Raw genomic sequence first — 54,465 nt, 5'->3', positions numbered from 1 at the left:
GAGGTTTGTGACGGGCTTGGCGTGGCCGGTCCATTCAGCCCTGGAACGGATCCGGCACCTGAGGGTGGCCGATCTGCACGCCCCCATGGATCACACCGGCGGCGACCGAGCCTTCCTGGGCGCTGATGTGCACGTTTCCGCCGACCGCCATCCCGCCGTCCCCGGCCGACACCTGGGCCTGGGCCGCGCTCTCGGCCAGCAGCTCGCGCAGCGCCTCGCCGGCGCGCTCGCGCTCGTCCTCCGGCAGGTCCTCCAGGAACGCCTCGAACCGGGCCTGCCAGGAGGCCTCCTGGCGGATCCGGAGCCGCTCCAGCTGCCCGCCCTCAGCTGCCGCGAGCTCGGCGCCAGTGCGACCCAGCCGCTCCAGCTCGGCACTCTCACGCTGGGTGTTCCCCCGCCCGAACCAGGCGGCCACCCGGCCTCGGAACCCCTCCCATGCCTCGGTCCCCGCCGCGTTCATCACCGCCGTCCCACCGGACATGGCCAGCGCGGTCAGCGCCTCGGACAGCATGCGCAATCCCCCCTTGTCGACGACCGTGACCCCGACCGTACCGCGAGCCGGGCGCCGTTCCCAGGCGGATATTCACGCAGCTACGCAGGCGAGCAAGGATAAGTGACCAGCCGTCAGCAATACCTGCCAAATCGTCACCCTGAGGCGCCGGAGTCAGTAACAGCTCCCGCAGTGCGGCGGCGCGCCCCTGTCAGATGTCAGGGACCGCCGCCACGGCCGCCTTCCTAGGCTGCTGAGCACTGGCCGGACCGCACGTCAGGCCGCTCACCAGCCAAGGGAGAACCACCCATGCGCAGGATCACCCACGCCGCCCTCGCCCTCGCCCTCGCGACCGCGGCCCTGACCGCCCTGGGCACCGGCAGCGCCGGTGCCGCCGACGGATCCTGGGCGGGCTGCCCGTCCGGCGCCGTCTGCGTCTACCCGCAGAACCAGAACCCGGCCGCCAGCCCCAGCGACGTGTACTGGAGCTACGGCGCGCACAACCTGAGCAACCAGAACGGCAACCACTGGGTCCTCAACAACCAGAGCGGCGGCGCGCACGCCCACCTGTGCCGGGGCGCGGGCGGCAGCGACTGCGTCTACGACATCGCGGCGCAGAACGGCGTCTGGTACGACCTGGGCCCGATCAACTCGCTCACCCTCGACCGCCCCTGACCCACCGCCACCACCCGGACCACCGGCACTGCCGGCATCGCCACCTGCACCACCACCGCACAGGGGACGCCCGCCGCACGGGGGACCGGCGGGCTTCCCGCCGTCCTGACGCTCCGTCATGCTGATCGACTCTTGAACGGCGGGCCCCGCTACGGGTCCCGCCGTTCCGTCATTTGGAGCTTCCTCCAGGTTTCAACTCCCCGTCAGTGTTCATGAAGATAACGAGTCGAGGCGCATTTCCCACAGTCTGACTTTACTTATTGACGTCATGTACGCGTTCAGGTTTAACTCCCCCCACTCCGCCGCAGAGCCGCGGCGACGTCAGGGAGAGGCACCCCTATGAACGCAGCACTGCGTCGCGTCCTCATCGCCACCACCGGCATCTCGCTGGCCCTGTCCATGGCCGCCTGCGGCAAAGCGGGCGGCGACAAGAAGGACGCGGCCGCCTCCGGAGACGGCAAGTCCATCGGGCTGCTCCTACCCGAGAACGCCTCCTCCACCCGCTACGAGTCCTTCGACCGCCCCTTCATCGAGGCCAAGGTCGCCGCCCTGTGTGCGGACTGCAAGGTCCTCTACAACAACGCCGAGGCCAGCGCCGCCAAGCAGAAGCAGCAGTTCGACACCCTCCTCGCCCAGGGCGTGAAGGTGATCATCCTGGACCCCTACAACGCCAAGTCCACCCAGGGCTGGGTCCAGGAGGCCGCCGCCAAGGGCGTCAAAATCGTCTCCTACGACCGCCTGGCCACCGGACCGGTCGCCGCCTACGCCTCCTTCGACAACGAGAAGGTCGGCGAACTCCAGGGCCAGGCCCTCGTCGACGCCCTCGGTCCGCGGGCCTCCGACGCCAACGTCGCCATGATCAACGGCGACGAGGCCGACCCCAACGCCGCCGACTTCAAGACCGGCGCCCACAAGATCCTCGACACCAAGGTCAAGAAGATCGTCTACGAGCAGTCCGGCCAGTGGGACGCCACCGTCGCCGGGCAGAAGATCGGCGCCGCCGTCACCGAGCTCGGCAAGAACGGCTTCCAGGCCGTCTACTCCGCCAACGACGGCATGGCCGGCGCCATCATCACCCAGCTCCAGGGCGCCGGCATCAAGGTGCCCGTCGGCGGCCAGGACGCCGGCCTGGACGCGATCCAGCGCATCGTCAACGGCGACCAGGCCTTCACCATCTACAAGGCCTACCGCCCGCTGGCCGACTCCGCCGCCGAACTGGCCGTCGACCTCCTGAAGGGCAAGGACGTCAAGACCGTCGCCACCGCCACCGTCGACAGCGCCACCGACAAGGGCATCCCCGCCAAGTTCCTGGACGCCAAGGTCGTCACCAAGGCCAACATCGCCTCCACCGTCGTCGCCGACGGCCTCTACAAGGTCTCCGACATCTGCACCGCCGACTACGCCGCCGCCTGCGCCGCCGCCGGCCTCAAGTAGCCCTCCGCAGGCAGCCCGCCCCGGGTCCAAGTCCACCACCGCAGAAGAAGGTTCACCGTGACAGGCGCACCCGTCCTCCAGCTGCGCTCGGTCTCCAAGCGCTTCGGTGCCGTCCAGGCCCTCACCGACGTCGACCTCGACGTCCACCCCGGCGAGGTCCTCGCCCTCGTCGGCGACAACGGCGCCGGCAAGTCCACCCTCGTCAAGACCATCGCCGGCGTCCACCCCGTCGACGAGGGCACCATCGCCTGGCACGGCCGGCCCGTGCGCCTGACCCGCCCGCAGGACGCACAGGCCCTCGGCATCGCCACCGTGTACCAGGACCTCGCCCTGTGCGACAACCTCGACGTCATCGCGAACCTGTTCCTCGGCCGCGAGAAACGCCGCCGCGGGCTCCTGGACGAGGTCGCCATGGAGCGGCACGCCCGCGAACTCCTGGACACCCTCGCCATCCGCATCCCCGACGTGCGCACCCCCGTCGCCGCGCTCTCCGGCGGCCAACGCCAGGTCGTCGCCATCGCCCGCGCCCTGGTCGGCGAACCCGCCCTCGTCATCCTGGACGAGCCCACCGCCGCCCTCGGCGTCGAACAGACCGCCCAGGTCCTCGACCTCGTCGAGCGGCTGCGCGAACGCGGCCTGGCCGTCGTCCTGATCAGCCACAACATGGCCGACGTGCGGGCCGTCGCCGACACCGTCGCCGTCCTGCGCCTGGGCCGCAACAACGGCGTCTTCCCCGTCGCCGGCACCACCCAGGAGCAGATCGTCTCCGCCATCACCGGAGCCACCGACAACGCCCACGCCCGGCGCCAGGCCCGCCACACCGAGGAGGAGGACGCCGCATGACCACCCCCACCACCCCCGCCGACACCCCTGCGGCCCCCGGCGCCGACCCGGTGGCCCCCGGGGCCGACCCCCGCCTGCACACCCGGGCCGCCGGGCCCGCCGGCTACCTGGACGCCGCCCGCCGCCGCCTGGCCGCCGGCGAACTCGGCTCCCTGCCCGTCGTCGTCGGCCTCATCCTGATCGCCGTCATCTTCCAGTCCGTCACCGGCCACTTCCTCCAGGCCGACAACCTCACCAACATCACCCGCTTCATCGCCGGCCCTGGCCTCATCGCCGTCGGCGTCGTCTTCGTCCTCATCCTCGGCGAGATCGACCTCTCCCTCGGCTCGGTGGCCGGCGCCAGCGCCGCGCTCGCCGCCGTCCTCGCCGTGCGCCAGGGCGTCAACGAATGGATCGCGGTCCTCGCCGCGCTGGCCGCCGCCACCGTCATGGGCCTGCTGCACGGCCTCTTCTTCGCCCGCGTCGGCGTGCCCGCCTTCGTCGTCACCCTCGCCGGCATGCTCACCTGGAGCGGCCTGCAGGAGTACGTCCTCGGCGACCTCGGCACCGTCAACAACCGCCACGGCGGCCTCATCGCGACCCTGGACACCACCTTCCTCGGCGACGGCGACATCGCCTACGCCTGGGCCCTGGCCGTCCTCGCCCCCGCCCTCTACCTGCTCGCCCACCTGCGCACCGCCCGCCGCCGCAGCGCCGCCGGCCTCACCGCCCGCCCCACCGCCGACACCGCCATCCGCACCGGCGCCCTGGCCGTGCTCACCCTCGCCACCGCCTACGCCCTCAACCAGGACCGCGGCCTGCCGCTGCCCCTGGTCGTGCTGGTGGGCGTCGTCGTCCTCACCGACTTCGTCCTGCGCCGCACCCCCTACGGGCGGCAGATCTTCGCGGTCGGCGGCGGCGTGGAGGCGGCCCGGCGCGCCGGCGTCAACGTCGCCCGGGTGCGGATCTCCGTCTTCATGCTCTCCGCGTTCCTGGCCGGTCTGGGCGGGCTGTTCTACGCCTCCCAGCAGGGCTCCGCCGACAAGCAACTGGGCGGCGGCAACGTCCTGATGAGCGCGATCGCCGCCGCCGTCATCGGCGGCACCAGCCTGTTCGGCGGCCGCGGCAAGACCTGGTCGGCCCTGCTGGGCATCCTGGTGATCCAGTCCATCACCACCGGCCTGGACATGGTCCACGCCGCCCAGGCCATCCAGTACATGATCACCGGCGCGGTCCTGCTCGCGGCCGTCGTCCTGGACTCCCTCTCCCGCCGCACCCGCACCGCCGCCGCCCGCACCTAGGAAAGTCCGAAAGGCCCGGCCCGCGCCCCCGCAGCACCGCGGGGGCCGGGCCAGAGAACACGGGGCTCGTCCCGCCCGCGCCCACTGGGGCGACATGCTCCGCGTCGCCGGCTCCCTGCCCACCGGCGAGATCCGTGGCTACGACCTGATCCGGATGCTCCAGACCTCCCCTTCGGCCGGCGACACCGCGCCGAGAGGTGGACGAGCGCATGGGGGCGGATCTCCATGTGACCCAGGTAACACATTACACGACACATGTGTCATGTAATGTGTCCGATATGAGCACTACCGAGAAGGTTCCGACCCTCGTCTTCATCCCCTGCTTCTCCGGCGCCCCGTGGAGCGCCGAGCAGCTCGCCCCCTACGGGGAACTGCCCAGACGCACGCTGCGCCTGCCCGAGGGCGTGAACGACATCGAGCGCTACGCCGACTTCGTCGAGAACGCGGTCGCGGACCTCGACGACTACGTGCTGGTCGGCGACTCGTTCGGTGCGAACATCGCGCTCGCGCTGGCCACCCGCCGCCCGCAGGGCCTGCGCGCCCTGGTCGCGTCCGGCGGATTCGCGGCCAACCCGGTCGACTCGAAGCCGTGGAAGGCGCTGGCGCAGGTGATGGGCAAGGCCCGCGGCCCGTTCTACCGGCAGTTGACGCTGCGAGCTCACGCCCACCGCCTCGCCTCCCCGTTCGACGGCGAGGGGCAGGTGCCCTGGAGCGAGGCGCGCAGCCGCGAAGTGTTCCTCGCCAACACCCCGGCCGCCTCCTTCGGCGCGCGCGTGCAGGCCGTCCTCACCGCCGACTACGTCGAGGTACTCGGCCGGGTCCAGGTCCCGACCCTGATCCTGACGCCCTCGCACGACGTCCTGATCGGAGAGAACGCCTCCAAGATCATGCTCGCGGGCATCCCCGACGCCCGGGAGGTGGTGCTGCCGCGCACCGGCCACATGTTCCGCTTCTCCCACCCGGCCACCTACGCCACCGCGGTCCAGGACTTCCTCACCGCCGTCCTGCCGACCACCCGGCAGGCCGCCGGTGCGTAAGGCCGAACACCTCCGCTTCGCGATCCTGGCAGCCCAACGCGAAGGCAACCGGCTGCTCATCCAGGCGCTCAAACCCCACGGCATCACCCCGTCGCAGGCCGAGGTGCTGCGCCTGCTCCAGCAGCACGGCACCTTGAGCCTCAACGGGCTCGGACAGCTCCTGGTGTGCGAAAGCGGCACCAGCCCCAGCCGGCTGGTCGAACGCGCCGTGACGGCCGGGCTGGTCGAGCGCCGCACCGACGCCGAAGACCGCCGCTACCTCCAACTCAGCCTCACCCCCGAGGGCGAACGCCTGGCCACCGCGGTCGCCAGGATCGAAGAGGACCTCTACACCTCGATCGACGCCGCCTCCGCCGGCCTGGACACTGACGCCGTCCTCGAGTTCCTCCACGGATTCATCGACACCCTGCCTTCGGGCGAGGCCCTCAACAAACGCCTCAACCTCGACTGACGCCACGCACCGCACGGGACCCAACGGCAGCGCGCCAAGGGAAGGAACGACCGTGCACCAGGTGGCGAGGCCGTCGTCGTACGAGCCGTGGACGACCGGGACGTTCGTCTGCTCCGAGGCGTTCTGGGCGAACGACCGCGCAGGACTGCGCGACCCCGGCGCCACCCGGTGCCGAGAAACCGCTGGGCATCGGTTCGGCCTTGATCTACGATCGCGCGAATGATCACCCATGGAGCGATACTCGACACCGCCCTCGCCCGGATCGCCGCTGGTTACGTGTTCCCCGAGAAGACGGCGGCCATTGAAGTGGCGATCCGGAACCGGCTGGCGGAAGGCGCTTATGAGGGCCTGGACGAGCGGGGACTGTGCGAGCGGGTCACGGAGGACTTGCAGGGGGTGTGTCCGGACAAGCACCTGCGGCTGCTGTGGAGCGAGGAGCCGCAGTCGATGGACGAGGAGCCGGAGGACGTCGCCCGGGCCCGGTTCGAGCGGTACGCCCGGGAGAAGAACTACGGCATCCGGCGGGCAGAGCAGCTCGACGGCAACATCGGCTACCTCGACCTGCGCATGATTCCCCCGGCCGGGATGGGCGGTCCCGCGATCGCCGCCGCGATGCAACTGGTCGCTTCCACCGAGGCGTTGGTCATCGACCTGCGGCAGTGCAGCGGCGGTTCACCGGAGGGCGTGCAGCTGTGGTGCAGCTACTTCTTCGCTGACGACGAGGTGCACCTCAACGACATCTACGACCGGGCTACCGACTCCACCCGCCAGTACTGGACCCTCGGGCACCTCGCCGCGCCGCGCTATTCGGACCGGCCGGTGGCGGTGCTGACCAGCGACTTCACGTTCTCCGGCGGGGAGGAGCTGGCGTACAACCTGAAGGTGCTCAAGCGTGCGACGCTGGTCGGGCAGACGACGCGCGGTGGCGCCCACCCGACGGCCCGTATTCCTGTTGCGCCGCATGTGACGGTGACCGTGCCGGCGGCCCGCTCGATCAACCCGGTCACCGGCACCAACTGGGAGGGCGTTGGCGTAGAGCCGGACGTGGCGGTTGCCGCCGAGGACGCGCTGGAGAAGGCACTGGAACACCTTCGCGCGTAGTCGAGTCCCCGGCTGCTCCGTCCTGAGCAGCCGGGGGACTGGCTATGGCCCCGGCCGACCGCGTGTCCGTCCACCGCGGGTGCGAGGCGACAAGGCTTGTTCCTCCCGCGCCAACCGGGCCTACCTGCGAAAGCGGGGAATCCGCTGCACGATCCCGGAGCCTGCCGACCAGGCCGCCAACCGCAAGCGGCGCGGGAAGACCACGTCTGGTTCGCCTCGGTGGCCGTCACGGTGTGCGGGGCGCGAACTCCCGCAGCCGACGGTCAGATGCGGTCAACGTGGTTCCATGCGTGGTCATGGGGCGAGCGTGGTGAGGCGTACTGACAGGCGGCCCCCATGGGGCCCGGGCCGCCTGCTCGCCCCGCATCCGTCCGATAATCGGTTGCCTTGCCGGGGACCCTCCCCGAAGGTGAGGCAGTGATCAAGACCGACGACAGGCCGCCGATCGACGCGGCCCGCTGGCTGTACCTCTACGAGAACGACTGCCCCGCCCCGGCGGCGGCCGAACTGCCGGCCCTCGCCACCGAACTGGCCGAGGCCCTCCGCCACCCCGACCCGGATATCCGCGACGGCGCTCCCTACGTGGTGCTGCGGACGTGGATCCAGCGGGACGTCATCGACAAGCCGCTGCGCGCCCAGCTGGGTACCGTGATGGCCGACCGGTTCGACGACCCCGAGATCCAGGCGCGCACCTTCGCCCCGCTCGTGCTCGGCATGATCGTCGGTCGCGGCGACTTCGACCCAGCATGGCTCGCCGCCTTCCGACGCTGGTTCCCGGCCGAGACGGACCTGCGCGGGTACGACCCCAAGCTCGGCTGGCTCCACGCCGTCGCGCACGGCGCTGACCTGCTGGGCGCCTTCGGGCTCCATCCGGAGGTCGACCCGAAGGAGATGCTCGCGCTGGCGGCGGAGCGGCTCGTGGTTCCGACCGACGAGCTCTTCGCCCAACAGGAGGACGACCGGCTCGCCCAGGGCGTCGCCCGCACGCTCACCCGGCCGGAACTGTCCGAGGCCGAGGCCGTCGGCTGGCTGGACGCGATCGAGACGGACTTCGTCGCCGGCCGGCGCGGCGCCCCCACCGTGGCCGCGCACACCTCCAACGCCATGCGCACGCTGCGGATGCTGTACCTCCTCGCCGACACCGGGGTCCGGATCGACGGCGCCCCCGCCCCCGGGCGCCCGCCGCACGCGGAGGCGCTGAAGCGGCGCCTGACGGAGGTGCTGGCCCTGACCTTCCAGGGGGCATGACGGGCGGGTGTCACCGCGTGGTGAGGTACGTCTCCCGGGGGCGCGTCTCACCGGCAGGCGCCCGACGGCCAACCGGACAGGTCGACGAGTTCCCAAACACGCCCTGGCCGCCGTCATATTGCCCAGGACTTCGCGGCCGTCCTGCGTGAGGCCGTCGAGTGCGGGGAAGTCCTCGCCGCCCGGCGACCCCGGGACCAGGGGCGGCGGGGCCGTGTGGTCATCTCATCCTCTCGGTCCGTGGTGTGTGGCGTCGAGGTGCGTGGAAGTGGACGGGGCGCCGATCGATGTCGTGGACGGCTGGCGTCCCTTGGGCCCGACCGCTCCCGGGTGCTACTCGCAGGCCTGGCGAGTAGTACCCGGTTGATCTGGCTCGGTCGATCGCGTTGCGCAGGAAGTCGGCGGGGTCGATTTCCTGTGCGCGGAACGGGTTTTCAGGTGTGGGTGGCTTGGGTGCGGCAGTGGGTGAGGGCGTGGTTGATGCGGGTGTCGGGGGCGGGGGTGGCGGTGAGGAGTTCGCCGGCGGTGACGAGGGCGGTCCAGTAGTGGGCGGGGTCGCCGGTGGTGGGGCGGGGCCGGGTGGCGGAGAGGGAGAGGTAGGCGGCGGTGAGGTTGCCGGTGACGAACCAGCGGGCCAGGCCGTGCTGGTGGCCGGCGCGGATGCCGCCGAGGGCGTCGATGGCGGTGAGGAAGAGGCCGACGACGGCGAGCTCGGTGGGACTGAGGGTCTTGGGGACGTCGAACACGCCGAGGGCTTCGAGGAGTTCGCCGGTGTCGGCCTCGGAGCCGGGGCGCGGGTTGGTGAGCAGGGCGTCGTAGCAGTCGTCGAGGCGGAGCTGCGTCTCGGCGGCGGGGATGCCGAGGGCGATGCAGACGGCGCGGGCGGAGCGGACCGGTTCGCGGGTGCGGCGGGCCAGGGCGGCGTAGGCGTCGGCGGGCGTGGAACCGGTGTCGAACAGGTGCCGGGCGGTGAGGGCGAGTCGCATGGAGAGAGGCACCTTCAGACGGCGAGGACGGTGAGTGTGGCGACGGGGGAGGGCGCGATCAGCGCCCAGACGAACTTGCCGATGCCGCCGGCGCGGGGGCAGCAACCCCAGCGCTCGGCCAGCTCGTTGACGAGGAAGAGGCCGCGCCCGTGCTCGTCCTCGGGCGCGGCGGCCCGGAGGGACGGGCGGCCGCTGCCCGCGTTGTGGACTTCGAGGCGCAGGCGGTCGCCGATCAGGGCGAAGCGGACCTCGATCAGGCGGTCGGCGGGTGCGTCGGTGTGCTGGACGGCGTTGGCGAAGAGCTCGCCGAGGAGGAGTTCGGCGATGTCGGCGTAGCGGTCGCCGGTGGGGAGGGCGGTGAGGTAGGCCCGGAGCAAGTACCGGGCCAGCGGCGTGGATTCGGTGCGGGAGTCCAGGCGGGCCGCGAACGTGCGGGGGCGCGGGGCGGTGCGGACTTTGAGCATGGCGAAGCACCTCAAGGGAAGGATCTGTGCGAATTGAGTGCGCCGTGTTCCGGCCTGCCTGATGCAGCGTCATGCGGCGGTCAGGCGTTTGCCTCCGGGCGCAAGTGGCGGCTGTGGGCTACCTTCAGTGCCGACGGACGGCCTTGGCTCGCTCGATCGGATGGTGGACGGGGGGCTTGATTGTGATGCGCGCCTCGTGGGTGTCTCAGTGGGGGCGCGTGCAATTGCCGCTCGACAGGGTGGATTCGGTCGGTAGTCGAATGACTACCAGGATGGCTCAGCCTGCTCTAGGATCGAAAGAGTTTCAAATCTCTAGTCTGGCGGATTTTAAAGAAGGCAATCTTGGTTCGTCGCACACTTGACCCAACGTCATCCCCCTTGGAAGCACTCGCTGTTCAGATCAGCAGGTCGCGCCAGGCCAAGGGGATGACACAGATCGAAATCGGCGCGCGAGTCGGGTACTCCAACGTCTACATCTCGAACGTGGAGCGAGCTAAACAAGCGCCGTCTTTAAAGTTCGTAGAACGCGTGGACGCCGCCCTCGATGCCGGTGGTGCCCTGACGGGACTGTGGTGGAGCTGGAAGAACGGCGCTCTGTTGCCGGGATTCTCCGAGTACCTTCGCCGGGAGCGCGAGGCGATCACAGCCAGACTGTTCGACACGGATATGGTCTCGGGCATACTTCAGCACCCGGACTACAGCGCAGCTTACGAGGCTGGCATCGTCCGACGAGGGGAAGCGACGCAGGAGCAGGCCGACGGGAGACTCGGCCTCCTGGCGCAACGTCAACTCATGCTCGACAGGGGAACGACGATCCATGTCGTTCTGGATGAGGGAACCCTGCGTCGACCGATCGGTGGTCGAGAGATTATGGCCACGCAACTCTCTCACCTGGAGAGCCTGAGTGATCACCCAAATGTGATCATCCAGATCTCTCCGTACCGCCTCGCCGAAGATCGGCCGCTGTCCCACCCCGTCACGCTCTTGACTCTCCCTAATCGCGCTTTGGTCGGGTACACGGAGACGCTTCAACGGGGATACCTGGAACAAGATGCCGAGACGGTGGCCCGATGGGTCGATAGATACGATCGACTCCAGGTCAACGCGCTCAGCCAGCCGGACAGTTTGGCCATGATCCGGGAGGCACGGAAGGAACTGGACCATGCATGACCCAACGGGCGCCAAGTGGCGCAAGAGCACCTACAGCAATGGCGGGGGTGGCTGCATCGAGGTGGACGATGTGCACCCGGGCAGGGTCCGTGACTCCAAAGACCCTCAGGGCCCGACGCTGGCCTTCTCGGCCGAGGGCTGGGAGTCGTTCGTTGCCGCTGTCCGAAGTGGCGAGTTCGGCGAAGTCTGAACCGAAGCCGGAAGCGAAGGCCTCCGCCCGGGGCTGCTTCCAGGGAGTGACGCAACACGTGGTCGGTTGTCCGGTCGCGAGGACGTCGGCCAGACGCTCGGCTGGGGCTTCCCGGCCGAGCGTTTTGCGTGGGCGGCGGTGAGCTGGTCGGCGACAGTGCCGGGTGCTCGGGGATGTGGCCGTGGGCTTGATGCCGCCCCCCCCGTGGCAGACAAGGTGCTGCCCACCCCGTCGGGCCCGCTCTACCGGGGCTGGCAGCGGCAGTTCGAGGTGTTGCTGGATGGCGCTCAACGCGTGGTCCGAAGGAGGAACCGGCATGGCGATCGAGGCGGAGCTCAAGGCAGTCGTACGCGACCCCGAACATGTCCTCACGCAGTTGGAGGAGCAGTACGGCGCCGGCCGCGCCGAGGTCTACCGTGACACCTACTACGACGCACCGGACGGCAGCCTGATGGGTGCCGACCGCGAGCTCAGGATCCGCACTGTTCACGCGCCCGACGACACCCGCACCGTGCTCACGTACAAGGGCGCCCGGGTGGACGAAGCGTCCGGGTCGAAGTGGGAGGCGGAGACGCGGGTGGAGGACTCCGAGGCGGTTCACGAGATCATTCGCGGCATCGGCTTCACCTCGCGCATCCAGTTCGAGAAGCGGTGCCGCAATTACGCCTTCGAGCGCGACGGCCGGCAGTGCCTCGCCACGCTCGTCCGCGTCCCAGAGCTCGACGCGACGTTCATCGAGGTAGAGACCGCTGAGGCCACTCCGGATGGCCTCGGAGCGGCGCTCGATACCGTGCGGGCCGTGCTGGTCGACCTCGGGATCGGTGAGGACGATCTGACGACTGAGCTATACACGGACGCGGTGGCCGCAGCTCGCACCTGACGGGTTTGGTCATGGGCCAGCCACAAGGAGAGGGCGCGCCCCGACGGTCGGGAGGTTGCGTGGCCCACCAGCCGTAGGAGGACCCGGACGTGACGTGTGGACGATCCCGACAGCGGAGGTGGTGGATCATGCCCAGGCGTGACTACGAGGACGACCCGAACGCTCCCGAGGCGAACTCGTTGGTCCCGGCCGCGTCCGTCGTCGTGGTCGACGATGCGGGCCGCGTCCTCCTCCAACGCCGCACTGACAACGGGATGTGGGCCCTGCCCGGCGGCAGGATGGACATCGGTGAGTCGCTCGCCGGGTGCGGTATCCGCGAGACGCGCGAGGAGACCGGCCTTGATGTCGAGATCACCGGGATCGTCGGCACCTACACCGACCCCCGCCATGTCTTCGCCTATGACGACGGCGAAGTCCGCCAGGAGTTCTCCATCTGCCTCCTCGGACGTCCGGTCGGCGGGGAACTTCGGGTGTCCGACGAGTCCCACGAGGTGGCGTGGTTCACGCCGGCCGAGACGGATGAGCTGGCGATGGTGCCGAGCATCCGGAAGCGACTGACCGACTGGCGCTCCGGGGCGACCCCCGCGGTGCGCTAGCCGCCGTCATGTTGCCCCAGGACTTCGCGGCCGTCCTGTGTGGGGCCGTCGAGTGCGGGGAAGTCCTCGCCGCCCGGCGGCCGTGCGGGCGTCGACGGTGGGCCTGGCATGCCGTCAGGGCGGTTGTCGTGAAAGCCCGTTGTGTGCCTGATCGTTGTGGTACGTTCCGTAACCTAACCGAAAATAGGCGACCCCGGCGGTGCTACCAACACCCCGGGGTCCGGCAACAGGAGCGAGACCTCCCGATGCGCGTCCATCGTAGCGCCCAGGTGCGCAACTTCACCGTGCTGCCCAACGGCATGCTGCAGTACCGGCGGCTGTCCTACGCCGCCCGCGGCCTGCTCGCCGACCTCCTCTCCCGCCCGGACGGCTGGCGCGAGGACGGTCGGCACATGGCCGACACCAGCCCCCAGGGGCGGGGCGCGATCCGCAAGGCGCTGAAGGAGCTGGTCGACGCCGGCTTCTACCGGGTCGAGAAGATCCGGATGCCAGACGGCACGATCATCACCGAGACCCACGTCTACGACACCCCTCAGCTCTCGCCACCGGGTGCCACCCGTCCGGCGCCCGGTGAGGCGGCAACCGGCGGTGCTGTCGCCCTCGTAAAGGACCGGCGGAAAGAACCTTCCCTCCCCGCCCGGCGAGCCGGGGAGCCGGTCACCGCCGACGAGCCGCCCGTGGCGGTGCCGGACGAGCAGGCCCGGGAGGCGGTCGCCACACTGTTCCGGGTGATCCGCCCGGAGCCGCGCCTGCGTCTGGGGGAGGCCGAGGCTCGTGAACTCGCGCCCCTGGTCGCGCAGTGGCTGGAACGCGGCAGCGGCCCCGCCGACCTCGCCCAGGCCCTGCTGCCGGGTCTGCCCGCCCCGGTGCACTCGGCGGTCGCGGTGTTCCGCTACCGGCTGGAGCGCAAGATGCCGCCCGCCCGGACCGCCCGGACCGCCGTGCGGCCCGCAGCGGCCCGGTACGCCGAGTGCGCCGGGTGCCACGATCCGGTGCCCCGCCCGGGCATCTGCGGCCCGTGTGCGGGCTTCGCACCCCGTCCGGTCGGAGTCGGCAGCGGCGCGGCGGCCGCCCGCACCGGCGCGGACCGCGCCAGAGCGGCGCTGCGGTCCGGGAAGAGCGCCGACTTGAACCTGGGAGGCCTTGCCGCCGCCTGACGGCCGGATGCCGCCCCAGGACGGGAACGGCTGGCGCCGGCGGCCTGGTCCCGCCGCCTCCGCGAGGCGGCGGGACCGGGACCAGGGCCGGGTCAGGCGGGGCGGATGCCCGGGGTGCCGGCCTCGGTGACGAAGGAGGCGGCGGTGGTGATCGGGGCGCCGGGGCGGGTGATGTACGGCAGGACGCGGTAGTCGGCCCGCACCTGGTGGCGGTCCAGGGTGAGCGTGGTGTAGCCGCGCCGCCCGTCGTAGAACTTCATGTGCGGGTTGGCCGACATCAGGTTCTGCCAGTTGGACGGCCGCTCCTCGCCGTCGCCGTCGCTGCTGATCGAGGTGCCGACGAACTCCACGCCCACGGTGCGCGAGTCGGGGTTGTCGAAGTCGCGCTTGACGTCCAGGGCGTAGGCGACGTGGACGTCGCCGGTGAGCAGCACGAGGTTCTTCACCCCGGCCTGCTCGACGCTCGTCAGGAAGCGCTCGCGGGCGGCCGGGTAGCCGTCCCAGGCGTCCATGGAGAGCTTGGAGCGGGCGGCCGTGGTGTTCTTGCGGCGGGAGAACACCACCTGCTGCGGCACCACGTTCCAGGTCGCCCGGGAGCGGCGCAGGCCCTCGGCGAACCAGCGCTCCTGGGTGGCGCCCATCAGGGTGCGGCGGGGGTCGTCGGACTCCGGGGTGGGGTACTGCCAGCCGTCGCCGTTGGCCTGGTCGTCGCGGTACTGGCGGGTGTCGAGGATGTCGAACTGCGCCAACTGCCCGAACTGGACGCGCCGGTAGAGGGTGAGCTCGGTGCCGCGCGGCTGCGGCATGCGCAGCGGCATGTTCTCCCAGTACGCCCGGTAGGCGGCGGCGCGGCGGGCGATGAACGGTGCCGGGTCCTGGCCCTTCTCGGGGATGCCGGCCGCGTAGTTGTTCTCCACCTCGTGGTCGTCCCAGGTGACGTACCAGGGGTGGGCGGCGTGCGCGGCCTGCAGGTCGGGGTCGTTCTTGTAGAGGGAGTAGCGCAGCCGGTAGTCCTCCAGCGTGGCCGTCTCGTGGTCGAACAGCGCCGGCAGGGTGCGGTCGGTGTACTTGCGGTCGCCGCCCGCCGCGTCGATGCCGTACTCGTAGATGTAGTCGCCGACGTGGAACACCGCGGCCAGGTCCTCGTCGGCGAGGTGGCGGTAGGCGGTGAAGTAGCCGTCCTCGTAGGCCTGGCAGGACACCAGGCCGAAGCGGACGGCGTCCAGGCGGCGCCCGCGGGCCGGCGCGGTGCGGGTGCGCCCGACGGGGCTGCTCCAGGAGCCGACGGTGAAGCGGTACCAGTAGCCGTGGTCCGGGTCGAGGCCGTCGACGTCCACGTGCACCGCGTAGTCGAACTCGGCGTGCGCGCGGGCGCTGCCGCGCCGCACCACCTTGCGGAACCGCTCGTCGCGGGCCAGCTCCCAGCCCACCCGCACCGAACCGGTGGGCGGCAGCCCGGCGCCGGGCTCCAGCGGGCGCGGCGCCAGGCGGGTCCACAGCACCACCGCCTCGGGCAGCGGGTCGCCGGAGGCCACGCCCAGGGTGAACGGGTTGCCGGTGATGACGCGCGGGGCGAACTCGGCGTCCTCGGCGTGGGCGGACGGCAGGTTGACGGTGAACGCCAGCGCGGCGGCCGCCGAGGTGACGGTGAGGAAGCGGCGCCGGTCCAGGCGCGCGGCGGCCGCGCGCAGCCGCTGGTCGGGGGAGGGGCGGTCGGCAGGGCGGGTCATGGGGTGAAGGCCTTTCGCTGCTCGGCGGTGTGCGAAGGAATTCGAGTGGACCGCGCCGTACGCCAGGGGTCGGGATCCCGGCAGCCGGGTGATCATCTGATGGGAGAGGCGTGAAGGTCCGACAAATCATCCCAGGAGTGCGGAAAGCGGGTGCGGGCGGCGCGTGGGGCGCCGTTCCCGCCGTCCTCGCCCGGGAGTGCCCGTGGAGGAACGGTGAACACCTGCGCCGCCTCCACACCCGGGCTTGGGGAGCCGATGGGGCGCTACGGCCCGGCTGATCCGGAGCTGCCCGCCGCCCGCCGCGCCCGTGCCCGCGCCCGTGCCCGCCCGGTGGGCCGGGCGGCTTCACCCACGCCTGCTGCGTGGGCGTCGCGGACCCGGCGGCGCCGCGGCGCTCCATGCACGACCCGGTCCACTTGGCCGGCGATCCGGAGATCATGCCGCACCCGGCCGGGATCGCCATCGGCCCCGACCTCTCCGACGACCCGGATCCCGCGCTGGCCCGGGACATCGTGAACCTGCACGAGGAGAAGGCTGCTCCGTACCCGGAGCGGGCCGTGCAGCTCGGTCCGCTCCTTGCTGCATAGCGGGCACGGCAAAGTCAAGGAAAGTCACTCGAACGAGTGAGTCCACTTGCACGCCGGGGGGTGGTCGTGATGTACAACACGCTGGCCTGGCAGGTGAGTTGACTGATAGACATCACCCCGGGGGACCCGACCATCAGCCCACTCATTTGGGAGGGAACCATGAAGAACCGCTTTGTACGTCGTGCGGGTGTTGTGGTGGCCGGTCTCGCCGTGCTGACAGTCGGCTTCGGCAGCACGGCGGCCATGGCGGCCGCTCCGGCGGCCCCGGCTCCGGTCGCAGTGGTCCAGAACGTCACGCCCGCCATCACGGACGTGCAGACCTGGACCTATGTCACCGGCCCGCTGGAGACCACGCTCACCCTCGACACGACCGCTCGCTCCGCGTCCATCGTCGTCTACGCCAACGTGCCGCTGCTCGGGAAGGTCAAGGTCGGCAGCGCGTCGGGCAGCCTGACGCAGGGCATCACCTTCCACCTCGGCCTGTCGCCGTTCGTCAACGGCACGCAGAGGTTCTACCTGGTCGGCGACGACGTGCACCTGTACTACGACTTCGACGCGCTCGGCAAGCACTACACGGGCGACGTCAAGCTCGGCACGCTCCCGCCGTTCTAGTACGGCCGGTGCCGCCCGTCGCCCCAGTACCTCGGGGCGGCGGGCGGCCCGCATCGGCGTCAGGCGCCGAAGGAGACCTGGTCGACCGTCCAGAACGCGCTGTTGGTGCCCGTGTAGCGGAACTGCAGGCGCGCCGTGGCGGCGCCGGCCGGCACGGTGACGGGCAGGTGCTCGACGGTGTTCAGGTCCGAGCAGTAGGACCGACGGACCGCAGGGGAACCCGAAGACCTCAGCGCTCAGACCTGCTGCGGCAGCCAGCCGTTCTGCACCGCCCGCATCCCGAACTCGAACCGGCTGCGCGCACCCAGCCGCTCCATCAGATCCGTCGCCACCCGCCGGGACGTCCGCGACGACACCCCCAGCCGCTTGGCGATCGCCTCGTCCGTCAGCCCCTGCGCCAGCAACCGCACCACGGTCGCCTCCTGCGCGCTGAGCCCGCCGTCGTCCCTGGCCGCCGACGGCCCCAGCGGCCGCGACTGCCCCCACACGTGCTCGAACAGCGCGCACAGCGCCACCAGCGTGCCGTGACCACTCAGCACGACCGCCCCCGCACGGGTGTCCTCCCCGCTGACCGGGATCAACGCGGTCGCCCGATCGAAGATGATCATCCTGGTCGGCAGCTCCGGCACCGTGCGCACCTCCCCGCCCAGCTCCGCCAGCCAGCCCACGTACGCCACCGTCGGCTGGCTGTTGCGCACACTGTCCAGATACACCGTGCGCATCCGCACACCCCGGCCCAGCAGATCCCGGTCGTGCGGCCGGGACGCCTCGATGCTCTCCGGAGAATGCCCGCCACCGGGCGCGAAGGTCATGATCTCGGCCGTCAGACCACGGGCCAGGGAAGCGATCCGGTCCCGGATCTGGTCAAGGCCCACCAACTGCTCCACCCCCGCGGACGAGGTGACCGGCTTCAGATCGGCGTACTCCGCGATCAGCTGCGCCGCCGCCGCCCGGGACGCCTCGATCCGCAGCTGCTGCGCCGCCAGATCCGCCTGCTGGCGCGCCATCAGCAGCTCCATGCCGACCTCCGGCGACACCGCGCGCAGATCGCCCTTCCGGTCGTAGGAGGGCCGGATCAGAGCCAGCTCGCTCAGCAGGTCCAGGCTGTGCCGGATCTCCTCCTCGCTCCGCCGGAGCCGCTGCGCCAGTGCCCGCACCCCGTCGCCGGGATGCGCGAGCATGTCGCGGTAGACGGCCTCCGACCCAGCATCCAGCCCGAGTGCGGCCAGCATGCCTCATCCCCCCCGGTGTGTAAGGCGTGAATCGCTGCGCACGCGATCATCGCACGTGGGTACGAGAGGAGGCCAGTAGGGCCGTGGACGGTTCCGGCCACCGCCGGAACCGTCCAGGTTGATCCCCTATACGTGGATCCCGACGGTTCGGCAGAGTCCGTTCCATGTATCTGATCCACGCCGAGATCCAGGCCCCGGCCCCCGGCGCGGCGCTCGCACCCGCTGTCGCCCGGGTGCTGCTGGCGCAGGCCAGGCCGCAGGAGCACATCGAACACGTCGCCGTGCACGAGGGCGCCGGCCCCGGCGCGGTCCTCGGCATCTATCTGATCGCCGACCGGTTGGGCGTGGCCGAGACCGTCGCCGACGGGTTCTGCCGACGCCTGGTCAAGACCGTCCCCGCGCTGCACGGCTGGACGCTCCGCCGCGTCGGCGCCCCGCTCGTCGCCCCCTTCTACGAGCGGCTGCTGGACTGATCCGGCCCGCCTGGACGGAACCGGACTCGGCCGTTTCCGTCCACCGGAGGACTCTTCCACCGGCCCTGAACTGCGACGAAGCTAGTACTCGCCAGCCGGGCCCACCGCCCGGAGGGAAGCCGGCCAAGCGTCAACCGCGGGACGCGAGACCGGACTCACCACCACCCGTCCAGCTCTCGGAGAGGTCCACTCCCATGCTTCGCACCCCGCTCGCCAAGGCCGCCGCGGTCGCCGCCCTCGCCCTCGCCGCCGTCCTCCCGATCGCCGGCCAGGCCTCGGCGAACACCATCTGGGACAGCCCCGCCCCCGCCCCCGCCCCGGTGACCACCCCCGCGCCGGCGACCGCCGTCCCGGCGAACACCATCTGGGACAGCCCCGCCCCGGCGACCGCCGCCCCGGCGAACACCATCTGGGACTGACCCACCGCGCAGCCCGAGGCCACCCGACCGCTGCCCCTGCAGGGCAGCCGTCCACTCCTCTTGAGGCCGCGCCCCGCAGACCTCCCTCACCCGCACCTGGCCCGCCCGCACCAGCCTCCTCGGCCTCCTCCTCGCCTTCGCCGTCGCCCACACCACCGGCGCCACCACCACCAGCCTGCCGCTGCTGTGCGCCACCCGCGTCCTCGCCGCCCTCGCCTGCGCCGGCTTCCTCGCCGTCGCCCTGACCACCGCCGCCACCGCCGGACCGCTCCTCGCCGCGACCACCCTGGGCACCACCGCCGGGCCCCTGGGCCCGCTGTGGGCGAGCGCACTGCTCGTCCTGCTCGCGCTGCTCCTGGCCGTCCCCCTGCGCGGGGTGCTCACGGCCCGCCGCGGCGGGGCGTAACACGCGCCCCGGAGTTGGGAAGTCGGCCTCGTAGACTTCCCACTCCGGCGGGGCGAGCGCGGGCCGCCGCGGGCGGTCAGTGGACGACGTCGAAGACCTGCTTCTGGACGCCGTTGGAGTAGACCTCGTGCTCGACGAGCTTCAGCTTCTGGGCGTCCTTGTCCGTGGTGCTGAACAGGCGCTTGCCGGCGCCGAGCAGCAGCGGGTAGACGAGCAGGTGGTAGCGGTCGATCAGGCCCGCGTCCGAGAGGCCGTGGTTCAGGGCGGCGCTGCCGTGGACGATGATCGGGCCTCCCTCGGTCCGCTTGAGCGCGGCGACCTCGTCGAGTGAGCGCAGGATCCGGGTCTCGCCCCAGTTCGGGACCAGTTCGTCGTCGGTGAGGGTGGTGGAGACGACGTACTTCGGCAGCGTCCGGTAGCGGGCGAACTCCGCCATGTCCGGCCACACGGGGCTGAAGGCCTGGTAGCTGGCGCGGCCCAGGAGGACGGCGGTGGACTCCTGCTGCTCGCGCTCCTTGATCTCGAAGGCCTCGGGGACGAACTCGACGTCCTTGAAGGTCCATCCGGCGTTGCGGTAGCCGGGTTCGCCGCCCGGTCCCTCCACGACGCCGTCGAGGGAGATGAAGGCGGTGCTGATGAGAGTGCGCATCGAGGGTTCCTTGGTGTCTCGGGTCATGGTGTCGACCGCCCGCGGGGAGGCGGTCAAGGCGGTCAAGGGTGGCAAGGGGGGCAAGGGAGCTGGTCAGCCGAGGAGTTCGGCCAGCCACTGCTGCCAGGCGGCCTCGGCCCCGTCGGTGTCCGCTCCGAACAGGTGGTGGAACGTCAGCACGATGCCGGGGCCGTGGTGGAAGGTGTAGATCGCGTCGGCGGTGCGGATCTCGAAGCGCTCGTCGTCCGCCCAGACCACCTCGCCGTCCAGCGGCGGCAGGCCCGCCGGCTCGGCGTGCGCCTGCGCGCCGAGGGCCACCGGGGTGGGCAGCGACAGCCCGAGGGCGAGTGCCGCCCGGACGTCGGGTGCCGGCCGCGGGCCCGTCGGCACGGCGGCGAAGACCGGGACGGCGGTGCGTCCGGGGAAGTGGGCCAGGTACTGGCGCAGCGTGCCCAGGTGGAAGGGCCAGCCGCGGCGCAGCGCGTCGTACTCGTCCTGCCAGTCGTCGCCGAGCAGGCCGCTGTGGACGATGCGCAGGACGGTGCTGCCGGCGTCGCGGCCCTCGATGAGGTACTCGAAGGCCATGAACCGGCCGTCCTCGGCCGGGGGCGTGCGGGTGGCGAAGCGCTTGCCGGGTTCGTAGGCGGTGATCAGCGCCTCCTGCCGGTGGCCGCCGGTGTCCATGGCGGCGATCCCGCCCGCGTGCCCGTCCACCTGGTTGCGGCCCATGAACCAGGCATCGAGCCCCGGCCCGGTGGCGATCGCCTCCCAGACCTGTTCCGGGCTCGCCGGCAGGCTCGTCTCCAGCTCGATCTCGAACGGGTGCGTCATCGTCGGTTCTCCTGTCCGGCGTCGGACTGCGGTGCCTGCGGTGCCTGGGTTCCAGCGTGCGTGTCCGCCCGTGTTTCCGCCCCCGCCTCCCCGGTGGCGCTCGCGGCGCCTTCCCGGGGGTCGGCCGTGGCGGGTACCTGGTGCAGCCCGACGACCACCCGGTGGGTGCGGCCGCCCGGGGCGTTCTCGTCGTGGTAGCGGCCGACGAGGGCCGCCACGGTCTGGGCCAGTTCCTCGGCGAAGGCCGCCCGGTCGGCCGCGGAGGCGAACCGCACCTCCGCGTCGATGCCGAAGGAGGCGACCCGCCGCCCGGCCCGGGCGGCGCCGGTCAGCAGCTGCCCGACCTCCTGCACCAGCCGTGACCCCAGGGCCAGCAGCCAGCGGGCCGAGAGCTGGTCGGGGGAGCGGGAGGGGTCCGGGCTCACGGCGGCCAGCACGGTCGGGGAGATCACGTAGGAGGCGGCGGTGGCGCGGTACACCCGCTCGGTGATGCTGCCCTTGCGCCGCTCCTCGGCGAGTTCGACCAGCCCGTGACGCTCCAGCTCCTTCAGGTGGTAGTTGACCTTCTGCCGGGGCAGCCCCAGGCGGCCGGCCAGCATGGCGGCCGAGCCGGGCTCGGCGAGGGCGGCGAGGATCCGGGACCGTATCGGGTCCAGGGACGCCTCGGCCGCGGCGGGTTCTTCGATCACAGCGACGTCCAGCACCGTTCCAGAATCCGACCGACAAAATAATTTGTCAAGACAGTCGAAGTTGTCGGGTGGTGGTAACGCCGACCGGGCCTTGAAATGGGTACGGACGGTCCACGGCGCCCGCGGCGGCCCCGCCCGCGGCCTCCGTGGTCGCCCGGACGCCGTCAGGCGCCCGGCAGGGAGGAACGGACATGGGCTACTCGGCACCGCAGGAGTTCGGTGAACTCACCTTCGTCTTCAGCGCGGGCGAGACGAGACCGCCGGAGGGCTACCACGCCCTGTGCAGCGTCATCCCCAGGGACGGCCCGATGACCTGGGTGAAGGGCACCGGTGCGGGGTCGGCGGCGCTGGCGGAGCCCAGGGAGTGGCGCAAGGTCGCCGACTCCGACGGGGTGCTGCGCGGCCTGGTGCCGGTGGCGCCCCCCGGGTACCGGGCGCTGAGCGCGCTGTGGTCCTCGGACCGGGTCCACGGGGCCCACGACGTCCTGCGCGAGCTCGACGGCGAGGCCTTCGTCGCCCAGACGGACCTGCGCTGCGTGAAGGAGGAGATCGGCGGGCGCCGCTACGTGGCCGTCGGCGCCCGGTGCGGGCGCGGCGGCCTGGAGATCGCCGAGACCGTCCGGCCCGAGACCGTCCCCGAGGGCACGGGCTGCCTGCTGACCCCCGGCATCGCGACGTGGATCTCCTACTTCGACGGCGACTACGAGGGGGAGGACACCGGCGACGTCCACGTGCTGGACGTGCCGCTGAAGACGGTCGCGCGGGGCGGGCCGGCGGGGCCGGTGATCGCGGGCTGGGACGACGTGCCCGAGGCGACCGCGCCGGTCGTCGACCGGGAGGTGGTCCTGCCGTGCGTCGCCGTCGTCGACCGGGGCAGGTCCGCGCAGTGGATCGTGCGCAACTCCCCGACGTACACCGTGCGGCGCAAGCGCTTCCACACCCGCCAGGCGGTCGTGGACCTGCGGGAGGAAGCGCGGGCGGGCGCGATCGGCGCTCTCGTCCCGTGGGGGGTGGGCCGGGCGCAGGCGGAGCCCTACCGGGAGAGGGCCGGACTGTCCGTCGGCTTCGAGGCGGGTGTCGAGGTCGAGGGCTTCGGCGCCAGGGCGGTCGCGTCCCTGGGCCGTGCGCTGGGCTACGGGAGCGCGCACTCCGTCACCGCTCTGAGGTGGGAGCGGAAGACGGTCCAGGCGCCCGCGCCGGGCCTGCACCTCACCGCGCTGTACGCCGAGAGCCACTGCATCGAGATCGTTCGCAACGATCCGGGCCACACGCTCGCCTCCGGCCGGGAAGGCCTCACGTTCAACGCCAACGCGTCCTTCACGGCACCCAGTTATCCGCCGCCGGCGGGCCGTTGAAGCGAGTCGAAGCGAGTTGACGCGAGTCGAAGCGAGTTGACGCGAGTTGGCGCGAGTTGGCGCGAGTTGAAGGGTCTTGAAGGGGGTGGAGGGGGTTGCAGGGGTGCGCCTCGATCGCCTTCGTCACCCGTCGTGTTGATGGTTCATCAGATCTCGTTAACTCGTGCTTGTCGGCTGGTTGGGCCGGGCGGGCGGTGGCTACGCTCGGCCGCGCCGTCCGCATGGGGGCGGCGCCCCGCCGCGTGCTGCACGCGCCCAGGCCGTCCCGGCCGTCACGCGCTGGTACGGATCCCCACGCTCGGGCAGTTCCCACGGGAGTGGATATGAGCTCTGCAGGCCGTAAGACCGTCGCGGTGATGGCCGCGGCTCTGGCGTCGCTGGGCGTGGGGAGCGCGGTCAACGCCTCCGCGGCCGCCTCGTCGCCGTCGTCGTGCAGCGGGGCGGAGTGCCCCAGCCTGAAGCCGACCCGCCTGTCGGTCAGTCAGGCGAGCCTGAACGTCACCCAGATGCAGCTGGAGAACATCCAGGCGATGGTGTCCGACGCGGTGACCGGGGAGCCCATCCGCGGCGCGAAGATCGTGTTCGCCACCATGGGCGGCCGGACGCTGGGCGCCGCCTACACCGACTACGACGGCATCGCCGCGATCACCGCCCCGGAGAACCTGGGCCCCGGCACCCTCCAGGAGCTGCTGGGCGGCTACGAGGCCGCGATGATCGGCGACGGCGTCCACGCCCCGGCCGGCGCCCACGGGGCGATCACCATCGGCACCGACCAGGGCCCCGGCGTCCCGGGCAACCCGTGCGCCATCTGCAGCGACCGTGGGCTCAAGCAGGACGTCGTTCCGGTCGACTGGAGCCGGTAGGGGCGCGGGGGAGCGGGCCGCGCGGAACACCCGTCGCGATCGGGAAGGCGGACACCATGACCGGGCAGGACACCGGGACAACGCAGGACACCGGGACGGGGCGCGACACCGTGAGGGGAGGTGACGCCGGGGCGGGACCGGCCGAGGCGGTGGAGCAGCCGTCTGCCGTGAGTACGGGCGCGATCTGGCGGCTGCCGGTGACGGTCTGCCGCATCACCCAGTTCCTGGGCGAGCGGACGGCCGGGGCCCTGCTGGAGCGCGCCATCGCCACCGGCTCGGCCGGCGGCGCGCTGAAGCCCTCCATGATCCGGGACCGGGAGCTGGACCCCGGCTTCCGCCGCTCCCGGTCCTGCCAGGACTTCGCCGCACCCGAGTTGACGGCCGCCATCGACGAGGTGCTGGAGGCGGTCGAGCACACGCTGGGGGTCTCCTGCCGGCACACCGAGCCCAGTTACGGCCTCAACGTGCACAACGACGGCGACTTCTACCGCTCCCACCAGGACACCAGCGCCGAGTACTCGCCCCGGCGCCTGCTCACCTTCGTCTACTACCTGCACCGCACGCCCCGGCCCTTCGGCGGGGGAGCGCTGCGGGTGTTCGACGCGGCCCTGCCGCTGTACACCGAGACGTCCGGGAAGTGGAAGGAGCAGACCTGGCGGGACTGGGAGCCCGAGCACGACAGCATCGTGTTCTTCCTCCCCACCGCCTGGCACGAGGTACGGCCCGTCAGCTGCCCGAGCGGGCGCCACGAGGACAGCCGCTTCGCCGTCAACGGCTGGCTGTGCAGCCCCGATCCGGCGCACCGGGGCGGGGCGGCATAGGAGGCGGGTGCCCGGTCGAGGCCCCCGGTCGGTCGCCGGGGCGCCGGCCGGGGCGCCGGCCGGGAGCATCGGTGGATCGTCCGGGCGAACCGTGCCGTGGGAGCGGGGCGTTGGCATCGGCTCTGTCCGGTGGACTACGCTGTGCGGCATGACTACCGGGACGGCGTTGCGCCACACACGGGTTGGCGACCCGGTGCTCTTCTGAGCGCCGTGCGGGCCGGTGCCGGCCCGCTGCCCGATCGAGGGCCCTGCGCTGCTGCGCGGGCCCCGCCTCCGTCGTGTTGATCACAGGCTCGATACATCAACCACGACAGGAGACCTCATGCCCACCAAGACGCTGCAGATTCCCACCGCGGACGGCCAGGCCGACGCTTTCGCCGCCTTCCCCGACGGCGGCGGGCGGCACCCGGGGGTGCTGCTGTACTCGGACGCCTTCGGCCTGCGGCCCGTGCTGCGGGAGATGGCCCGCGAACTGGCCGAGCACGGGTACTACGTGCTCGTTCCCAACCTCTACTACCGGCACGGCCCGGCGCCGGTGATCGAACTCCCCGAGCACATCGGAGAAGAGGCCCGGCCGGCGGTCTTCGCCCAGCTGATGCCCCTGATCCAGGAGCACGCCGCCGAACGCGCCCTGCGCGACGCCGACGCCTACCTCAGGTTCCTCACCGCTCAGCCCGAGGTCAGCACCGGGCCGGTCGCCGCGATCGGCTACTGCATGGGCGCCGCCCTGGCGATGCGCACCGCAACGGCCCACCCCGGCCAGGTCGCCGCCGTCGCGGGATTCCACCCCGGCCTCCTGGTCACCGACGCGCCCGACAGCCCGCACCTCCTCGTCTCCAAGCTCACCGCCCAGGTCCACCTCGGCCTCGCCGAAGGCGACCTGTCGCCCGAGGCCATCGGCGAGCTCAACCAGGCCCTGGACGCCGCAGGTGTCGACCACAGCATCGAGACCTACCCGGGCACCGTCCACGGCTTCACCATGTCCGACACCGAGGCCTTCAACCCCGCCGCCCTGCAGCAGCACTGGGACCGCCTGCTCGCCCTCCTCGGCAGCACCCTGACCGCGGGCTGAGCCCCCGGCCCGGAAGCCGCCCCTGAACCCTTGAGCCCCTGAGCCCCTGAGCCCTTGAACACGGCTCCGGCGCAGGAGAAGTCGGTGGTGTCGACTTCTCCTGCGCCGGGGGCCGCTTCGCACGGAGCGGCCCCCGGCGCCGTGGCCGTACGCCTCACCGTCCTCAAGTCCCCAGCGCCTGGACCCAGTCGAGCGTGAGGCGCGTGAACGCCTGTGCCGCGGCGCTCTGGTAGGCGGTTTCGCGGCGCAGGAGGGCGGCGGTGCGGGCGGGGAGGGCGGGGGTGAGGGGGACGGGGTGGAGGTGGGGGTGGTCGCGGGCGATGGCGTCGGGCAGGACCGTGGCCAGGGGGGTGCGCCGGACGATCTCGGTGAGGGCGTTGATGGAGTTGGCCTCCACCGCGATGGGCGGCGTCGTGTGGTGGCGGGTGAAGTGGGCGTCGATGTGGCCGCGGGTGGCGAAGTCGCCGCTGAGCAGGGCCAGGGGGTGCTCGCCGAGGTCCGTCACGGGCAGCGGCCGGGTGCTGCCCGCCCGGGGGTGGAGGGGGCCGACGACGAGGCTGAGGGTCTCGGTGAACAGGTCGGTGCCGGTGATGCCGGGCAGATGGGGGCCGTGGAAGGCGATGCCCAGGTCGAGCTCGTCCGCCAGCAGCGCGGATTCGATGCGGTCCTGCGTCAACTCCCGCACGTTCAGGGTGATGCCGGGATGGCGGGTGTGGAGTCGTTCGACCAGGGGGCCGATGAGGTAGGCGGTGAAGGTCGGTGTCATGGCCAGCCGCAGGGCGCCGCGGGAGAGGTCCTGGACGTCGAGTACGGCACGGTCGGCGGCCGCGAGCTCCTGCAGGGCACGGCGGGCGTAGTGCACGTACGTGCGGCCCGCGTCGGTCAGCCGTACCGCGCGGCCGGTGCGGTCCAGCAGCTGGACGCCCACGGTGCGCTCCAGCTGTTTGATCTGCTGGGACAGGGTGGGCTGTGCGATGCGCAGGTCTTCGGCGGCGCGGGTGAAGCTGCCGTGTTCGGCGACGGCGAGCAGATAGCGCAGGTGACGCAGTTCCAGGGCCATGCCCCACATCATAGTTCTCATCTATAGGAGCTATGGATAGTGCGTCTTGGAAACTATAGATACAGGTCATGCATGGTGGATCTCGTCAGCCCAACGGGGCCGGCACCCTCCGAAGGGAGTGACCATGCAAGACCTCGCAGCAGGCGTCGCCCGTTTCCGGCGCGATGTCTTCCCGGCCAAGGCGGAGCTCTTCGCCCACCTGGCGACCACCCACACGCCCACGACGCTGTTCATCAGCTGCTCCGACGCCCGGGTCGTGCCCGAGCTGATCACCGGCAGCGAGCCGGGTGACCTGTTCGTCATCCGCACCGCCGGCAACCTCGTCCCCGCCTACACCGCCGGCGCCGACGGGGTGGCGGCGAGCATCGAGTACGCGGTCGCCGTCCTGGGCGTCACGGACATCGTCGTCTGCGGACACTCCGCCTGCGGCGCGATGACCGCCCTGGCCGAGGGCCACGACCTGAGCGCCCTGCCGACCATCGCCGACTGGCTGCGCCACGCCGGCGCCTCCCTGGCCCGCACCGCCGACACCGGGGTGGACGCGCTGGTGCGGGGCAACGTCCTCGCGCAGCTGGCCAACCTGGCCACCCACCCCTCGGTGGCCCGCGCACTGGCCGGGAACAAGGTCACCCTGCACGGCTGGGTCTACGACATCCCCACCGGCGCGGTCGCCCGGCTCGACGCCGCCGGCACCCCGGCCCTGGCGGCCTGACCCCCGAAACCACCCCCGCGATCCCGGACCACCCGTCCCGGGACGCCCGCGATCCCGCCGCTCCGGCCTTCGGAGGGGCACCCCGTGAAAGGACACCACCGTCATGGTGCACGCCCAGTTCGACAACACCGCCCGTACGGCCCTGGCCGCCGCCGCCGTCGACGCCAAGATCCGCAAGGACCTGACCTGGCAGCAGATCGCCGACGCCGCCGGCCTGTCGGTCGCCTTCGTCACCGCCGCCGTGCTCGGCCAGCACCCGCTGCCCAAGGCCTCCGCCGAGGCCGTCGCCGAGCTCCTGGGCCTGGACGCGGACGCCGCGCTGCTGCTGCAGACCATCCCCACCCGCGGTTCCATCCCGGGCGGTACCCCGACCGACCCGACCATCTACCGCTTCTACGAGATGCTCCAGGTCTACGGCACCACCCTCAAGGCCCTGGTCCACGAGCAGCTCGGCGACGGCATCATCAGCGCGATCAACTTCAAGCTCGACGTGAAGAAGGTCGCCGACCCCGAGGGCGGCGAGCGCGCCGTCATCACCCTGGACGGCAAGTACCTGCCCACCAAGCCGTTCTGATCCAGCCCTGATCCGATCGGCGGCGGGGCCCGCAGCGGGCCGGGAGCCCTCCCCGGCGCCCGGCCCGCTCCCCGGCCCGCACCGCCGAGCACCCCGCCTCTCCTCCCCCCGAAGGACCCCTCCCATGGACTTCGCGCAGCGCACCGTCGACATCGCCCGCCAGAACGTCGCCGAGGGCGGCCGCCCGTTCGCGACCGTCATCGTCAAGGACGGCAGGATCCTGGCCGAGAGCGCGAACAAGGTCGCCCAGACCAACGACCCGACCGCACACGCCGAGATCCTCGCCATCCGTGACGCGTGCGTGAAGCTGGGCACCGAGCACCTGACCGGCACCACCATCTACGTGCTGGCCCACCCCTGCCCGATGTGCCTGGGCTCGCTGTACTACTGCTCCCCGGACGAGGTCGTCTTCCTCACCACCCGCGACGCCTACGAGCCGCACTACGTGGACGACCGCAAGTACTTCGAACTCGACTCCTTCTACGGCGAGTTCGCCAAGAACTGGGACGAGCGCCGGCTGCCGATGCGCCACGAGTCCCGCGAGGACGCGGTCGAGGTCTACCGGTTCTGGCAGGAGCGCAACGGCGGCGAGCGCCGCGTGGCCGGCGCCCCCACCGCCTGAGCAGCGCGCCACGGCCGGCGTGATCGACGAGGCGGCCCGGACCCCGCCCGGAGCCGACAGCTCCGCCCGGGCCCCCCGGGCTCAGTACTCGCCCTTGATCACGAAGTAGGAGCCGCGGATCACGCCGGCCAGCTTCGACTTCTGGCGCGCGAACTTGAAACGTGACGCCAGCTCCTCGGGAACTTCCATGCCCTCCGAGAGCTTGAACCCGACTGCGCGCTTCTTCCCGGCCTCGATGCCGTACATCACGTTGATCGACAGGCCGGACTCGTAGAACACGTGAACCATCCGAAAACCGTCCACCTCGAAGGAAGTCACCTCGAGCGGACGGGCGGAGATGACGATGTCGCGCTCGTCGGCAAGGATGCGGTTCAGCCAGTCGAGCGCCTCCGGCGCCTCGCTCGCGGGGCCGACGGTGAAGACGTGATCGTACTTGTTCCTGTAATAGCGCGCCTCGTTGGCGCGCAGTCCGGCGAGAGCCGCCGCGACCGGGGACGATTCCAAGCCGACGGTGGACACGTTCCCGAAGTCGACGATGTACGGCATTCGCCCTCCTTATGACGATCTGTCACGGAAAATGTAGCGGACAGGCCCCCCTCGCCGGGCGCACCCGACCCCTCGGCCGCCGGGGCGCGCGCAGGCCGGATACGGTGCGGGCTTGACGGAAGCCCTCCCGGCCGACGTGGCCGACCTGCTCGACGTCATACTCGGCGCCGACGACCCGATCCACCTGGCGCTGCGCGAACAGGTCCCGCATCTGCGGGTGCAGGAGCGCTGCACGTGCGGGTGCGGCACCGCCTCCCTGGAGGTGGACACCACTGCCGTCGCCGCGGCGACGGGCCTGCCGGGCAACGCCGTGGCGCTCGAAGAGGAACTGTTCGGGGAGTCGGACGAATGCCTGGGCGGAGTTCTGGTCTTCACACAAGGCGGCTACCTGTCCCCGCTGGAGGTGTACTCCTGGGCCGATGACAAGGTGACGCTCACCGAGGCCCGCCGGATGGTGCGCCCCGCGACCGGGTGAGAGGGCCGGCCCGCTGACACGGTGGTCCCGGGAAGGGGACACGAGGACGCCGGCCGGGCCGGGTGGCCCGTCATCCGGCGTGGTCGTAGTCCGGCAGGATCAGGCCGGTATGGGCGGCGCGGCCCTCGGCTCCCGTCAGGTCGGTGGTGTTGCGCAGGGCCTCGTTGCGGGCGTCGAGCATGTCCTGGGTGCTGGGGGCGACGACGGCGCCGCCCGAGGTGGCCAGGGCCTGGTTCCGTTCCACGAAGTGGCGCGCCTTCTGCTCGTAGGCCGCGAAGGCGTCCGCGTGATCGGCGTGCGTGGCCAGTTCCCCGGCCAGGAGGTAGGCGCCGACCAGCGCGACGCTGGAGCCCTGGCCGGACAGGAACGAGGTTGCGTAGGCCGCGTCGCCCACGAGGGCGACGCGCCCGCGTGCCCACGTGGGCATGTGGATCTGGCTGACGATGTCGAAGAACAGGTCGTCGGCCTCGCGCATGGCGGCGACCAGGCGGGGGATGTGCCAACTGCGCTCGGGGAACGTGGAGGCGACGAGCTCGCGCTGCGCCTCAGGGTCGCGGAAGGCGTGGACGGGGGCTTCCTCCCGCAGGAAGACGAGGAACCCGTCTGGTTCACGGACGCCATGGCCGACTGGTCGGATCAAGACCGCAGCGACCTGGGCCGATTGCTCGGGAAGCTGGCCGATGACGTCATCGCACGCCTGGCCCTCCTCGACGACGCGCCACCGCCCGCCACCTGACCGGACCTGCTTCAACCTCCGGAAGGGTCAGGGCGTTCGAGAACGCCGGGGGGCGGCAGTCTTTCTCGCCACCGGAGGCGCCCGGGGCTGCGGCCGCTGCGGGATCCGCAGGCCGCTGGGAGCCGCCCGGCGGGCCCTGGGCCCGGCGCCCTCTGTCCTGAACAGGTGTCAGCTGGCTGTAGCCGCGGCATCCGGAGCGGGAGGTCGGCGAGGTCGACTTCCCGCGCTCGGTGGCGACGTGGAGTGCGAGGCCGAGGTGGAACGGCGTGGCCCCGCCGGCCATCGCCGACTGGATCACCTTCCGCTGGACCCTCATCCAGACCGGCACCTGATCCAGCGGAACAATGGGTGATCACGCACCGCTGGATCACAGAGGTCGACGAACGGGGGCAGGGTGGAACTGCGCGACATCGAGATCTTCCTGACGTTGGCGAAGGAGCTTCATTTCGGCAGGACCGCCGACCGCCTCCATGTCTCCCCAGCGCGGGTCAGCCAGGCGATCAAGAAACAGGAACGCAGGATCGGTGCCGAACTGTTCGAGCGCACCAGCCGCACCGTTCGGATGACACCGATCGGCGAGCAACTCCGCGATGACCTCCTGCCGGTCTACCAGGGACTGCAGGAGGGCATGGAGCGGGCCAGGATGGCAGCGCAGGGAAAGGTCGACGTGCTGCGCGTGGGCATGATCCCCAGCAACGCCCACGACCTGCGTCCCTTCTGGGACGCCTTCCGCTCCCGCCACCCCCAGTGGGGACTGCAGATCCGCCACAACCCCTTCATCAACCCATTCGACCCGCTGCGGTCCGGACAGATCGACGCCCTGGTCTCGTGGCTCCCCGTCGAAGAACCCGACCTCTCGGTCGGGCCGGTCCTGTTCACCGAGTCCCGGGTGGTGCTCGTGACTCCCGATCACGACCTGGCCGACCGCGCATCGGTCTCCCTTGAGGTTCTCGGTGATTTCGGTGTCATCGGCTCGGCCTTGCCTCTGCCCGAGTACTGGGAGGACGCCTTCACTCCGTTCCACACCCCCAGCAGTCGCCCGATCGAGCGCCGTTCGCGGATCGGAGCCAACCTGGACGACATCTTCACCAACGTCGGAACCGGTGAAGCCGTCCATGCCCTGGGCTCCCATGTCACCCGCTACCACGCACGACCCGACATCACCTACCTGCCCGTTCACGACGCCACGCCCCTGAGATGGGGACTCGTCTGGCGCTCCGACACCGAGACCGAACCCATCCGCGCCCTCGCCGGGGTCATCCGCGACCTTGGCGCCCCAACCCTCTGAACACGCTCCGGAGGCGGTCGGTGCCGTCGGTTGAGGTGCGCGCAGGCGGCCTGGCGGCGGCTTGAGCATGCGCGCATCTCCCGTGGAGAGGTGCCGCAGGTGCTCGCCGTGGAGTCCTTGCACCTGGCCTGGGCGAGACCGGGCGAGAGAGCCACACGGCTGCTGACTCCTCGTCGCCAGGGCCTGCCGGCGAACGGGGCGCGGAGGAAGCGGCGGTGTGGGCACCGGGCAGGCAAGCCCCTCACCGGCGGCGTCGCAGGGCCCGGTGCTGCGTGCGCGCGGAGACCGTCAACCCTGGGGTTAACGACCGTTGCGACGATCGCCGTTGTTCCCCGTGCCGCCGCGCCCGAAGCTTGATCCATCCCAAGAGATCGAGCACGAAAGCGGGATGCACGATGAACCTTGTGTCCTCCGCGGTGTTCCTGACGGTCACCGATCCCGCCGCCTCCAGCCGGTTCTTCACCACCCACCTGGGATTCCGCGAGGTCCTGGTCCACGAGGACTTCGTGGAGCTCGGCCGTGACGACGCGGGCGTCGACCTCGTCCTGGTGCGGCGCGACCTCGAACAGCGCGGTCCCGGCCGAGGGCCGACCGACGTGATGGTGTCGTTCGCGGTCACCGGCATCGCGGCCGAGTACGAGCGGCTGCGGCACGCAGGGGCCGGCATAGCCGTGCCCCTGCGTCAGGAGCCGTGGGGCGAGCTGGTGGTGCGGCTGGTCGACCCCAACGGAGTGGCCGTCCAGCTGACCGAATGGGTGCCCCCGACAGGAACCTGACTCTCACCGTCCAGTGAAGGCCGGAAAGAGCGTGATCACCATCCAAGGAGAGCGAGAAAAGAGCATGACGCAGAAGTACGACACCCCCGCCCCGATCTCGGCCGTCCTCGACATCCCCGCAGGACGCATCCGGTTCACCGCCACCGACCGCGCCGACACCACGGTCGAGGTCCTGCCCGCGGACGCCTCGAAGGGCCGTGACGTGAAGGCGGCGGAGCAGATCGAGGTCGCCTACGGCGACGGTGCCCTGCGGATCGAGGCCGCACCGGCGAAGAACCGGATCCTCGGCAACTTCGGATCCGTCGAGGTGACGGTTCAGCTGCCCGCCGACTCGCGCATCGAGGCGAAGGCGGCGAGCGCCGAGTTCCGGGGCGTCGGACGGCTCGGCGACGTCACCTTCGAGAGCGCGCACGGCTCGGTCGAGCTCGACGAGGCCGAAAGCGCCCGCCTCACCCTCCTCTCCGGCGACATCTCGGCCGGCCGCCTGGGCGGCCCCGCCGAGATCAGCACCCAAAAGGGCGACATCCGCATCACCGAAGCCGTCCGCGGCACGGTCACGCTGCGCACCGAGCACGGCGGGATCTCGGTCGGCGCCGCCCGCGGAGTCTCCGCCTCCCTGGACGCCGGCACCTCCTACGGCCGGATCCACAACGCGCTCAAGAACACCGACGGCGCCGACGCCGTCCTGACCATCCACGCGACCACCGCCTACGGAGACATCACCGCCCGCAGCCTGTAAGAGGGGCACCCCTCAGGCGCGGCGATCCCGTCCGTTCAGTTGAATTTCGTAACAGCTCTGAAGGAGCACACACCATGTCCATCACTCTTACCGACCAGGACCGCCCGGAGCTGCAGAAGGGCATCGAGGAGATCGTCGCTTCCGGTTTCGCCGGGGTGCAACTGCGCGTGAACGACGAGCGGGGCGAGTGGGCCGGCAGCGCCGGGGTGCGCAAGCTGGGCGAGGGCGCCAAGCCGCCGACCGACGGGCGGTTCCGGATCGGCAGCACCACCAAGACCTTCACCGCGACCGTGGTGCTGCAACTGGTGGCCGAAGACAGGATCGGGCTGGACAGCCCGGTGGATGACTACCTGCCCCGATTCGGGCTGGACCGGCGAATCACGGTGCGGATGCTGCTGCAGCACACCAGCGGGCTGTTCAACTACACCGGCGAGTACTACGACGACGGGACGGTCGCGCCGGGGATCCCCTGGCAGGGCCAGGAGTACGTGGACAACCAGTTCCACACCTACCGGCCGGAGGAGCTGGTACGGCTGGGGCTCTCCAAGCCGGCGCGGTTCGAGCCGGGAACGGACTGGAGCTACTCCAACACCAACTACGTCCTGGCCAGGCTGCTGGTCGAGGACGTCACCGGCCGCTCGTTCGCCGAGGAGATGCAGCGGCTGATCCTGCAGCCGCTGGGGCTGTCGGGCACCGTGGTGCCGGACGCCTCACCGGAGATCCCCGAGCCGCACGCCCACGGCTACTACCGGTACGAGCACGACGGCCAGTGGAAGGTGGTCGACGTCACCCGCTTCAACGTCTCCTGGATCTCCGCCGCCGGTGACATGATCTCGACCACCGAGGATCTCCACACGTTCTTCTCCGCGCTGATGAGCGGCAAGCTCCTGCCGGACTCGCTGCTGGCCGAAATGCGCACGCCGCACCCCAAACTCGGCTACGGCCTGGGGCTGTTCGTGGAGGAGACGGACGGCGGCACCGTCCTCCACCACAACGGCGGCTTTTGGGGTTGGGGGGCGCTGATGTACAGCACGCCCGACGGCAGCAAGACCCTGGCCGCCTCACTCACCACCGGGGACGCCGAACTCGACTTCGCCGCCACGGCCGAGGCGTTCCAGAAGGCGCAGCAGAGGCTCGTCAAGGAGGTGTTCTGCAGTGGGCAGGCCGAGCCGGCTCACAAGGAGGCCGAGCCGGCTCAGTAGACAGGGTCGAGCGGCGTGGACCCGCACGGGCCACGCCGGCTCGCTCACCCCGGGCCGACGCCCGCCGGCATGGACGACGAGGTCCACCCGGACCACACGCCGCGGCAGGTCGACGTCGAAGTGCAACCGCGACCCGAAGCAGCCGCCATGACCGCGCGGGCCGCCCCCCGCAGCTCCCGGCGCCCCGGGGCGGCTGCGTAGGTCAGAACCGAGAGCACTTGTCGGCTGGCTCCGGGAGCGGATCCTGCCTCGGGATGGGAAAACCGTTGCCGAGAAGTGGCAGCACCCGCGTGTCGGCGTACGAGCTCGTCACGCTGCCTGCGGGTCGGTGACGCCAGTACGGAAGACCGGCCAGCAGACTTCGGTTCGCCACAGTGCGCTGTCCGCCGTGTGGCGCTGGCCGACCGGGTAGTACTCGCGGATCGGGCCGTCGACGGCGAGCGCGTGGCGCGCGACGTAGGCGGCCAGCGCGCCGTAGGCGCGGTCGATTTCGGAGGGCGGCCCGCAGTGCTCGATCACGGCGAGCTCGACCGGCGGCACGAGCAGCGGTTCGACCCGGCCGACCGGCCGGACGGGGCCGTCGCAGGGCACGAAGACGGTGGACTGGCCCCGGTGCAGGGTGAACAGCTCGTCCGCGTACACGCCGCCGGCGTGGCCGGTCTCCCGCAGCCCCTGGCCCGCCACGGTCGCGAACAACTCGCCGAGGGCGCCCTGGAACCAGGCTCCGACGTCCTGGGCCTCGACCGTCGCCGTGATCGCCGCGGCCCGGACCGCGCCGACGCTGCGCAGCTCGATCGCGGACGAGTCGCTGGGTGCGGGCGATGACAGGAGGTCGCGCAGTGCCGCGACCGCGCGTTGGGTGCGGCCCAGCTCCTCCTCCAGGCGGTGCAGGTGCGCGCTGATGTGCCGGTTGCGGGTGGGAACATCGGAGGCGGCCAGGACGGTCCGGATCTCCTCCAGGGGCATCCCGAGGTCCCGGAAGCGGCGCACGACCTGGGCGGTGGGGATCTGCTCGGCCGAGTAGCGCCGGTAGCCGGTCCGCGGATCGACGTCGACCGGTTCCAGCAGGCCGACCTCGTGGTAGTGGCGCAGGGTCTTGACGGTCATGTGGGTGGCGCGGGAGAAGTCGCCGATCGACAGGTGGCTCGTCATCCGTCGATTGTGCGGCCTCCCGTAGCGGGAGAGTTCGGCGGAGCCGTTGCCTTGACTCTCCCGCGACGGCCGCCGGGAGCCTGGTGCCCACGGCCGGAGCCCGGCCGCCGATCACGCACCGAACAAGGGAGCTGACCCGTCATGTCGCAGACCACCGCAATCGACGTCGACCGGATCGTGCAGCGCTATGTCGCCGTCTGGAGCGAGCCGGACCCGGCCGCACGCGAGCGCGCCGTCGCCGAACTGTGGGCCCCGGACGGCGTCGAGTTCGTCGAGAACACCCAGTTCCGCGGCCACGACGGGCTGGTCGACCGGGTCGCGGAGGCGTACGGGCTGTTCGTCGCCACCGGCGACTACGACATCACCGACGACAACCACGTCAGCGTTCACGACGACGTGGTCATGTTCACCATCCAGCTGACGTACGCCAAGGGCCCCCGGACCGGCGAGGTGGCCTGGGCCGCCCGGGTCTTCCTTGTGCTGGACAACGACGGCCGGATCCTGCAGGACTACCACCTGACCGTCCAGCCGCTGCCCGAGGCATAGGACCCGGCCGGGCCGTCTGGTGCGGTCCGACAAAGCCACCAGGGCGCCCTGCTCCGACACCGCGTCGGAGCAGGCCGCCGCGTTCGTGTACAGGGCAGCCTCGCGGGCCCGGGGGACGCTGGGGCATCCGATCGGTATGGCATAGCCCACAGATCAATATGTACAACTTTCAACATAAATGGCGGTAGCGTCGTTCTTGTGCCACCACGGCACGGCCGTCTCCCTTTCCCCAGGCGACGGCACGGGGGTGGGACGCGCGGCAGAACGACGCCAAGCCGGCACACCGCTTGGCCTTGAGCCGTCCCGCCGCAAGCGGAGCAGCCCTAGACGGAGCAGGAGCGGAGAGACATGAGAGCCCTGGCCTTCGCGCCACGTCCGGCCGCCACCGCCCGGTGGCGCGAAGCGCCAAGCCGCGCCCCCCGGCTGCCACACGCCTCCTGGCCGGCGCTCCCGGCGCGGCTGACCGGCGTCCTCACCCGCAATGCCATCCTCACCCGCAGCGCCAAGGGGCTCGTCGCGGCCCTGCTCGCCTGGCAGACCGCCTCGTGGTGGCTCCCCGGGCAGCAGCAGTACCTCGCCGTAGCCACCGCGCTGGCCATGGTCAACGCCCCGACCATCTACCGGTCGGTGACACAGGCGCTACGCAGTGTGGCAGCCCGGGCCGCGGGGCTGTCCCTGGCCGTGGCCGTCGCGTGGCTGCTCGGTCCGGCCGCGGGAAGCGTCGCCGTGATTCCGGCCATCGCCCTGGTCGCCGGCGGTCGCCGGGGCTCCGAAAGCCGCCTCCAGATCGCCTCGACAGCGGTACTCGCCCTGGCAGCGGCGGCCGCCGTCCCCATGGGCCACGTCGTGACACTGACCCTGGCAACCCTGACCGGCGCGGTCACGGGAATCGCGGTCAACGCCCTCATCCTTCCACCGCTGTACCTCGGCGCCTCCGACACCTCGGTGCGCGAACTCGCCACGGCCATGGGAGAACTGCTCGGCGACATGGGCCACGGACTGCGCGATCGGCAGCACACCGACCGCGCCCACCTGTGGCTGGAGCGGGGCAGGCACCTCGACGAACTGGTGGTCCAGGCGCAGGAGGACGTACGCCAGGGCCAGGAGAGCCAGCGCTGGAACACCCGGTGCGTCATCCACACAGAACGGAAGCCGCCGGCCCACGGCGAGGTGCTGCGCGCCCTGCACCGGGTCTCCTTCCAGGTCCGAGGCATCGCACGGACACTGGCCGACAGCGTCGACGACCGCCACCACACCGGCCACGGCCTGAGTCAGCTCTTCCTCGACCGGTACGCGGCGACCCTGGAGACCGCCGGACACGCGATGAAGTCGTTCGCCACCCCCGGGCGGACCGGCGGACCCGAACTGGACACCGCCTGCGGGCCGCTACGCCATGCGATCGAGGACGCCACGGCCTGGCACGGGACGCTGACCGACGAGATCAAGCGCGGCACGCTGGCCGAACCGGGCGCCTGGCACGTCTACGGATCGCTGATCACCGACATCGAACGCCTGCTCTTCGACCTGGAGCGCACCGACCGACTCGCCCCGGTCGCACCCGGGCTCAGTCCGTCGTGACGCACGACGCGCAGTGCACAACGCGCAGTGCGCCCGAGCCGCTCGGCGGGTGGAGCGGGCACGAGCCCCGACCGGCGCCCTGACCGCAAGCCCGTTCGTGCGGCCTCTTAACATCATTTCGCATTCGTCGACGGACGCCGCCGCCCGCTCGGCTGCGCGCCCGCCGCCCAACGCCGAACACGACACGACGACTCCGCCGCATGGTGATGGGGTCGTGCATCGAGGAGGAACGTTCATGCACGCTCGGAGGATCGGCGCGGCCGCCGCAACAGCGGTGGCGCTTCTGGCCGCCCGCGACCTCGTCCAGAAGAGGCACGCGCTGCTGCGGAACTTCCCGGTGGTCGGGCACGCCCGGTACCTGTTGGAGAGGATCGGGCCGGAGCTGCGGCAGTACATCGTGACCTCGAACGAGGAGGAGCGCCCGTTCAGTCGTGATCAGCGGACCTGGATCTACGCGTCGGCGAAGGAGGAGAACAACTACTTCGGGTTCGGAACCGAGGTCGACGTCGAACACGTGCAGGGGCACGCCTACGTGAAGCAGCGCACGTTCGCCGGCGCGCTGCCCGACGCGCACGACCCGCAGGCCCCGCTGCCCTCGGCCAAGGTGCTGGGCGGGCCGCGTGGTCGCGCCAAGGCGTTCCGGCCGGCGAGCGTGGTGAACATCTCGGCGATGAGCTTCGGATCGCTCTCCGGCGCGGCCGTCACCGCGCTCAACAAGGGGGCGGCGCTGGCCGGCACGATGCACAACACGGGCGAGGGCGGCCTCTCGCCGTACCACCGCAACGGCGGTGACCTCGTCCTCCAGCTCGGCACGGCGTACTTCGGCTGCCGCAACGAGGACGGCAGCTTCAACCTCGACAAGCTCAAGGACGTGGTCGCCGGCGCCCCGGTCAAGGCGATAGAGATCAAGCTCTCCCAGGGCGCCAAGCCGGGGCTGGGCGGGATGCTGCCGGGGGCGAAGGTGACCGAGGAGATCGCCCAGATCCGCGGCATCCCGGTCGGCCAGGACTGTGCCTCCCCGTCGCGGCACAGCGCGTTCGGCGACGTCGACTCGATGCTCGACTTCGTCGAGTTGCTCGCCACCGAGACCGGTCTGCCGGTCGGGGTCAAGAGCGCGGTGGGGGAGATGGGCTTCTGGCAGGAGCTGGCCACGCTGATGGCGCGGGGCGACCGCGGGGTCGACTTCGTGACGGTCGACGGCGGCGAGGGCGGCACCGGGGCGGCGCCGCGGATGTTCGCCGACTCGGTGTCGCTGCCGTTTCGGATGGGCTTCTCCCGGGTCTACGGCACCTTCGCCGAGCTGGGGCTGACCGACGACCTGACCTTCATCGGCTCCGGCAAGCTCGGCCTGCCCGAGAACGCCGCGGTCGCCTTCGCCCTGGGCGTCGACATGATCAACGTCGCTCGTGAGGCGATGCTGTCGATCGGCTGCATCCAGGCGCAGAAGTGCCACACCGACAAGTGCCCCACCGGCATCGCGACCCAGAACCCATGGCTGGCCCGCGGCCTCGACCCGGCCTCGAAGGCCACCCGGGCCGCCGTCTACCTGCGCACCCTGCGCAAGGAGCTGCTCAAGGTCTCGTCGGCCGTCGGCGTCGCCCACCCGGCACTCATCACGGCCGACGACATCGAGATTATGAACGGCGACTACGAGGCCCGCACCCTGGCCGGCGTCTACGGCTACAAGGACGGCTGGGGCGAACTCGGCCCGCACCTCGCCGAGGAGATCACGGCACTCCTCGCCACCAAGCCGAACCCCGTCCGGAAACCGGCCATCTGACACGCCGCCAGCGACAGGCACCGCGCTCAAGGACCCCCTGCGCGGAGCACGGGCGCGGCACCAGCCCGTGACCCCGCGGGTGCTGAGAAGTCGGGTGTGTCCGTGGAGGTGGTTCGCGAGCTCGAGCAGCAGCGGAAGCATGCGGCGCGGCTTCGGTGTTCTTCTGGTCGCCCCTGGTGATCTGGTGCGTCCGGCGTTGTCGACGCGTACGTGGACCGGAAGCGCGGTCGGGCCGACAATTCCCGCGCGCACTCGCGGTTCGTGCACCAGAATGCCCGAATGGAATCGGACACCGTGGCGGAACTGGCCACGCGGGCACTGGCGGCAGCGCGCGCCATCGCCTCCTCGGACGACCCGGACGACCACGACGGCTGGGCCGATTACGTATCGCTGCTGTGGCGGGCGGCCGCCGACGGGGCGGCGGCGCTGCCGCTCGGCCTGGAGCTGATCGGTTCGGCCGATCCGATCGAGCGCGTGGCAGGCTGCGACCTGCTGCGCGACACCGGCAACCAGCACGAGGCGGTCCGCGCCGGGACGGCCACCGCGCTGGTCGCCCTCGCGCAGCGGGAGACCGAGGGCCGCGTGCTGAAGTCCCTGGCACGCGCGATCGAGCAGACGCACGACCCGCGCGCCGTCCCCGTCCTCGTCACCCTCGCCGGGCATCCTGACGCCGAGGTCCGCGAGGAGGTGGCCCGCTCGTTCGCGGAGGTCGTCACCGGCCTGCCGGACGGACCGGACATCCACGCCCTCATCGGGCTGACCCAGGACCCGGACCCGAATGTCCGCGACTGGGCGACGTTCACCCTCGGCGTCCAGGCCGAGGTGGACAGCCCCGCGATCCGGGCCGCGCTCTGGGAGCGGACGGCCGACGAGCACGCCGAGACCCGTACGGAAGCAATCCGCGGACTGGCCTGTCGGCACGACGACCGCGCCGTCCCGCTCCTGGCCGAACTGATCGACAACCCCGAGGGCGCGCACGTCCTCACGTTCAGCGCGGCGCAGATCACGGATGTCCCCGAACCGCTGCCGGCCCTCCTGGAGTACGAGCCCGGCGACGACTGGGTCACCGACGCCGTGAACGCCTGCAACCCGGTGCGGCGGGCCCGCCTGGACGCCTTTGCCTGGGAGCTGGTCTCCACGCTCCACCGGCTCCGCCCCGACCTGGACGCCGCCGTCTCGATGGAACGCTTCGGCTGGGGCTGCTCCCTCGGCGTCGACGCCGCCTTCGGGTCGTCGGGCTACGACATCGAGGCGCTGCTCGCACGCGCGGACGGCAACCCCACGCGCGCTGCCGAACTGGTCGCGACCGACCTGCCGAGAACCCTGCTCGAATCCCCTCCCGGCCCTCAGCCTCAGTGATCACACGCGATCAGTAGCGGGTGAGGTGCGCAGCAGTTGGATACCCTGATCGGCCAGCTCCTTCTCGAAGGGCTTGGAGGCGAAGCCCTTGTCCGAGATGAGCAGGATGCCCTCGCGTTGGGCAACCAGGTCGGCGTCGACCTCCAGCATCGCGGCGAGGACCTCGCGCTCGCCGATCTTCGGGTTGTCAGTGCCCACATGATCGGCATCCCGGTCGGGGTGCACACCAGGTACAGGCGCAGGACCCAGAAGAACCGGGAATGCGAGGCGCAGTAGGCGTAGCCGGCCCAGCCCGCCAGGTCGGACCGCTGGACGGTTGGGCGTGACATGCCTGGCCACCACGGTAGGCGGGGAGTGGGAAGTCGACGAGACCGACTTCTCGTGGTGGAGCGGCATGGCCCCGCCACCCCTGGGGTGGGGCGGCGGGGCCGGGAGTTGCTGCTACCGGGCGTCGAACTCGCCGGTGCGGGCGGCGGTGACGAAGGCCTGCCAGGAGGTGGTGGGGAAGGCGAGGGCGGGGCCGCTCGGGTCCTTGGAGTCGCGGACCGGGACGATGCCGGGGAAGCCGTCTGCGACCTCGATGCATTCGCCCCCGCCGCCGCTGTACGTGCTCTTGCGCCAGCGAGCGCCGGATAGGTCAAGGTGCACTTTCAAATCCCTTCCGTACTACGCGGATCAGCTCGAGCGACGCGGCCAGAGGCAGCGCCTCGGCTTGCAGTCGATCGTACTCCCTGGCCCAGTCGGCGAGGGTTTCGGCGTCGCGCTCCAGAAAGCCGCGCTGGTGGGTCTCCGAATAGCCGAGCAGTGAACGATTCGGCATCGTGAGCAGGGTGACCGGGTGTGCGAACGGCCGGTTCTCCCCAAGACTGAGCGGGGCTACCTGGATGGTCATGTTCGGCTGGTTGGCCAGTCTCTCCAGGTGGGCCAACTGGCCAACCATCACGGCTGATCCGCCGATTGGTCGTCGCAAGCTCCACTCGTCGAGAACGGCCTGGACGTAGGGCGGCGACGGACGGTTGAGTCGCTCCTGCCGAGAGAGGAGAAACCGCATGCGTTCGTCGGCTTGCTGCTGCGTTACGGTCCCGCGCCTGACCGGAGCCTGTTCATAGGCTGCTGCATACTCGGGAGTCTGCAGCAGCCCCGAGATGACCCCGATTTGGAAGACCCGGAGCGCGATCGCCTCGGCTTCCTTGTCGGCGTACTCAGGGAATCCCTCTATCAAGATGCTGTGCTCAAGCTGGTCGAGCATCAGGGCGAGCGTGCCACCGGTGGCGAGGTACGCGTCCACGACCTCCACGAATCTGCGGCTCGGCGGGCGGATGCCGCGCTCGACGCTGGAGATGTAGGCCCCAAGCTCCGTCTGGGTCAGGTTGCGTGCCTCGCGCGAACTGGGCTGCCTGGTCCTCGTGCGCAACCCGCGCGGGGACGTGCTGCTGGTCGACCCGGACTACATGGACGGCCTGATCCTGCCCGGCGGCGCCGCCGGCCCGAACGAGCCGCCGCACCTCGCCGCCGCCCGTCACCTGCGCGAGGAGACCGGCCTCACCCTGCGTCTGACCGACGTCCTGGCCGTCGACTTCACCCCCGCCGACCGCTACCTGGAGCGCCTCGGCCTGGTCTTCGACGGCGGCACCGTCACCACCACCCGCCTCGCCGTCCCGCCCCAGCACCGCAGCGGACTGCTCGGCGCCCGCTTCGTCCCCACCCCCGAACTCCCCGACGTGATGGCCCCCGCCCAGGCCGCCCGCGTCGCCGAAGCCCTCGCCAACCGCTCCCTGCCCCTCCTCCTCCACGGCCAGCGCTCCGGGTAGACCGCTCCCGCCGCCGCTCAGCGGCACGGGGCCGTGGTCATGACCCTGCCGAGGTGCTTGGAGACCGCAGGGGCGGAGGACTCGACGGCCACCGCGACCGCGACCGCGGCTGTCACGGCGGCGCGCCGGCCGTCTGCGCGCCGGCCCGTCCCGTCGCCGTCCGAAAGAACGCAACCTCGGCGATGCCTGCGCACGCACGGGCCAACTCCTGTGAATCGTCGGGAGGCCATTGGTATGTGCCGGATCCGGCATGTCCGGGCGCGGCCTCCCGAGGCGATCATGCTCACCCCCGTCCCCGGGTGGGGCCAACCCCCGGCCGCCCCGCCGCCCCCGCCGCCATCCCGGTCGTGCCCCGGCTGTGCCCCGGCGGCGTCACTCCGACGGCGGTACGACCAGCGGCCCGAGTGCCGCCACCGCGTTCGGGCTCCAGTGCCCGGCGGCGCCCGGGCGGGAGGCGAGGTAGCCGGCGGTGCGCCAGGGCCCCCAGCCGTGGGACTCGGCCAGGCCCGCGGCCAGGACGCGCAGGTAGGCGGCCGAGGGCGGGTTGAGCTCGGCGTCGGCCAGGGCGCCGGGGGCGGTGAAGGTCAGCAGCGGGTACCCGTCCAACTCGCCCGCGCACACCAGCATCTCGTACCGGCCGGGGCCGATCCGGTCGAGTCCGTGCGCGAGCGCGCGGGTGAGGTCGAGATCGGTGCCGGGGGAGCGGTGCATCTCCTGGGCGGCGATGTCGCTGAATTGACCTTCCGTCACCAGGTAGGCGCGGCACGGAATTCGGCCATTGGTCTGCGGATCGTAAAATCCCCGGCCGCCGCCCCACACCGCCGACTCCTGGGCGAAATAGAGCGTACCCGACAGCAGCGACGGCACGTCGCGCAGCGGCGGGCGTCGGTCACGGCACCCCGGGTGGGTGTGCGCGCCGCCGATCGGGCGGCCGCCGCGCAGGTAGCAGGCGAAGCGGGCAGAGTCCAGGTTTGATCCGTACGCCGCGTACCAGACGAGGCGCTCGCCGTCGGCCGCTCGGGAGGCGCTCATGGGTTTCGCTCCCCGGGCGTCCCGATCGCGCCCGGCCACCGGTGCGATCCGGCCACGACCATCGCCAAACCTCCAGATTCGGTGGACCCGTCTTCACTACCCGTAGTGTTTCTGCCGTCATGGCGTTCACCGATCTTCCCTCCACCGTCATATGCCCCGCGCCTTCGACGACTAGCCTTCGCCAGCGAAAACGCTCGAAAGCACCCGAAATGACTTTCGAATCGTTCCTTGCTGTCCCCAAATGTCACCGAAAATGAAAAGTTCCTTTGACTCCACTTCCATGGGATCCAGCGGGCTCCCAGCGGAGTCATGGTGAATGGGGTGCATGCAAGGTGACTCCCTGTATGCACCCCCTTATGTACCCCCCAGTCGAGGACCCCTTATGGATGTACGCCAGGACACGGCAGGGCCGGGCACGCTGAACCGCCCCGCGCCGGGCCACGCCATCGGTTGGCCGGTGGCTCAGCCCGCGCACCCGCGCAGCCTGCTCGACCTCGTGGCCGCCACCGCACAGGCCCACCCGCACGCACCCGCGCTGGACACCGGCACCACCGTGCTCGACTACGGCACCCTGCTGCAGGAGGTCGACGCCCTCGCCGGCGTCCTGGCCGGACACGGCATCGGCACCGGCGACCGGGTCGGCGTGCGCATCCCCTCCGGCACCGCCGACCTCTACGTCGCCATCCTCGCCGTCCTGCGCTGCGGCGCCGCCTACGTGCCCGTCGACGCCGACGACCCCGACGAGCGCGCCTACATGATCTGGCAGGACGCCCGGGTGTGCGCCGTCATCGGCGCCGAACGCCGGCTGACCCGCGGCCCCGGACCGCAGCCCGGCGGGCGCCCCGCCTGGCCCACGCCCGAGGACGACGCGTGGATCATCTTCACCTCCGGCACCACCGGCCGCCCCAAGGGCGTCGCCGTCACCCACCGCTCCGCCGCCGCCTTCGCCGACGCCGAGGCCCGCCTCTTCCTCCGGGCCCAGCCGCTCGGACCCGGCGACCGCGTCCTGGCCGGCCTGTCGGTCGCCTTCGACGCCTCCTGCGAGGAGATGTGGCTGGCCTGGCGCCACGGCGCCTGCCTGGTGCCCGCCCCCCGCTCCCTGGTCAAGGCCGGCACCGACCTCGGCCCCTGGCTGGTGGAACGCCGCATCACCGCCATCTCCACCGTCCCCACCCTGCTCGCCCTGTGGCCGCAGGAGTGCCTGGACGCCGTGCGCCTGATCATCGTCGGCGGCGAGGCCTGCCCCGCCGAACTCGTCGAGCGCCTCGCCACCCCCGGCCGCGAGTTCTGGAACACCTACGGCCCCACCGAGACCACCGTCGTCGCCACCGCCGCCCGCATGCTGCCCGCCCAGCCCGTACGCATCGGCGCGCCCCTGGACGGCTGGGAGATCGCCGTCGTCGACCCCGCCGGGAACCCCGTCCCCTGGTACGAGACCGGCGAACTCCTCATCGGCGGCATCGGCACCGCCCGCTACCTCGACCCCGCCAAGGACGCCGAGAAGTTCACCGCCCACCCGGCGTTCACCTCGCCCCGCGTCTACCGCAGCGGCGACCTCGTGCGCAACGACCCCGAAGGCCTCGTCTTCGTCGGCCGCGCCGACGACCAGGTCAAACTCGCCGGCCGGCGCATCGAACTCGGCGAGATCGACGCCGCCCTGCAGGCCCTGCCCGGCATCCGCGCCGCGGCCGCCGCCGTCCGCAAGACCCCCGCCGGCGCCGACCTGCTCGTCGGCTACCTCGTCCCCCGACCCGGCGCCGCCCCCGACCTCACGGACGCCCGCCGCCGCCTGCTGGAGCGCCTGCCCGCCCCGCTCGTGCCCGTCCTCGCCCTCGTCGACTCCCTGCCCACCCGCACCTCCGGCAAGGTCGACCGCAACGCCCTGCCCTGGCCGCTCGCCACCACCGGCACCCAGGACAGCGCCCAGGGCGCCCCCCTGGACGGCACCGCCGCCTGGCTCGCCGGCCACTGGGAGGGCCTGCTCGGCATGGCCCCCGCGGGCGGCGACGACTTCTTCGCCCTCGGCGGCTCCAGCCTCACCGCCGCCCGCCTCGTCTCCGAACTGCGCACCCGCCACCCCGGCGTCTCCGTCGCCGACCTCTACGCCCACCCCGTCCTCGGCGACCTCGCCGCCTACCTCGACGGCCTGCGCGGCGAGCCCGAGGCGGGCACCGCCCAGGCCCCCGCCCCGGCCCGGCCCGTGCGCCGCACCCCCGCCAGCGCCGGCCTGTGGCAGAGCCTGATCCTGCTCGGCGTCTTCACCCTCGCCGGACTGCGCTGGATCCTCGCCCTCGCCGTCTTCGACAACCTCACCGGCAGCCGCCTCAGCTGGGCCCCGCACAGCTCCTGGTGGCCCATCGCCGGCGGCCTGCTCCTCTTCTTCAGCGCCCCCGGCCGCACCCTCCTCGCCGCCAGCACCGCCCGCCTGCTCACCGCCCGCCTGCGCCCCGGCAGCCACCCCCGCGGCGGCCACGTCCACCTGCGGCTGTGGGCCGCCGAACGCGTGGTCACCCTGTTCGGCGTCGGCGCCCTCGCCGGCACCCCCTGGGCCCGCCGCTACGCCCGGGCGCTCGGCTGCCGCGTCGGCGCCGGCGCCCTCCTGCACACCCTGCCCCCCGTCACCGGCCTCGCCCGCATCGGCGCCGGCGCCACCGTCGAACCCGAAGCCGACATCGCCGGCTGGTGGCTCGACGGCGACACCCTCCACCTCGGCCACGTCGACATCGGCGAAGGCGCCCGCATCGGCGGCCGCTCCACCCTCATGCCCGGCGCCCGCGTCGGCGCCGGCGCCGACATCGCCCCCGGCTCCTGCGTCACCGGCGTCGTACCCGCCGGCGAACACTGGCACGGCTCCCCGGCCCGGCCCTCCACCGAGGCCCGCACCACCTGGCCCGAGCCCGCCGCCACCCCCCGCTCCCGCTTCTGGAACCTCGCCTACGGCGCCGGCCTGACGCTCTTCGGCCTCCTGCCGATCATCGCCGCCCTGCCCGCGCTCGCCATCGTCTACCCGATGATCGACACCGACCACACCCTCACCGCGGCCCTCCTCCAACTCCTGCCCGCCACCATCCCGCTGGCCGCCCTCGCCATCGTGTGCCACGCCGCGCTGATAGCACTGCTGGTCCGCCTCTTCTCCATCCCGCTGCGCCCCGGCTTCCACCCCGCCCACGGCCGCGTCGCCTACTGCGCCTGGGCCGTCACCCGCCTCGGCGACACCGCCCGGCGCACCCTCTTCCCCTTCTACGCCAGCCTCTTCACCCCCGTGTGGCTGCGCCTGCTCGGCGCCAAGGTCGGCCGCCGCGTCGAGGCCTCCACCGTCCTCGCCCTGCCCGGCCTGATGCGCGTCGACGACGGCGCCTTCCTCGCCGACGACACCCTCGTCGCCCCCTACGAGCTGCGCGCCGGCTGGCTGCACATCGGCCCCGCCCACGTCGGGCGCCGCTCCTTCGTCGGCAACTCCGGCATCGTCGGCCCCGGCCGCAAGCTGCCCGACAACTCCCTCGTCGGCGTCCTGTCCGACACCCCCGCCCACGCCCCCGAAGGCTCCTCCTGGCTCGGCCGTCCGGCCTTCGCCCTCCCGCGCGTCGCGGCCGCCGGCGGCGACGCCCGCACCTACGACCCGCCCCGGCGTCTCATGTGGGCCCGCGCCGGCGTCGAACTGTGCCGCCTGCTGCCCATCGTGCTGGCCGCCCTCCTCGGCGACCTCGTCCTGGCCGCCCTCCAGGCGCTGCGCGACGACTACGGCCTGCCCCGCGCCCTGGCCGCCGCCGGCCTCGTCCTCATCGCCGCCGCCGTCGTCGCCTGCCTGGTCACCACCGCCGCCAAGTGGCTCCTCGTCGGACGTTTCCGCGTCGCCGAACACCCGCTGTGGTCCACCTTCGTGTGGCGCAACGAGCTCTACGACTCCTTCGTCGAGGAACTCGCCATGCCCTTCGGCGGCTCCAGCATCACCGGCACGCCCTACCTGAACGCCTGGCTGCGCAGCCTCGGGGCCCGCATCGGCCGCGGCGTGTGGTGCGAGACCCACTGGCTGCCCGAGAGCGACCTCGTCACCGTCGAGGCCGGCGCCAGCGTCAACCGCGGCACCGTCCTGCAGACGCACCTCTTCCACGACCGCGTGATGCGGCTGGGCCCGGTCCACCTCGGCGTCGGCTCCACCACCGGGCCGCACTCCATCGTCCTGCTCAACTCCGCCCTCGGCGCCGGCACCACCGTCGGCCCCGCCTCCCTGGTCATGCGCGGTGAGAACGTCCCCGGCGCCACCCGCTGGCTCGGCAACCCCGTCGCCGCCTGGAACGCCGACCCCACCCCGCCCGCCGGGCGCCGGGCCGGCCGCGCCAGGCGCCGCGCGGGGGTGTGACGCGGCTCACCCCGGATGGGCGATGAGTTCCCGGTGCGGTCGCGGTCCTACCTGTAGAACGCGACCGCACCGAGAGGACACCCGGCCATGACCGCCACCCCCGCCAAGGGCCCCGCCAGCTACTTCCCGTCCATCGAGAAGAAGCACGGCCGTCCCATCGCCGAGTGGAAGGACCTCATCCGCACCTCCCCGCTCACCCGGCACATGGAGCTCGTCGCCTGGCTCAAGACCGAGCACGGCCTCGGCCACGGCCACGCCAACGCCCTCGTCGCCCACACCCTCGCCGAAGCCGCCGCCTGACCACCCGGACCACCCGCCCGCCCCGCGACGGCCCCCCGCCCGGTCCGGTCCTTGCGGATCTCGAAGTCCATCGCACCCCTTGAACCGGGGTGTTGCAACGATCCCTAGAACCCAAGGCCCGGATCCGGGGGCCGTCGCGCGTGCCTTCCGGTACGGCACGCACCCGGGCTCCCGCGGCACGAAGGCGCTCGTACCGTGGAGGTGTGCAGCACCTGCCGGGAGAGGGGCCCCGGGCGGGCGACGGCGGGTCCGGGGCCGCCTGCGGCACGATCGGGAAGCAGGCGGCCCCGGACCCGGGTCGTTCCGTACGGGCGGGGCATCGACCGCGATGCCCGTACGGCTGCGGTCGGGACCCATTCGACGACTTCAACAGCACTTGAAGTCAAGCCCCCGGCGGCCGCCGGCGCCGGGAGGAGGGGTAGCCTCGCTCCCGGCGGGGACCGGCGGACGAGGTTTCAGGGGCGGGCGAATGGAACAGCAGCAGCGCGGCTACTGGCGGGTGGCGGACGGTTCGGCGGTCAGCTCCACCCAGGCCCAGGTCGCCTGGACCAGAGCCGCCTACCCGGCCCTGGTGGACGTGGCGCGCCGCTACCACGCGGTGATCACCTACGCCGAGCTCGCCGAGGCGGTGCAGGAGGCGGCCGGCATCCGCACCCGGGTGCACCAGCGCACCTGGATCGGCAAGGTGCTGGCCCTGGTGGTGCGCGAGGCGCACCGGCGCGGGGACCCGCCGCTGACCGCGCTGGTGGTGCACGCCACCGACGGCATGGTCGGCGTCGGCTACCAGGAGGTGCTGGCCGTGGCCGGGCAGCCGCCGCTGGCGGGGGAGATGGACCGCGAGCAGCACGCCGCCGCGGCCCGCCTCGCCTGCTACCGGCACTTCGGCGCGCCGCTGCCCGCCGACGGCGGCACCCCCGCGCTGGCGCCGCGCCTGCAGGCGTCCGTCACCCGCAAGGCGGCGGCCGCCGCCCCGCCCCGCCCGCCGGCGATCTGCCCCTCCTGCTTCCTCCAGCTGCCCGCCACCCGGGTCTGCGACTCCTGCGGGGCCACCGCGTAGCGCCCCGTCCCCGTCGTCAGACGGCGGGCAGCCGGCCCGGCATCTGCCAGCCCTCGGCGAGCCGGGAGGGGGCCAGGCGCCGGCCGTCGCCGAAGAACTCGCAGAACTTCATGATCAGCGGATCCCAGCCCAGCGGGTCGACGTAGTGGTCGGTGCCGGGCACGATCAGCCGCTCCTCGACGTGGGCGCGCACGACGGTGACCTCGAAGGCGGTGCAGTGCGGGTTGCCGGCCAGCGGGGAGGCCACCTCCAGCCGGCACTCCAGCTGGACGGGGCACTGCGCGGCACGCGGCGCCCCCACCAGCTCCGAGGGCTGCTCGGTGAGCCCGGCGGCGGCGAACTTGCGCCGCTCGTAGCGGTAGCCCTGCTCCCTGCGGTGCTCGGTGATGTCCGGGTTGGCGGTCAGCATCGCGAGGCCGTCGACGGCGTCGACCTGCCCGGAGGAGGGCAGGTTGAGCACGCACTCGCCCTCGCGCCGCAGGTTGACGGCGGTCTGGGCGGTGTTGCCCAGGCCCAGCACGCAGGACTGTCCGAGCCACCATGCCGAGGACATCGGCGCCAGGTTGGCGCTGCCGTCCTCGTTACGGGTGCTGATCAGCACCACGGGGGTGCCGAAGTAGAGGACCTTGAGGTCGGTGGCCTGGTGCACGGGAATGCCGTCCTTGGGTGGGAAACCGTTGTCGGCCTCCGACTCTGCCCCGCCCGCCCGGGGCCCGCTGGCGGGGATCGGACACCGCGTTCGGCGGTCAGCGCGCGGCGGCCGGCGGCCCGTGCGAGGCCCCGACCGGCCGGTCAGTGCGAGGCGCCGACCGGGCCGCGGGCGGCCACCGCACGGGCCTGGCCGTCGCGCAGCCGGTAGGACAGGCCCACGACGCCCACCGCGCCCGCGGCCACCTTGGCGGCCAGCAGCTGGGAGCGCTCCAGCAGCAGGTCCACGGTCTGGCGGATGTGCTCGTCGACGATCCCGTCCGGGTCCTCGATGCCCGCGGCCCGCGCCGACACCACGCTCGGGGTGACCCGCTCGACCACGTCGCGCACGAAACCGCCGGGCAGCCGGCCCTGGTCGAGCGCCTCCATCGCCGCGCCCACCGCGCCGCAGGAGTCGTGCCCCAGCACCACCACCAGCGGGCACTCCAGCACGCTCACCCCGTACTCGATGCTGCCCAGCGCCTCGGCCCCGGTGACGTGCCCGGCCGTGCGCACCACGAACAGGTCGCCCAGCCCCCGGTCGAAGATGATCTCGGCCGCCAGCCGGGAGTCCGAGCAGCCGAACAGCACCGCGAAGGGCCGCTGCGCCGGCGCGAGGGCGGCCCTGCGCCCGGCGTCCTGGTTGGGATGCTCCGGGCTGCCCGCGACGAACCGGGCATTGCCCTCCATCAGCACCCGCATCGCCTGGTCGGGGCCGGATATCGGTGAGGAGATCATGCCTGCACCCTAGATCGCCGCAGGTGGGGACCGCAGCCGGGGGTCCACGGGGGGCCGCCGGGCGCGGGGGCCCGGCGGCGGCGCCGGTCAGTGGCCCGGCGAGCCCTTGGAGACGAACACCTGGACCGTCGAGTGCGCCGGCGCGCTGTGGCCGGCCTGCGGCTCGGAGTTGATGACCGATCCGGCGGGCACCTTCCAGTCGGTGAACTCGTGGACCTCGTAGCGCAGCCCCGCCGCCTCCAGCAGCCTGATGGCCGCATCCTTGTCCAGACCCGTCAGGGACGGCACGCTCACCTGTGCGCCCTCGCCCGGCTGCGCCGCGGGCGAGGGGGTGCCGGAGTCCGCCGACGGCCCGGAGGTGGCGGAGGGTGCGAAGGGGGAGGGCGTGCCCTCGGACGGCTGCGCCGTGGCGCTCGCGGGGCCGGCCGGCAGGCCCCCGGCGGGCGCCGGGCCCGAACCGGGCGCGAGCAGCGTCGCGCCCGTGCCGATGGCGACCACCGCGGCGGCCGCCACCACGCTGGTGAGCACGGTGCGCCGGCGCACCGTGCGCCGGATGTCGAGGGCGTCGATGACGGGGGCGGGGGCGTTGTCGGCGAATGCGGTCATGGCGGCGAGGAGCTCCTTGTCGAAGTCGGGATCGGGATCGGGGCCGAAGCCGGGGCCGGTGCGGTCGGGATCGTGGGACGGGAAGCGGGTCATCACGCACCTCCGCGCGAGGTCGGCGGCGCGGACGGGACGTCCTGCCGGGGCAGTGCGGACCGCAGTTTCGCGAGGCCGCGGGCGAGTTGGGAGCGCACGGCGCCGGGGGAGATGTCCAGTGTCTGCGCGATCTCCTGGTCCCCCAGGTCGTGGAGGTAGTACAGGACGACCACGGTGCGCATCCCCATCGGCAGCGTGTGCAGCGCCGTGACGAGCTCCGCGCGCAGCTCCACCGACCGGTAGGCGTCGCGCGGGTCGGCGTGCTCGGCGCCGGGCGCCGCGGCGGGGCGCTCGCCGGAGCGGCTCAGCCGCCGCCACCGGTCGTTGGCCAGGTTCACCAGGATCCGGCGCACGTACGCCTCGGGCACCTCCGCGGCCGCCACCCGCCGCCAGTTGCGGCAGGCCCGCTCCAGCGCCTCCTGGACGAGGTCCTCCGCGGTGTGCGCGTCCCCGGTGAGCACGTACGCCGTCCGGAACAATGCGCCCGAACGCTGCTGCACGAACTCGACGAAGTCGATCCCGGGACTGGCCCTGCGCAGCCTCACCCGCCGCCCTCACTCTCTTTCCCGCTGTCACTTTCCGCCCCCTTGACGGCCCCCGGCCCCGCCCTGCTGCACCACCGCCCCGAAAGTGGCGCGCCTCACACCGGGCGGACGCCGCCCGGACGCCGCCGGTGGTCCGTCCGGCGGTGGTTCGCCCGGTCGGGGGCCGTGCGGGGGTGCCCGTCGGCGGGTGCCCGTTCTCGCGGGTGATGGAGCGGCAGATCATGCCGGAAGGCTCCGGCGGGTGCGGGATCGGAGTGATAGCCGCACCCGAGCGGCGGCCCCCCTGTAGCTGTGCGTATGCGAATGTGCGTCGATGGTGATGAGCCGCCGAATCCGGGCGGTCTGTCGAACCATCACCTCTGATGTCTGGAAGGGCTTTTCCTCATGCGTACTGCGTACCGCGTCCTGGCCGTCTCCGCTCTCGCGCTGCCGCTCGTCGTGGGCGGGGCGACCATCGCCTCCGCCGACTCCCCCGTCCCGACCGCGAACTTCGACCACGGCGCGTTCTCCGTCGGCCCGAACGGCAGTGCCCTGCACGTCACCGATGTCGACTTCGGCCCTGGCGGTGCCTCCTACCTCAACGCCTTCCTGGTCATCGGCCCGGACGGCGTGGCCGGCGACTTCACCGAGACCGGCATCGGCCACTGACCCGTCCCGCCCCGCACCGCCGCTGCCCCGGACCGCCGGTCCGGGGCAGCGGCGCGTCCGGGTCGGCTGTCCGGGCGGCGGGGTCGGTAGCGCCCCGGCGGGGCCCCGCCGTGACCCCGAGGCCGCGCGCATCGTTCAGCGGGCGTCCGGCAGGAGCGCGCCTTCCCGGCCGCCCCACCACCGCACCCCACCGCACGAGGCCCCGATGAGCACCGCCGTCGTCCTGTTCACCCAGGACCTGCGCCTGCACGACAACCCCGCCCTGCACGCCGCCCGCACCCGCGCCGACCAGGTCGTCCCCCTGTTCGTCCTCGACCCCGCCATCGCCCGGGCCGGCTTCGCCGCCCCCAACCGGCAGGCCTTCCTCGCCGACAGCCTCGCCGACCTCGACCGGGCGCTGCGCGCCGCCGGCTCCCGGCTGATCCTGCGCCACGGCGACCCCGCCGAACAGGTCGCCCGCCTGGCCGCCGAGTGCGGCGCCGCCACCGTCCACGCCACCGCCGGCGTCTCCGCCTTCGCCACCCGCCGGGAACACGTCCTGCGCCGCGTCCTCGGCGAGCGCCTGCACCTGCACGACGCCGCGCTCACCGTCGTCCCCCCGGGCCTGGTCACCCCCGCCGGCCGCGACCACTACGCGGTCTTCACCCCGTACCACCGGGCCTGGCAGCAGGTCCCGCGGCGCACCGTCCTGCCCGCCCCGCGCGCCCTCTCCACTCCCGACCACCCCGCGAGCGCCCCGCTGCCGACCGCCCCCGCCGGCACCTCCCCGGGCCTGCCGCCCGGCGGCGAGAGCGCCGCCCGCCGCCGGCTGCGCGCCTGGGACCCGGACGCCTACGACCGCCTGCACGACGACCTCGCCGCCGACGCCACCTCCCGCCTCTCGCCCTACCTGCACTTCGGCTGCCTGTCCGCCGTCGAACTCGCCCACCGCGCCGCGGAGTCGGGTGCCCCCGGCGCCGCCGCCCTGGTCCGCCAGCTCGCCTGGCGCGACTTCCACCACCAGGTCCTCGCCGCCCGCCCCGACGCCGCCCACGCCGACTACCGCCCCCGCCCGCACCGCTGGTACGACGACGAGCGCGAGCTGCGGGCCTGGTGCGAAGGCCGCACCGGCTACCCGATCGTCGACGCCGGCATGCGTCAACTCGCCCACGAGGGCTGGATGCACAACCGCGCCCGCCTGCTCGCCGCCTCCTTCCTCACCAAGAGCCTGCGCCACCACTGGCGCACCGGCGCCGCCCACTTCCTCGCCCTGCTCGTCGACGGGGACATCGCCGACAACCAGCTCAACTGGCAGTGGGTCGCCGGCACCGGCACCGACACCCGCCCGGGCCGCGTCCTCAACCCGCTGCGCCAGGCGGAGCGCCACGACCCCGACGGCGCCTACGTGCGCCGCTGGGTCCCCGAGCTCGCCCACCTGCCCGCCCGCGCCGTCCACCGCCCCTGGGAACTCGCCGAACGCCCCGCCGGCTACCCCGCCCCGCTGCTGCCCCCCGGGGCCCTCGCCGCCCGCCTGCGCGACACCGGCTGAACCATCCGTACGGGGGGCGGCCGGGCCGCCCTCACCCGGACGGCGCAGCGCCGCGTCCCCTGCCACCCGGTCCCCGGCCGCCGTGGGATGCGGCCCCCGCGCGCCTCCCGTTGGATGAACCTGCGGCCCCGGCGGGCCGACCCCCCGCGTACCACCCGAAGGAGCAGCAGCATGCCC

60 protein-coding genes and 2 pseudogenes (1 of these 62 only partly in view) are annotated in these 54,465 nt (G+C 72.2%); 42 read left to right on the top strand and 20 right to left on the bottom strand.

Annotated features, from left to right (window positions below; genetic code table 11):
- Positions 1-34 precede the first annotated feature (34 nt).
- Complete coding sequence (locus ACIO5E_RS16055) at positions 35-511, bottom strand: hypothetical protein (protein ID WP_400667747.1); 477 nt, start codon at positions 509-511, stop codon at positions 35-37.
- 288 nt (positions 512-799) lie between these two features.
- On the opposite strand from ACIO5E_RS16055, the gene ACIO5E_RS16050 reads away from it, so the two are divergent.
- The 9 genes and pseudogenes from ACIO5E_RS16050 (at position 800) to ACIO5E_RS16010 (ending at position 8,559) form a co-directional block, all read left to right on the top strand.
- Complete coding sequence (locus ACIO5E_RS16050; RefSeq protein WP_400667745.1) at positions 800-1,165, top strand: hypothetical protein; 366 nt, start codon at positions 800-802, stop codon at positions 1,163-1,165.
- 339 nt (positions 1,166-1,504) lie between these two features.
- Positions 1,505-2,599: a sugar ABC transporter substrate-binding protein gene (locus ACIO5E_RS16045; RefSeq protein WP_400667743.1), complete on the top strand. Its 1,095-nt coding sequence runs from the start codon at positions 1,505-1,507 to the stop codon at positions 2,597-2,599.
- 57 nt (positions 2,600-2,656) lie between these two features.
- Positions 2,657-3,442 carry an ATP-binding cassette domain-containing protein gene (locus ACIO5E_RS16040; protein ID WP_400667741.1) on the top strand — a complete coding sequence of 262 codons (786 nt, stop codon included), beginning with the start codon at positions 2,657-2,659 and terminating at the stop codon, positions 3,440-3,442.
- Entirely contained in the window at positions 3,439-4,722 is a 1,284-nt protein-coding gene (locus ACIO5E_RS16035) for a sugar ABC transporter permease (RefSeq protein ID WP_400667740.1), read from the top strand. The genes ACIO5E_RS16040 and ACIO5E_RS16035 overlap by 4 nt, the downstream gene beginning before the upstream one ends.
- A 278-nt stretch (positions 4,723-5,000) precedes the next feature.
- Positions 5,001-5,759: an alpha/beta fold hydrolase gene (locus ACIO5E_RS16030; protein WP_400667738.1), complete on the top strand. Its 759-nt coding sequence runs from the start codon at positions 5,001-5,003 to the stop codon at positions 5,757-5,759.
- Positions 5,752-6,210 carry a MarR family winged helix-turn-helix transcriptional regulator gene (locus ACIO5E_RS16025; RefSeq protein WP_400667736.1) on the top strand — a complete coding sequence of 153 codons (459 nt, stop codon included), beginning with the start codon at positions 5,752-5,754 and terminating at the stop codon, positions 6,208-6,210. Before ACIO5E_RS16030 ends, ACIO5E_RS16025 begins: the two co-directional genes overlap by 8 nt.
- A gap of 219 nt (positions 6,211-6,429) precedes the next feature.
- The gene (locus ACIO5E_RS16020; RefSeq protein WP_400667735.1) at positions 6,430-7,311 is read left to right on the top strand and encodes a S41 family peptidase; all 882 of its coding nucleotides are present in this window, start codon (positions 6,430-6,432) and stop codon (positions 7,309-7,311) included.
- A 52-nt stretch (positions 7,312-7,363) separates the two neighbouring features.
- A pseudogene (locus ACIO5E_RS16015) lies at positions 7,364-7,507 on the top strand (IS5/IS1182 family transposase); the annotation flags it as partial.
- Positions 7,508-7,728: 221 nt separating this feature from the next.
- Entirely contained in the window at positions 7,729-8,559 is an 831-nt protein-coding gene (locus ACIO5E_RS16010; protein WP_400667733.1) for a DUF2785 domain-containing protein, read from the top strand.
- Between the two features lie 431 nt (positions 8,560-8,990).
- Here ACIO5E_RS16010 and ACIO5E_RS16005 read toward each other — a convergent pair whose 3' ends face one another.
- Together ACIO5E_RS16005 and ACIO5E_RS16000 are read right to left on the bottom strand one after the other, a co-directional pair.
- Positions 8,991-9,542, bottom strand: coding sequence for a hypothetical protein (locus ACIO5E_RS16005; protein WP_400667731.1), 552 nt, complete (start codon positions 9,540-9,542; stop codon positions 8,991-8,993).
- A 14-nt stretch (positions 9,543-9,556) separates the two neighbouring features.
- Positions 9,557-10,006 (bottom strand): ATP-binding protein, encoded by a 450-nt coding sequence (locus ACIO5E_RS16000; RefSeq protein ID WP_400667729.1) that lies wholly within the window; start codon positions 10,004-10,006, stop codon positions 9,557-9,559.
- Positions 10,007-10,348: 342 nt separating this feature from the next.
- On the opposite strand from ACIO5E_RS16000, the gene ACIO5E_RS15995 reads away from it, so the two are divergent.
- The 5 genes from ACIO5E_RS15995 (at position 10,349) to ACIO5E_RS15975 (ending at position 13,999) form a co-directional block, all read left to right on the top strand.
- Complete coding sequence (locus ACIO5E_RS15995; RefSeq protein ID WP_400667727.1) at positions 10,349-11,176, top strand: helix-turn-helix domain-containing protein; 828 nt, start codon at positions 10,349-10,351, stop codon at positions 11,174-11,176.
- Positions 11,169-11,366, top strand: coding sequence for a DUF397 domain-containing protein (locus ACIO5E_RS15990; protein WP_400667725.1), 198 nt, complete (start codon positions 11,169-11,171; stop codon positions 11,364-11,366). Before ACIO5E_RS15995 ends, ACIO5E_RS15990 begins: the two co-directional genes overlap by 8 nt.
- Before the next feature lie 280 nt (positions 11,367-11,646).
- Positions 11,647-12,246: a class IV adenylate cyclase gene (cyaB, locus tag ACIO5E_RS15985; protein WP_400667723.1), complete on the top strand. Its 600-nt coding sequence runs from the start codon at positions 11,647-11,649 to the stop codon at positions 12,244-12,246.
- A 128-nt stretch (positions 12,247-12,374) separates the two neighbouring features.
- Positions 12,375-12,842, top strand: a complete 468-nt coding sequence (locus tag ACIO5E_RS15980) for an NUDIX hydrolase (RefSeq protein WP_400667721.1) — start codon at positions 12,375-12,377, stop codon at positions 12,840-12,842.
- Positions 12,843-13,087: 245 nt separating this feature from the next.
- Complete coding sequence (locus ACIO5E_RS15975) at positions 13,088-13,999, top strand: hypothetical protein (protein WP_400667719.1); 912 nt, start codon at positions 13,088-13,090, stop codon at positions 13,997-13,999.
- 92 nt (positions 14,000-14,091) lie between these two features.
- On the opposite strand, the gene ACIO5E_RS15970 is transcribed toward ACIO5E_RS15975, so the two are convergent.
- Positions 14,092-15,729: an alkaline phosphatase D family protein gene (locus tag ACIO5E_RS15970; protein WP_400667717.1), complete on the bottom strand. Its 1,638-nt coding sequence runs from the start codon at positions 15,727-15,729 to the stop codon at positions 14,092-14,094.
- Positions 15,730-16,091: 362 nt separating this feature from the next.
- Here ACIO5E_RS15970 and ACIO5E_RS15965 point away from each other — a divergent pair, with 362 nt between their 5' ends.
- Positions 16,092-16,316 carry a hypothetical protein gene (locus tag ACIO5E_RS15965; RefSeq protein WP_400667715.1) on the top strand — a complete coding sequence of 75 codons (225 nt, stop codon included), beginning with the start codon at positions 16,092-16,094 and terminating at the stop codon, positions 16,314-16,316.
- 159 nt (positions 16,317-16,475) lie between these two features.
- The gene (locus ACIO5E_RS15960; RefSeq protein WP_400667713.1) at positions 16,476-16,928 is read left to right on the top strand and encodes a hypothetical protein; all 453 of its coding nucleotides are present in this window, start codon (positions 16,476-16,478) and stop codon (positions 16,926-16,928) included.
- Between the two features lie 236 nt (positions 16,929-17,164).
- On the opposite strand, the gene ACIO5E_RS15955 is transcribed toward ACIO5E_RS15960, so the two are convergent.
- Complete coding sequence (locus tag ACIO5E_RS15955; protein WP_400667711.1) at positions 17,165-18,160, bottom strand: LuxR C-terminal-related transcriptional regulator; 996 nt, start codon at positions 18,158-18,160, stop codon at positions 17,165-17,167.
- Positions 18,161-18,324: 164 nt separating this feature from the next.
- On the opposite strand from ACIO5E_RS15955, the gene ACIO5E_RS15950 reads away from it, so the two are divergent.
- Positions 18,325-18,633, top strand: coding sequence for a hypothetical protein (locus ACIO5E_RS15950; RefSeq protein ID WP_400667709.1), 309 nt, complete (start codon positions 18,325-18,327; stop codon positions 18,631-18,633).
- 194 nt (positions 18,634-18,827) lie between these two features.
- A complete protein-coding gene (locus ACIO5E_RS15945; protein WP_400667708.1) occupies positions 18,828-19,052 on the top strand; it encodes a hypothetical protein in 225 nt (74 codons plus the stop codon).
- Between the two features lie 482 nt (positions 19,053-19,534).
- Here ACIO5E_RS15945 and ACIO5E_RS15940 read toward each other — a convergent pair whose 3' ends face one another.
- The 3 genes from ACIO5E_RS15940 to ACIO5E_RS15930 form a co-directional block, all read right to left on the bottom strand.
- Positions 19,535-20,107: a dihydrofolate reductase family protein gene (locus ACIO5E_RS15940; RefSeq protein ID WP_400667706.1), complete on the bottom strand. Its 573-nt coding sequence runs from the start codon at positions 20,105-20,107 to the stop codon at positions 19,535-19,537.
- Positions 20,108-20,200: 93 nt separating this feature from the next.
- Entirely contained in the window at positions 20,201-20,938 is a 738-nt protein-coding gene (locus ACIO5E_RS15935) for an SRPBCC domain-containing protein (RefSeq protein WP_400667705.1), read from the bottom strand.
- Positions 20,935-21,642: an ArsR/SmtB family transcription factor gene (locus ACIO5E_RS15930; RefSeq protein WP_400667704.1), complete on the bottom strand. Its 708-nt coding sequence runs from the start codon at positions 21,640-21,642 to the stop codon at positions 20,935-20,937. The genes ACIO5E_RS15935 and ACIO5E_RS15930 overlap by 4 nt, the downstream gene beginning before the upstream one ends.
- Positions 21,643-21,818: 176 nt before the next feature.
- On the opposite strand from ACIO5E_RS15930, the gene ACIO5E_RS15925 reads away from it, so the two are divergent.
- From ACIO5E_RS15925 to ACIO5E_RS15910, 4 genes are all read left to right on the top strand, one after another.
- Positions 21,819-22,982 (top strand): hypothetical protein, encoded by a 1,164-nt coding sequence (locus ACIO5E_RS15925; RefSeq protein ID WP_400667703.1) that lies wholly within the window; start codon positions 21,819-21,821, stop codon positions 22,980-22,982.
- Between the two features lie 323 nt (positions 22,983-23,305).
- Entirely contained in the window at positions 23,306-23,845 is a 540-nt protein-coding gene (locus ACIO5E_RS15920) for a hypothetical protein (RefSeq protein WP_400667702.1), read from the top strand.
- Between the two features lie 56 nt (positions 23,846-23,901).
- Positions 23,902-24,666, top strand: a complete 765-nt coding sequence (locus tag ACIO5E_RS15915; protein WP_400667701.1) for a 2OG-Fe(II) oxygenase — start codon at positions 23,902-23,904, stop codon at positions 24,664-24,666.
- 322 nt (positions 24,667-24,988) lie between these two features.
- Positions 24,989-25,738 (top strand): dienelactone hydrolase family protein, encoded by a 750-nt coding sequence (locus ACIO5E_RS15910; RefSeq protein WP_400667700.1) that lies wholly within the window; start codon positions 24,989-24,991, stop codon positions 25,736-25,738.
- Positions 25,739-25,901: 163 nt separating this feature from the next.
- On the opposite strand, the gene cynR is transcribed toward ACIO5E_RS15910, so the two are convergent.
- Positions 25,902-26,798, bottom strand: coding sequence for a transcriptional regulator CynR (gene cynR, locus ACIO5E_RS15905; protein ID WP_400667699.1), 897 nt, complete (start codon positions 26,796-26,798; stop codon positions 25,902-25,904).
- A gap of 124 nt (positions 26,799-26,922) precedes the next feature.
- Here cynR and ACIO5E_RS15900 point away from each other — a divergent pair, with 124 nt between their 5' ends.
- The 3 genes from ACIO5E_RS15900 (at position 26,923) to ACIO5E_RS15890 (ending at position 28,706) form a co-directional block, all read left to right on the top strand.
- Complete coding sequence (locus tag ACIO5E_RS15900; RefSeq protein ID WP_400667698.1) at positions 26,923-27,510, top strand: carbonic anhydrase; 588 nt, start codon at positions 26,923-26,925, stop codon at positions 27,508-27,510.
- 103 nt (positions 27,511-27,613) lie between these two features.
- A complete protein-coding gene (gene cynS, locus ACIO5E_RS15895) occupies positions 27,614-28,084 on the top strand; it encodes a cyanase (RefSeq protein WP_400667697.1) in 471 nt (156 codons plus the stop codon).
- A gap of 124 nt (positions 28,085-28,208) precedes the next feature.
- Positions 28,209-28,706 (top strand): nucleoside deaminase, encoded by a 498-nt coding sequence (locus ACIO5E_RS15890; RefSeq protein WP_400667696.1) that lies wholly within the window; start codon positions 28,209-28,211, stop codon positions 28,704-28,706.
- Positions 28,707-28,787: 81 nt separating this feature from the next.
- On the opposite strand, the gene ACIO5E_RS15885 is transcribed toward ACIO5E_RS15890, so the two are convergent.
- Positions 28,788-29,252 carry a phage tail protein gene (locus ACIO5E_RS15885; RefSeq protein ID WP_400667695.1) on the bottom strand — a complete coding sequence of 155 codons (465 nt, stop codon included), beginning with the start codon at positions 29,250-29,252 and terminating at the stop codon, positions 28,788-28,790.
- Between the two features lie 112 nt (positions 29,253-29,364).
- On the opposite strand from ACIO5E_RS15885, the gene ACIO5E_RS15880 reads away from it, so the two are divergent.
- Complete coding sequence (locus ACIO5E_RS15880) at positions 29,365-29,727, top strand: hypothetical protein (protein ID WP_400667694.1); 363 nt, start codon at positions 29,365-29,367, stop codon at positions 29,725-29,727.
- A 70-nt stretch (positions 29,728-29,797) separates the two neighbouring features.
- On the opposite strand, the gene ACIO5E_RS15875 is transcribed toward ACIO5E_RS15880, so the two are convergent.
- On the bottom strand, positions 29,798-30,154 hold the full coding sequence (locus ACIO5E_RS15875; RefSeq protein ID WP_400667691.1) for an FAD-dependent monooxygenase: 357 nt from the start codon (positions 30,152-30,154) through the stop codon (positions 29,798-29,800).
- Between ACIO5E_RS15875 and ACIO5E_RS15870 the strand changes: the two genes are divergently transcribed.
- The 5 genes from ACIO5E_RS15870 to ACIO5E_RS15850 all read left to right on the top strand — a co-directional run bounded on the left by ACIO5E_RS15870 (position 30,155) and on the right by ACIO5E_RS15850 (position 34,468).
- Positions 30,155-30,463, top strand: a complete 309-nt coding sequence (locus ACIO5E_RS15870) for a hypothetical protein (protein ID WP_400667689.1) — start codon at positions 30,155-30,157, stop codon at positions 30,461-30,463.
- Positions 30,464-30,857: 394 nt separating this feature from the next.
- On the top strand, positions 30,858-31,751 hold the full coding sequence (locus tag ACIO5E_RS15865) for a LysR family transcriptional regulator (RefSeq protein ID WP_280677535.1): 894 nt from the start codon (positions 30,858-30,860) through the stop codon (positions 31,749-31,751).
- A gap of 395 nt (positions 31,752-32,146) precedes the next feature.
- Positions 32,147-32,527 (top strand): VOC family protein, encoded by a 381-nt coding sequence (locus tag ACIO5E_RS15860; protein ID WP_400667687.1) that lies wholly within the window; start codon positions 32,147-32,149, stop codon positions 32,525-32,527.
- Positions 32,528-32,591: 64 nt separating this feature from the next.
- A complete protein-coding gene (locus ACIO5E_RS15855; protein WP_400667685.1) occupies positions 32,592-33,266 on the top strand; it encodes a DUF4097 family beta strand repeat-containing protein in 675 nt (224 codons plus the stop codon).
- A 74-nt stretch (positions 33,267-33,340) separates the two neighbouring features.
- Positions 33,341-34,468: a serine hydrolase domain-containing protein gene (locus ACIO5E_RS15850; protein WP_400667683.1), complete on the top strand. Its 1,128-nt coding sequence runs from the start codon at positions 33,341-33,343 to the stop codon at positions 34,466-34,468.
- 309 nt (positions 34,469-34,777) lie between these two features.
- Here ACIO5E_RS15850 and ACIO5E_RS15845 read toward each other — a convergent pair whose 3' ends face one another.
- The gene (locus ACIO5E_RS15845; RefSeq protein ID WP_400667681.1) at positions 34,778-35,620 is read right to left on the bottom strand and encodes a MerR family transcriptional regulator; all 843 of its coding nucleotides are present in this window, start codon (positions 35,618-35,620) and stop codon (positions 34,778-34,780) included.
- 141 nt (positions 35,621-35,761) lie between these two features.
- Between ACIO5E_RS15845 and ACIO5E_RS15840 the strand changes: the two genes are divergently transcribed.
- From ACIO5E_RS15840 to ACIO5E_RS15825, 4 genes are all read left to right on the top strand, one after another.
- Positions 35,762-36,166, top strand: a complete 405-nt coding sequence (locus ACIO5E_RS15840) for a nuclear transport factor 2 family protein (RefSeq protein ID WP_400667679.1) — start codon at positions 35,762-35,764, stop codon at positions 36,164-36,166.
- Between the two features lie 348 nt (positions 36,167-36,514).
- Entirely contained in the window at positions 36,515-37,744 is a 1,230-nt protein-coding gene (locus ACIO5E_RS15835) for an aromatic acid exporter family protein (protein WP_400667677.1), read from the top strand.
- A gap of 235 nt (positions 37,745-37,979) precedes the next feature.
- Positions 37,980-39,524, top strand: a complete 1,545-nt coding sequence (locus tag ACIO5E_RS15830; protein WP_400667675.1) for an FMN-binding glutamate synthase family protein — start codon at positions 37,980-37,982, stop codon at positions 39,522-39,524.
- Positions 39,525-39,803: 279 nt separating this feature from the next.
- On the top strand, positions 39,804-40,883 hold the full coding sequence (locus tag ACIO5E_RS15825; protein ID WP_400667673.1) for a HEAT repeat domain-containing protein: 1,080 nt from the start codon (positions 39,804-39,806) through the stop codon (positions 40,881-40,883).
- Between the two features lie 27 nt (positions 40,884-40,910).
- Here the strand turns inward: ACIO5E_RS15825 and ACIO5E_RS15820 are convergent.
- The 3 genes and pseudogenes from ACIO5E_RS15820 to ACIO5E_RS15810 all read right to left on the bottom strand — a co-directional run.
- Positions 40,911-41,215: pseudogene (locus ACIO5E_RS15820) on the bottom strand (IS982 family transposase); the annotation flags it as partial.
- 109 nt (positions 41,216-41,324) lie between these two features.
- Positions 41,325-41,531, bottom strand: a complete 207-nt coding sequence (locus tag ACIO5E_RS15815; RefSeq protein WP_400667671.1) for a DUF397 domain-containing protein — start codon at positions 41,529-41,531, stop codon at positions 41,325-41,327.
- Positions 41,521-42,171, bottom strand: coding sequence for a DUF5753 domain-containing protein (locus ACIO5E_RS15810; RefSeq protein WP_400667669.1), 651 nt, complete (start codon positions 42,169-42,171; stop codon positions 41,521-41,523). The genes ACIO5E_RS15815 and ACIO5E_RS15810 overlap by 11 nt, the downstream gene beginning before the upstream one ends.
- Positions 42,172-42,253: 82 nt before the next feature.
- On the opposite strand from ACIO5E_RS15810, the gene ACIO5E_RS15805 reads away from it, so the two are divergent.
- Complete coding sequence (locus ACIO5E_RS15805; protein ID WP_400667667.1) at positions 42,254-42,694, top strand: NUDIX domain-containing protein; 441 nt, start codon at positions 42,254-42,256, stop codon at positions 42,692-42,694.
- Between the two features lie 372 nt (positions 42,695-43,066).
- Here the strand turns inward: ACIO5E_RS15805 and ACIO5E_RS15800 are convergent, their stop codons facing one another.
- Positions 43,067-43,726 carry a histone deacetylase gene (locus tag ACIO5E_RS15800; RefSeq protein ID WP_400667665.1) on the bottom strand — a complete coding sequence of 220 codons (660 nt, stop codon included), beginning with the start codon at positions 43,724-43,726 and terminating at the stop codon, positions 43,067-43,069.
- A 382-nt stretch (positions 43,727-44,108) separates the two neighbouring features.
- On the opposite strand from ACIO5E_RS15800, the gene ACIO5E_RS15795 reads away from it, so the two are divergent.
- The 3 genes from ACIO5E_RS15795 (at position 44,109) to ACIO5E_RS15785 (ending at position 49,443) form a co-directional block, all read left to right on the top strand.
- Positions 44,109-48,086, top strand: coding sequence for a Pls/PosA family non-ribosomal peptide synthetase (locus tag ACIO5E_RS15795; protein ID WP_400667663.1), 3,978 nt, complete (start codon positions 44,109-44,111; stop codon positions 48,084-48,086).
- A gap of 87 nt (positions 48,087-48,173) precedes the next feature.
- Positions 48,174-48,386, top strand: coding sequence for a DUF4287 domain-containing protein (locus ACIO5E_RS15790; protein WP_400667661.1), 213 nt, complete (start codon positions 48,174-48,176; stop codon positions 48,384-48,386).
- A gap of 469 nt (positions 48,387-48,855) precedes the next feature.
- Positions 48,856-49,443 (top strand): hypothetical protein, encoded by a 588-nt coding sequence (locus ACIO5E_RS15785; protein WP_400667659.1) that lies wholly within the window; start codon positions 48,856-48,858, stop codon positions 49,441-49,443.
- 16 nt (positions 49,444-49,459) lie between these two features.
- On the opposite strand, the gene ACIO5E_RS15780 is transcribed toward ACIO5E_RS15785, so the two are convergent.
- The 4 genes from ACIO5E_RS15780 to ACIO5E_RS15765 all read right to left on the bottom strand — a co-directional run bounded on the left by ACIO5E_RS15780 (position 49,460) and on the right by ACIO5E_RS15765 (position 52,106).
- Positions 49,460-50,092 carry a flavin reductase family protein gene (locus ACIO5E_RS15780; protein WP_400667657.1) on the bottom strand — a complete coding sequence of 211 codons (633 nt, stop codon included), beginning with the start codon at positions 50,090-50,092 and terminating at the stop codon, positions 49,460-49,462.
- 143 nt (positions 50,093-50,235) lie between these two features.
- On the bottom strand, positions 50,236-50,868 hold the full coding sequence (locus ACIO5E_RS15775; RefSeq protein ID WP_400667655.1) for a carbonic anhydrase: 633 nt from the start codon (positions 50,866-50,868) through the stop codon (positions 50,236-50,238).
- A gap of 87 nt (positions 50,869-50,955) precedes the next feature.
- Positions 50,956-51,567, bottom strand: coding sequence for a PASTA domain-containing protein (locus ACIO5E_RS15770; protein WP_400667654.1), 612 nt, complete (start codon positions 51,565-51,567; stop codon positions 50,956-50,958).
- Complete coding sequence (locus tag ACIO5E_RS15765) at positions 51,567-52,106, bottom strand: SigE family RNA polymerase sigma factor (RefSeq protein WP_280677832.1); 540 nt, start codon at positions 52,104-52,106, stop codon at positions 51,567-51,569. The genes ACIO5E_RS15770 and ACIO5E_RS15765 overlap by 1 nt, the downstream gene beginning before the upstream one ends.
- Before the next feature lie 390 nt (positions 52,107-52,496).
- On the opposite strand from ACIO5E_RS15765, the gene ACIO5E_RS15760 reads away from it, so the two are divergent.
- The 3 genes from ACIO5E_RS15760 to ACIO5E_RS15750 form a co-directional block, all read left to right on the top strand.
- Positions 52,497-52,760 (top strand): hypothetical protein, encoded by a 264-nt coding sequence (locus tag ACIO5E_RS15760; RefSeq protein WP_400667652.1) that lies wholly within the window; start codon positions 52,497-52,499, stop codon positions 52,758-52,760.
- Positions 52,761-52,965: 205 nt separating this feature from the next.
- On the top strand, positions 52,966-54,288 hold the full coding sequence (locus tag ACIO5E_RS15755; protein ID WP_400667650.1) for a cryptochrome/photolyase family protein: 1,323 nt from the start codon (positions 52,966-52,968) through the stop codon (positions 54,286-54,288).
- Positions 54,289-54,459: 171 nt separating this feature from the next.
- Positions 54,460-54,465, top strand: the beginning of a protein-coding gene (locus tag ACIO5E_RS15750) for an alpha/beta fold hydrolase (protein ID WP_400667648.1). 822 nt of this gene lie beyond the right edge of the window; 6 of the gene's 828 nt are visible here — the first part of the coding sequence; it begins with the start codon at positions 54,460-54,462; the stop codon falls past the right edge of the window.

The organism is Kitasatospora sp. NPDC087314, from assembly GCF_044744365.1.
Lineage (GTDB): Bacteria > Actinomycetota > Actinomycetes > Streptomycetales > Streptomycetaceae > Kitasatospora.
This window is presented reverse-complemented; position numbering and strand designations above follow the sequence as displayed.

Coding starts and splice junctions, on each gene's coding strand:
- ACIO5E_RS16055 (WP_400667747.1), bottom strand. CDS start 511: ATGCTGTCCGAGGCGCTGACCGCGCTGGCCATGTCCGGTGGGACGGCG.
- ACIO5E_RS16050 (WP_400667745.1), top strand. CDS start 800: ATGCGCAGGATCACCCACGCCGCCCTCGCCCTCGCCCTCGCGACCGCG.
- ACIO5E_RS16045 (WP_400667743.1), top strand. CDS start 1,505: ATGAACGCAGCACTGCGTCGCGTCCTCATCGCCACCACCGGCATCTCG.
- ACIO5E_RS16035 (WP_400667740.1), top strand. CDS start 3,439: ATGACCACCCCCACCACCCCCGCCGACACCCCTGCGGCCCCCGGCGCC.
- ACIO5E_RS16030 (WP_400667738.1), top strand. CDS start 5,001: ATGAGCACTACCGAGAAGGTTCCGACCCTCGTCTTCATCCCCTGCTTC.
- ACIO5E_RS16020 (WP_400667735.1), top strand. CDS start 6,430: ATGATCACCCATGGAGCGATACTCGACACCGCCCTCGCCCGGATCGCC.
- ACIO5E_RS16005 (WP_400667731.1), bottom strand. CDS start 9,542: ATGCGACTCGCCCTCACCGCCCGGCACCTGTTCGACACCGGTTCCACG.
- ACIO5E_RS16000 (WP_400667729.1), bottom strand. CDS start 10,006: ATGCTCAAAGTCCGCACCGCCCCGCGCCCCCGCACGTTCGCGGCCCGC.
- ACIO5E_RS15990 (WP_400667725.1), top strand. CDS start 11,169: ATGCATGACCCAACGGGCGCCAAGTGGCGCAAGAGCACCTACAGCAAT.
- cyaB (WP_400667723.1), top strand. CDS start 11,647: ATGGCGCTCAACGCGTGGTCCGAAGGAGGAACCGGCATGGCGATCGAG.
- ACIO5E_RS15980 (WP_400667721.1), top strand. CDS start 12,375: ATGCCCAGGCGTGACTACGAGGACGACCCGAACGCTCCCGAGGCGAAC.
- ACIO5E_RS15975 (WP_400667719.1), top strand. CDS start 13,088: ATGCGCGTCCATCGTAGCGCCCAGGTGCGCAACTTCACCGTGCTGCCC.
- ACIO5E_RS15970 (WP_400667717.1), bottom strand. CDS start 15,729: ATGACCCGCCCTGCCGACCGCCCCTCCCCCGACCAGCGGCTGCGCGCG.
- ACIO5E_RS15960 (WP_400667713.1), top strand. CDS start 16,476: ATGAAGAACCGCTTTGTACGTCGTGCGGGTGTTGTGGTGGCCGGTCTC.
- ACIO5E_RS15955 (WP_400667711.1), bottom strand. CDS start 18,160: ATGCTGGCCGCACTCGGGCTGGATGCTGGGTCGGAGGCCGTCTACCGC.
- ACIO5E_RS15950 (WP_400667709.1), top strand. CDS start 18,325: ATGTATCTGATCCACGCCGAGATCCAGGCCCCGGCCCCCGGCGCGGCG.
- ACIO5E_RS15945 (WP_400667708.1), top strand. CDS start 18,828: ATGCTTCGCACCCCGCTCGCCAAGGCCGCCGCGGTCGCCGCCCTCGCC.
- ACIO5E_RS15940 (WP_400667706.1), bottom strand. CDS start 20,107: ATGCGCACTCTCATCAGCACCGCCTTCATCTCCCTCGACGGCGTCGTG.
- ACIO5E_RS15935 (WP_400667705.1), bottom strand. CDS start 20,938: ATGACGCACCCGTTCGAGATCGAGCTGGAGACGAGCCTGCCGGCGAGC.
- ACIO5E_RS15925 (WP_400667703.1), top strand. CDS start 21,819: ATGGGCTACTCGGCACCGCAGGAGTTCGGTGAACTCACCTTCGTCTTC.
- ACIO5E_RS15920 (WP_400667702.1), top strand. CDS start 23,306: ATGAGCTCTGCAGGCCGTAAGACCGTCGCGGTGATGGCCGCGGCTCTG.
- ACIO5E_RS15915 (WP_400667701.1), top strand. CDS start 23,902: ATGACCGGGCAGGACACCGGGACAACGCAGGACACCGGGACGGGGCGC.
- ACIO5E_RS15910 (WP_400667700.1), top strand. CDS start 24,989: ATGCCCACCAAGACGCTGCAGATTCCCACCGCGGACGGCCAGGCCGAC.
- cynR (WP_400667699.1), bottom strand. CDS start 26,798: ATGGCCCTGGAACTGCGTCACCTGCGCTATCTGCTCGCCGTCGCCGAA.
- ACIO5E_RS15900 (WP_400667698.1), top strand. CDS start 26,923: ATGCAAGACCTCGCAGCAGGCGTCGCCCGTTTCCGGCGCGATGTCTTC.
- cynS (WP_400667697.1), top strand. CDS start 27,614: ATGGTGCACGCCCAGTTCGACAACACCGCCCGTACGGCCCTGGCCGCC.
- ACIO5E_RS15890 (WP_400667696.1), top strand. CDS start 28,209: ATGGACTTCGCGCAGCGCACCGTCGACATCGCCCGCCAGAACGTCGCC.
- ACIO5E_RS15885 (WP_400667695.1), bottom strand. CDS start 29,252: ATGCCGTACATCGTCGACTTCGGGAACGTGTCCACCGTCGGCTTGGAA.
- ACIO5E_RS15875 (WP_400667691.1), bottom strand. CDS start 30,154: ATGCCCACGTGGGCACGCGGGCGCGTCGCCCTCGTGGGCGACGCGGCC.
- ACIO5E_RS15860 (WP_400667687.1), top strand. CDS start 32,147: ATGAACCTTGTGTCCTCCGCGGTGTTCCTGACGGTCACCGATCCCGCC.
- ACIO5E_RS15855 (WP_400667685.1), top strand. CDS start 32,592: ATGACGCAGAAGTACGACACCCCCGCCCCGATCTCGGCCGTCCTCGAC.
- ACIO5E_RS15850 (WP_400667683.1), top strand. CDS start 33,341: ATGTCCATCACTCTTACCGACCAGGACCGCCCGGAGCTGCAGAAGGGC.
- ACIO5E_RS15845 (WP_400667681.1), bottom strand. CDS start 35,620: ATGACGAGCCACCTGTCGATCGGCGACTTCTCCCGCGCCACCCACATG.
- ACIO5E_RS15840 (WP_400667679.1), top strand. CDS start 35,762: ATGTCGCAGACCACCGCAATCGACGTCGACCGGATCGTGCAGCGCTAT.
- ACIO5E_RS15835 (WP_400667677.1), top strand. CDS start 36,515: ATGAGAGCCCTGGCCTTCGCGCCACGTCCGGCCGCCACCGCCCGGTGG.
- ACIO5E_RS15830 (WP_400667675.1), top strand. CDS start 37,980: ATGCACGCTCGGAGGATCGGCGCGGCCGCCGCAACAGCGGTGGCGCTT.
- ACIO5E_RS15825 (WP_400667673.1), top strand. CDS start 39,804: ATGGAATCGGACACCGTGGCGGAACTGGCCACGCGGGCACTGGCGGCA.
- ACIO5E_RS15800 (WP_400667665.1), bottom strand. CDS start 43,726: ATGAGCGCCTCCCGAGCGGCCGACGGCGAGCGCCTCGTCTGGTACGCG.
- ACIO5E_RS15795 (WP_400667663.1), top strand. CDS start 44,109: ATGGATGTACGCCAGGACACGGCAGGGCCGGGCACGCTGAACCGCCCC.
- ACIO5E_RS15790 (WP_400667661.1), top strand. CDS start 48,174: ATGACCGCCACCCCCGCCAAGGGCCCCGCCAGCTACTTCCCGTCCATC.
- ACIO5E_RS15785 (WP_400667659.1), top strand. CDS start 48,856: ATGGAACAGCAGCAGCGCGGCTACTGGCGGGTGGCGGACGGTTCGGCG.
- ACIO5E_RS15775 (WP_400667655.1), bottom strand. CDS start 50,868: ATGATCTCCTCACCGATATCCGGCCCCGACCAGGCGATGCGGGTGCTG.
- ACIO5E_RS15770 (WP_400667654.1), bottom strand. CDS start 51,567: ATGACCCGCTTCCCGTCCCACGATCCCGACCGCACCGGCCCCGGCTTC.
- ACIO5E_RS15760 (WP_400667652.1), top strand. CDS start 52,497: ATGCGTACTGCGTACCGCGTCCTGGCCGTCTCCGCTCTCGCGCTGCCG.
- ACIO5E_RS15755 (WP_400667650.1), top strand. CDS start 52,966: ATGAGCACCGCCGTCGTCCTGTTCACCCAGGACCTGCGCCTGCACGAC.